At 70.4% G+C, this 57,671-nt stretch carries 52 protein-coding genes (2 of these 52 cut by a window edge); 31 read left to right on the top strand and 21 right to left on the bottom strand.

Features of this window, described 5'->3' with window-relative positions:
• The 8 genes in view from LR393_RS22620 to LR393_RS22585 are tightly spaced (at most 29 nt apart) and all read right to left on the bottom strand, a layout consistent with a single transcriptional unit that may run on beyond the window.
• Positions 1-396 carry the 5' portion of an FMN-binding negative transcriptional regulator gene (locus LR393_RS22620; protein ID WP_231486149.1) on the bottom strand. It extends 264 nt beyond the left edge of the window, so 396 of the gene's 660 nt are visible here — the first part of the coding sequence; its start codon is at positions 394-396; its stop codon lies beyond the left edge, outside the window.
• Positions 396-1,877 carry an amidohydrolase gene (locus LR393_RS22615; RefSeq protein ID WP_231486148.1) on the bottom strand — a complete coding sequence of 494 codons (1,482 nt, stop codon included), beginning with the start codon at positions 1,875-1,877 and terminating at the stop codon, positions 396-398. The genes LR393_RS22620 and LR393_RS22615 overlap by 1 nt, the downstream gene beginning before the upstream one ends.
• Positions 1,877-2,644 (bottom strand): ABC transporter ATP-binding protein, encoded by a 768-nt coding sequence (locus LR393_RS22610; RefSeq protein WP_231486147.1) that lies wholly within the window; start codon positions 2,642-2,644, stop codon positions 1,877-1,879. Before LR393_RS22610 ends, LR393_RS22615 begins: the two co-directional genes overlap by 1 nt.
• Positions 2,641-4,353 (bottom strand): dipeptide/oligopeptide/nickel ABC transporter permease/ATP-binding protein, encoded by a 1,713-nt coding sequence (locus LR393_RS22605; protein WP_231486146.1) that lies wholly within the window; start codon positions 4,351-4,353, stop codon positions 2,641-2,643. The genes LR393_RS22610 and LR393_RS22605 overlap by 4 nt, the downstream gene beginning before the upstream one ends.
• Positions 4,353-5,354 carry an ABC transporter permease gene (locus LR393_RS22600; protein WP_231486145.1) on the bottom strand — a complete coding sequence of 334 codons (1,002 nt, stop codon included), beginning with the start codon at positions 5,352-5,354 and terminating at the stop codon, positions 4,353-4,355. Before LR393_RS22600 ends, LR393_RS22605 begins: the two co-directional genes overlap by 1 nt.
• 1 nt (position 5,355) lies before the next feature.
• Positions 5,356-6,939: an ABC transporter substrate-binding protein gene (locus tag LR393_RS22595; RefSeq protein WP_231486144.1), complete on the bottom strand. Its 1,584-nt coding sequence runs from the start codon at positions 6,937-6,939 to the stop codon at positions 5,356-5,358.
• Positions 6,940-6,968: 29 nt separating this feature from the next.
• Entirely contained in the window at positions 6,969-8,513 is a 1,545-nt protein-coding gene (locus LR393_RS22590) for a hydantoinase/oxoprolinase family protein (protein ID WP_231486143.1), read from the bottom strand.
• Entirely contained in the window at positions 8,510-9,607 is a 1,098-nt protein-coding gene (locus LR393_RS22585) for a DUF917 domain-containing protein (RefSeq protein WP_231486142.1), read from the bottom strand. The genes LR393_RS22590 and LR393_RS22585 overlap by 4 nt, the downstream gene beginning before the upstream one ends.
• 74 nt (positions 9,608-9,681) lie before the next feature.
• Between LR393_RS22585 and LR393_RS22580 the strand changes: the two genes are divergently transcribed.
• From LR393_RS22580 to LR393_RS22550, 7 genes are all read left to right on the top strand, one after another.
• Positions 9,682-11,157, top strand: a complete 1,476-nt coding sequence (locus tag LR393_RS22580) for a PucR family transcriptional regulator (protein WP_231486141.1) — start codon at positions 9,682-9,684, stop codon at positions 11,155-11,157.
• Positions 11,158-11,275: 118 nt separating this feature from the next.
• Positions 11,276-12,115: an alpha/beta hydrolase gene (locus LR393_RS22575; protein WP_231486140.1), complete on the top strand. Its 840-nt coding sequence runs from the start codon at positions 11,276-11,278 to the stop codon at positions 12,113-12,115.
• The gene (locus LR393_RS22570; RefSeq protein WP_231486139.1) at positions 12,115-13,287 is read left to right on the top strand and encodes a M20 metallopeptidase family protein; all 1,173 of its coding nucleotides are present in this window, start codon (positions 12,115-12,117) and stop codon (positions 13,285-13,287) included. The genes LR393_RS22575 and LR393_RS22570 overlap by 1 nt, the downstream gene beginning before the upstream one ends.
• A gap of 117 nt (positions 13,288-13,404) precedes the next feature.
• Positions 13,405-14,964, top strand: a complete 1,560-nt coding sequence (locus LR393_RS22565; RefSeq protein ID WP_231486138.1) for an ABC transporter substrate-binding protein — start codon at positions 13,405-13,407, stop codon at positions 14,962-14,964.
• Complete coding sequence (locus LR393_RS22560; RefSeq protein WP_345718829.1) at positions 14,961-15,920, top strand: ABC transporter permease; 960 nt, start codon at positions 14,961-14,963, stop codon at positions 15,918-15,920. Before LR393_RS22565 ends, LR393_RS22560 begins: the two co-directional genes overlap by 4 nt.
• Positions 15,917-17,848, top strand: a complete 1,932-nt coding sequence (locus LR393_RS22555) for a dipeptide/oligopeptide/nickel ABC transporter permease/ATP-binding protein (RefSeq protein WP_231486136.1) — start codon at positions 15,917-15,919, stop codon at positions 17,846-17,848. The genes LR393_RS22560 and LR393_RS22555 overlap by 4 nt, the downstream gene beginning before the upstream one ends.
• Positions 17,845-18,813: an oligopeptide/dipeptide ABC transporter ATP-binding protein gene (locus tag LR393_RS22550; protein WP_231486135.1), complete on the top strand. Its 969-nt coding sequence runs from the start codon at positions 17,845-17,847 to the stop codon at positions 18,811-18,813. The genes LR393_RS22555 and LR393_RS22550 overlap by 4 nt, the downstream gene beginning before the upstream one ends.
• A gap of 3 nt (positions 18,814-18,816) precedes the next feature.
• On the opposite strand, the gene LR393_RS22545 is transcribed toward LR393_RS22550, so the two are convergent.
• Positions 18,817-19,794, bottom strand: a complete 978-nt coding sequence (locus LR393_RS22545; RefSeq protein ID WP_231486134.1) for an asparaginase — start codon at positions 19,792-19,794, stop codon at positions 18,817-18,819.
• Positions 19,795-20,086: 292 nt separating this feature from the next.
• On the opposite strand from LR393_RS22545, the gene LR393_RS22540 reads away from it, so the two are divergent.
• Complete coding sequence (locus LR393_RS22540) at positions 20,087-20,641, top strand: GNAT family N-acetyltransferase (protein ID WP_231486133.1); 555 nt, start codon at positions 20,087-20,089, stop codon at positions 20,639-20,641.
• Between the two features lie 48 nt (positions 20,642-20,689).
• Here LR393_RS22540 and LR393_RS22535 read toward each other — a convergent pair whose 3' ends face one another.
• Both LR393_RS22535 and LR393_RS22530 read right to left on the bottom strand, forming a co-directional pair.
• On the bottom strand, positions 20,690-21,256 hold the full coding sequence (locus LR393_RS22535) for a CGNR zinc finger domain-containing protein (protein WP_231486132.1): 567 nt from the start codon (positions 21,254-21,256) through the stop codon (positions 20,690-20,692).
• Positions 21,257-21,286: 30 nt separating this feature from the next.
• The gene (locus LR393_RS22530; RefSeq protein ID WP_231486131.1) at positions 21,287-21,979 is read right to left on the bottom strand and encodes an SDR family oxidoreductase; all 693 of its coding nucleotides are present in this window, start codon (positions 21,977-21,979) and stop codon (positions 21,287-21,289) included.
• 367 nt (positions 21,980-22,346) lie between these two features.
• On the opposite strand from LR393_RS22530, the gene LR393_RS22525 reads away from it, so the two are divergent.
• The 4 genes from LR393_RS22525 (at position 22,347) to LR393_RS22510 (ending at position 26,227) form a co-directional block, all read left to right on the top strand.
• Positions 22,347-23,900, top strand: coding sequence for an alkaline phosphatase D family protein (locus LR393_RS22525; protein ID WP_231486130.1), 1,554 nt, complete (start codon positions 22,347-22,349; stop codon positions 23,898-23,900).
• 166 nt (positions 23,901-24,066) lie between these two features.
• Entirely contained in the window at positions 24,067-24,750 is a 684-nt protein-coding gene (locus LR393_RS22520; protein WP_269327690.1) for an urease accessory protein UreF, read from the top strand.
• 61 nt (positions 24,751-24,811) lie between these two features.
• Positions 24,812-25,489 (top strand): urease accessory protein UreG, encoded by a 678-nt coding sequence (gene ureG, locus LR393_RS35605; RefSeq protein ID WP_407937342.1) that lies wholly within the window; start codon positions 24,812-24,814, stop codon positions 25,487-25,489.
• Positions 25,490-26,227 carry an urease accessory protein UreD gene (locus LR393_RS22510; protein ID WP_231486128.1) on the top strand — a complete coding sequence of 246 codons (738 nt, stop codon included), beginning with the start codon at positions 25,490-25,492 and terminating at the stop codon, positions 26,225-26,227.
• On the opposite strand, the gene LR393_RS22505 is transcribed toward LR393_RS22510, so the two are convergent.
• Positions 26,163-27,212: a glycoside hydrolase family 16 protein gene (locus LR393_RS22505; RefSeq protein ID WP_231486127.1), complete on the bottom strand. Its 1,050-nt coding sequence runs from the start codon at positions 27,210-27,212 to the stop codon at positions 26,163-26,165. The two genes, LR393_RS22510 and LR393_RS22505, sit on opposite strands and share 65 nt — an antisense overlap.
• A gap of 223 nt (positions 27,213-27,435) precedes the next feature.
• Between LR393_RS22505 and LR393_RS22500 the strand changes: the two genes are divergently transcribed.
• From LR393_RS22500 to LR393_RS22485, 4 genes are all read left to right on the top strand, one after another.
• Entirely contained in the window at positions 27,436-28,140 is a 705-nt protein-coding gene (locus tag LR393_RS22500; protein WP_231486126.1) for a hypothetical protein, read from the top strand.
• Positions 28,141-28,199: 59 nt separating this feature from the next.
• Positions 28,200-28,538 (top strand): YkvA family protein, encoded by a 339-nt coding sequence (locus LR393_RS22495; RefSeq protein ID WP_269327719.1) that lies wholly within the window; start codon positions 28,200-28,202, stop codon positions 28,536-28,538.
• Positions 28,535-29,584 carry an AbrB family transcriptional regulator gene (locus LR393_RS22490; protein WP_231486124.1) on the top strand — a complete coding sequence of 350 codons (1,050 nt, stop codon included), beginning with the start codon at positions 28,535-28,537 and terminating at the stop codon, positions 29,582-29,584. The genes LR393_RS22495 and LR393_RS22490 overlap by 4 nt, the downstream gene beginning before the upstream one ends.
• 64 nt (positions 29,585-29,648) lie before the next feature.
• A complete protein-coding gene (locus LR393_RS22485; RefSeq protein WP_231486123.1) occupies positions 29,649-30,329 on the top strand; it encodes a hypothetical protein in 681 nt (226 codons plus the stop codon).
• Between the two features lie 93 nt (positions 30,330-30,422).
• Here LR393_RS22485 and LR393_RS22480 read toward each other — a convergent pair whose 3' ends face one another.
• Genes LR393_RS22480 through LR393_RS22470 form a run of 3 tightly spaced genes read right to left on the bottom strand, consistent with a single transcriptional unit; the run spans position 30,423 to position 32,776 of the window.
• Positions 30,423-32,141 carry an urease subunit alpha gene (locus LR393_RS22480; RefSeq protein WP_231486122.1) on the bottom strand — a complete coding sequence of 573 codons (1,719 nt, stop codon included), beginning with the start codon at positions 32,139-32,141 and terminating at the stop codon, positions 30,423-30,425.
• A gap of 5 nt (positions 32,142-32,146) precedes the next feature.
• The gene (locus LR393_RS22475; protein WP_231486121.1) at positions 32,147-32,464 is read right to left on the bottom strand and encodes an urease subunit beta; all 318 of its coding nucleotides are present in this window, start codon (positions 32,462-32,464) and stop codon (positions 32,147-32,149) included.
• A gap of 9 nt (positions 32,465-32,473) precedes the next feature.
• Complete coding sequence (locus LR393_RS22470; protein ID WP_231486120.1) at positions 32,474-32,776, bottom strand: urease subunit gamma; 303 nt, start codon at positions 32,774-32,776, stop codon at positions 32,474-32,476.
• Between the two features lie 240 nt (positions 32,777-33,016).
• Between LR393_RS22470 and LR393_RS22465 the strand changes: the two genes are divergently transcribed.
• The 6 genes from LR393_RS22465 to LR393_RS22440 all read left to right on the top strand — a co-directional run bounded on the left by LR393_RS22465 (position 33,017) and on the right by LR393_RS22440 (position 40,805).
• The gene (locus LR393_RS22465) at positions 33,017-33,652 is read left to right on the top strand and encodes a DUF3105 domain-containing protein (RefSeq protein WP_231486119.1); all 636 of its coding nucleotides are present in this window, start codon (positions 33,017-33,019) and stop codon (positions 33,650-33,652) included.
• Between the two features lie 6 nt (positions 33,653-33,658).
• A complete protein-coding gene (locus LR393_RS22460; protein ID WP_231486118.1) occupies positions 33,659-34,423 on the top strand; it encodes a DUF305 domain-containing protein in 765 nt (254 codons plus the stop codon).
• A 14-nt stretch (positions 34,424-34,437) separates the two neighbouring features.
• Positions 34,438-34,914 (top strand): NUDIX hydrolase, encoded by a 477-nt coding sequence (locus LR393_RS22455; protein ID WP_231486117.1) that lies wholly within the window; start codon positions 34,438-34,440, stop codon positions 34,912-34,914.
• A gap of 143 nt (positions 34,915-35,057) precedes the next feature.
• The gene (locus LR393_RS22450) at positions 35,058-35,597 is read left to right on the top strand and encodes a peptidase (RefSeq protein WP_231486116.1); all 540 of its coding nucleotides are present in this window, start codon (positions 35,058-35,060) and stop codon (positions 35,595-35,597) included.
• A gap of 241 nt (positions 35,598-35,838) precedes the next feature.
• Entirely contained in the window at positions 35,839-40,101 is a 4,263-nt protein-coding gene (locus tag LR393_RS36580; protein WP_231486115.1) for a hypothetical protein, read from the top strand.
• 125 nt (positions 40,102-40,226) lie between these two features.
• Entirely contained in the window at positions 40,227-40,805 is a 579-nt protein-coding gene (locus tag LR393_RS22440) for a hypothetical protein (protein ID WP_231486114.1), read from the top strand.
• 3 nt (positions 40,806-40,808) lie between these two features.
• Here LR393_RS22440 and LR393_RS22435 read toward each other — a convergent pair whose 3' ends face one another.
• The 4 genes from LR393_RS22435 to LR393_RS22420 all read right to left on the bottom strand — a co-directional run bounded on the left by LR393_RS22435 (position 40,809) and on the right by LR393_RS22420 (position 43,473).
• Positions 40,809-41,219 carry an SRPBCC family protein gene (locus LR393_RS22435; protein ID WP_231486113.1) on the bottom strand — a complete coding sequence of 137 codons (411 nt, stop codon included), beginning with the start codon at positions 41,217-41,219 and terminating at the stop codon, positions 40,809-40,811.
• Between the two features lie 119 nt (positions 41,220-41,338).
• On the bottom strand, positions 41,339-41,758 hold the full coding sequence (mscL, locus tag LR393_RS22430; RefSeq protein ID WP_345718847.1) for a large conductance mechanosensitive channel protein MscL: 420 nt from the start codon (positions 41,756-41,758) through the stop codon (positions 41,339-41,341).
• A gap of 291 nt (positions 41,759-42,049) precedes the next feature.
• On the bottom strand, positions 42,050-42,703 hold the full coding sequence (locus tag LR393_RS22425; RefSeq protein ID WP_231486112.1) for an RcpC/CpaB family pilus assembly protein: 654 nt from the start codon (positions 42,701-42,703) through the stop codon (positions 42,050-42,052).
• Positions 42,704-43,131: 428 nt separating this feature from the next.
• Entirely contained in the window at positions 43,132-43,473 is a 342-nt protein-coding gene (locus LR393_RS22420) for an FmdB family zinc ribbon protein (protein ID WP_231486111.1), read from the bottom strand.
• Positions 43,474-43,724: 251 nt separating this feature from the next.
• On the opposite strand from LR393_RS22420, the gene ribD reads away from it, so the two are divergent.
• The gene (ribD, locus tag LR393_RS22415) at positions 43,725-44,810 is read left to right on the top strand and encodes a bifunctional diaminohydroxyphosphoribosylaminopyrimidine deaminase/5-amino-6-(5-phosphoribosylamino)uracil reductase RibD (protein ID WP_231486110.1); all 1,086 of its coding nucleotides are present in this window, start codon (positions 43,725-43,727) and stop codon (positions 44,808-44,810) included.
• Here ribD and LR393_RS22410 read toward each other — a convergent pair.
• Positions 44,713-46,395, bottom strand: a complete 1,683-nt coding sequence (locus LR393_RS22410) for a potassium/proton antiporter (RefSeq protein WP_231486109.1) — start codon at positions 46,393-46,395, stop codon at positions 44,713-44,715. The two genes, ribD and LR393_RS22410, sit on opposite strands and share 98 nt — an antisense overlap.
• Before the next feature lie 133 nt (positions 46,396-46,528).
• Between LR393_RS22410 and LR393_RS22405 the strand changes: the two genes are divergently transcribed.
• The gene (locus tag LR393_RS22405; protein ID WP_231486108.1) at positions 46,529-49,309 is read left to right on the top strand and encodes a penicillin acylase family protein; all 2,781 of its coding nucleotides are present in this window, start codon (positions 46,529-46,531) and stop codon (positions 49,307-49,309) included.
• Here LR393_RS22405 and LR393_RS22400 read toward each other — a convergent pair.
• Complete coding sequence (locus LR393_RS22400) at positions 49,290-49,940, bottom strand: 5-formyltetrahydrofolate cyclo-ligase (RefSeq protein ID WP_231486107.1); 651 nt, start codon at positions 49,938-49,940, stop codon at positions 49,290-49,292. The genes LR393_RS22405 and LR393_RS22400 overlap by 20 nt on opposite strands.
• 234 nt (positions 49,941-50,174) lie before the next feature.
• Here LR393_RS22400 and LR393_RS36575 point away from each other — a divergent pair, with 234 nt between their 5' ends.
• The 7 genes from LR393_RS36575 to LR393_RS22365 form a co-directional block, all read left to right on the top strand.
• Positions 50,175-52,310, top strand: coding sequence for a GGDEF domain-containing protein (locus LR393_RS36575; RefSeq protein WP_231486106.1), 2,136 nt, complete (start codon positions 50,175-50,177; stop codon positions 52,308-52,310).
• 9 nt (positions 52,311-52,319) lie between these two features.
• On the top strand, positions 52,320-53,276 hold the full coding sequence (gene galU, locus LR393_RS22390) for a UTP--glucose-1-phosphate uridylyltransferase GalU (protein ID WP_231486105.1): 957 nt from the start codon (positions 52,320-52,322) through the stop codon (positions 53,274-53,276).
• Positions 53,276-54,496, top strand: a complete 1,221-nt coding sequence (glp, locus tag LR393_RS22385; protein ID WP_269327688.1) for a molybdotransferase-like divisome protein Glp — start codon at positions 53,276-53,278, stop codon at positions 54,494-54,496. The genes galU and glp overlap by 1 nt, the downstream gene beginning before the upstream one ends.
• A gap of 7 nt (positions 54,497-54,503) precedes the next feature.
• Positions 54,504-54,980: a cyclic pyranopterin monophosphate synthase MoaC gene (gene moaC, locus LR393_RS22380; RefSeq protein WP_331282971.1), complete on the top strand. Its 477-nt coding sequence runs from the start codon at positions 54,504-54,506 to the stop codon at positions 54,978-54,980.
• Entirely contained in the window at positions 54,973-55,470 is a 498-nt protein-coding gene (locus LR393_RS22375) for a MogA/MoaB family molybdenum cofactor biosynthesis protein (protein ID WP_231486103.1), read from the top strand. Before moaC ends, LR393_RS22375 begins: the two co-directional genes overlap by 8 nt.
• On the top strand, positions 55,467-56,126 hold the full coding sequence (locus tag LR393_RS22370; RefSeq protein WP_231486102.1) for a GNAT family N-acetyltransferase: 660 nt from the start codon (positions 55,467-55,469) through the stop codon (positions 56,124-56,126). The genes LR393_RS22375 and LR393_RS22370 overlap by 4 nt, the downstream gene beginning before the upstream one ends.
• Positions 56,127-56,211: 85 nt before the next feature.
• Positions 56,212-57,671, top strand: the 5' portion of a protein-coding gene (locus LR393_RS22365) for a hypothetical protein (protein WP_231486101.1). It continues 1,678 nt past the right edge of the window; only the first 1,460 of its 3,138 coding nucleotides appear in the window; it begins with the start codon at positions 56,212-56,214; its stop codon lies off the right edge, out of view.

Genomic DNA, 57,671 nt, shown 5'->3' with positions numbered 1-57,671 from the left:
GGGCAGCGGGTCTTCGAAGTGGTCGACGAGGCGCTCCAGTACCTCCAGGTTGCGGTGAGCCGACAGGATGCGGGGGCGGCCGTAGACGTGCACGGCCGCGTAGTTCCAGGTGGGCACACCGGTCGGCCGGCCGTACCAACTGGGCGAGACGTAGCCGTTGGGACCCTCGAAGATGACCAGCGTCTCGTGTTGACCGAGCTCGTGCAGCGCCGCGTCGTCGGCCCCGACATGGCTCAGAAGCACGATGCCGGAGGCGGTCTCGTCCAGCAGGAACGGGTAGTGCGAGGCGATGAGGCCACCGGGGGTGGCGCTCACCAACGTGGCCCAGGGGGAGGTGCGGATCAGGTTCCGCACCTCCCCCTCGTCGGCCAGGGCGTAGGCGGGGGTGTCGAGCATCAGAAATCTCTCCAGGTCCAGCGCCCACCGAGAAGAGTTCCGGCGACGGGTAGTTCGCGTAGCTTCTCGGGGGACAGGGTGGTCGGGTCGTGATCGAGCACGATCAGGTCGGCCGGCTCGCCCACGGCGACGCGCGTGCGGGTGCTGGCGTCGAGGGCCACGGAGACCGGGATGTTCTGCTCCGGGTGCCAGGGCTCGCGGCCGTCGCGGCTGCGGCCGGTGGCGGCGGAGATCGCCAGCCAGGGGTCGAGCGGGGCCACCGGGGCGTCCGAGCCCAGGTGCAGCTCCGCACCGCCGTCGAGCAGCGAACGGAACGCGAAAGCCCTTCCGGTGCGCCCTTCCCAGTGGTGGTCGGCGACGTCCCGGTCGTCCATGGCGTGTTCCGGCTGCACGCTGGCGACCAGGCCGAGCCGGCCGAATCTCTCGAAGTCGTCCGCGCTCACCAGCTGCGCGTGCTCGATCGTGCCGGGCACACCGAGGCGCTCGAACTCGTCCAGTACCTGCTGGTTGGCCTGGTCACCGATGGCGTGCACAGCGGCCTTGATGCCGTTGCCGTACGCGGTCTCCAGCAGGCCTCGAAGCTCCGCCGGGGAGACGCTCTGCACCCCGCAGGCGTGCGGGTGGGCCGGGTCGAGGCCCGGGTACGGGTCGTGGCACAGGGCGGTGCGGGTGTTCAGCGAGCCGTCGACGACCACCTTGAGGCGGCCGAAGGTGATGAGGCCCTCCGGGTCGAGCACGTCGCCGGTGTGAAGACCGGCGGCCACGGCTCCGGGGAACCGGTCCGGCCAGACCGAGACCTGCACGCGCAGGGCGCTGACCCCGGCGGCCACCCGGGCGGGCCACTCCACCACGTTGTCGGCACTCTCGAAGTCCACGATCCCGACGACACCCCGGCGGGCCGCGTCGTCCGCTGCTTCCCGGTAGTGGGTGACGTCGGGAGCGGTCTCCAGCACCATCGCGTGGTTGGCGTTGATCCACTCGGTCTCGCGGACCAGCCCGAACTCGTCGGGCGTGACGCCCAGCCGACCGGCTGCCGGCGTGTTCACCCAGCCGCAGTGCAGGTCGCCGCTGACCAGGATGACCGGGCGGTCCGGGGCCACCGCGTCGAGCGCCGCCAGGCTCGGCGGGTGCGGCCACAGACCGTCGCGGAACCCGTAGCCGACCAGCGCCGTGCCGTCGTCGGGGCGGGCCGCGAGGGCCTGCGTGACCACGGTCAGGGCGTGCTCGGCGCTGAGGGTGCTGGAGAGGTCCAGCCGGCGGCGGGCCTTCACCCACTGGGTGAAGTGCACGTGCGCGTCCCACAGGCCCGGTCCCAGCCGGCGACCGTCGAGACGCACCTCCTCCAGGGGCTCGACGACGTCCTCAGGCAGGGGATCTCCCGCAGGCAGCAGGGCGTGGATCTTCCCGCCGAGCAGCACCACGTCCGCGACCCCCGTCGACCCGGGCAGCCGGGCCTCCCGCAGAACCAGACCCTTCGACATCAGTTGTCCTCCAGACGGAACTCTTGGCCGAGTACCGGTATCGAAGCCAGAAGCTCGGCCGTGTAGGGATCTTTCGGAGCACCCAGCACGGTGTCGGTGGCCCCCGATTCGACCACCCGGCCCCGGCGCATCACGTACAGACTGTCGCTGACGTAGCGCACGACGGCCAGGTTGTGTGAGATGAACAGCACCGTGAGATGCAGCTCGGCCTGCAACTCGCGGATCAGGTTGAGCACCACGCCCTGCACCGAGGCGTCGAGGGCCGAGGTGATCTCGTCGGCGATCAGCACGGCGGGCTCGGCGGCCAGCGCCCGGGCGATGGTGATGCGCTGGCGCTGACCTCCGGAGAACTGCCACGGCAGTTCTCCGGCCCGGGACGGGTCGATGTGCACCCGCTCCATCAGCTCACCCACGCGCTGCCGCCTGGCCGCCGACGACCAGCGCCGCCCGGTGGCCCGGGTGGCCTCGGCGATCGAGGCGCCGACCGCCATCCGCGGGTCGAGCGCCGAGAACGGGTCCTGGAACACCATCTGCACGCGCCGCCGGGTCTGCCGGGTGATCTCGGCCCCGTCGAGGGTGATCGATCCGGTGCTGGGCACCAGCCCGACGGCCGCCGCGGCGACCGACGACTTGCCTGATCCGGACTCGCCCACCAGTCCTACGGTGGTCCCGGAAGGTACCTGCAGATGGACGTCGTTCACGGCCAGGTGGGCCCGTCGCCCGTGTCCGTAGCGGACATGGAGCCCGGTGAACTCCAGCGTGCTCACGACGGCACCTCCTCGGGAAGTTCGTCGCCGATCACCGGCAGGGGCCGGCTGCGGTCGGAGGTCATGTCGGGTACGCAGGCGATCAGGGCCCGCGTGTAGGGATGCCGGGCCTCGTGCAGGTCGGCGGCCGCCAGGGTCTCGACCACCTCACCGTTGCGCATCACCAGGATGCGGTCGCAGAAACCGCTGATCAGGGCGATGTCGTGGGAGACGAGCAGGATCGCGGCCCCGCTGCGGCGCTGGGTGCGCCGCAGCACCGAGAGCACCTGCCGCTGCACCGTGACGTCGAGCGCGGTGGTGGGCTCGTCGGCCAGCAGCAGTTTCGGCCGGGCCATCAGGCCCATCCCGATCATCACCCGCTGCCGCATGCCGCCGGAGAGCTCGTGCGGCAGCTGCTTCACCCGGCGTTCCGGTTCGGGGATGCCGACCGAGGTCAGAGCCGTCACCGCCCGGTCGCGGGCCTGGGCCCGGCTCGCCCCGCCGTGCACCTGCGCCACCTCGGTGAGCTGCCGCCCGACCGTGAGGGAGGGGTTCAGCGAGGTCAGCGGGTCCTGGAACACCATCGCCAGTTCGGTGCCGAGTACGCCGCGGGACGTGCGGGTCAACGGTGCGGTCATGTCGATACCGCGAAAGGTCAGGGTGCGGGCGGTGACCGAGGCCGTGGGGTCGAGCAGCCCGGCCAGCGCCATCGACGTCACCGACTTGCCCGACCCGGACTCGCCCACGATGCCGATGGTCTCGCCCGCCTGGATGGAGAACGACACACCACGGACGCGTTCCACGAGCCGGCCGCTCGCGTCGGGGAAGGCGACGTGCAGGTCCTCGATCTGCGCCACCGGCCCGCCGTCCTGCGTGGCCGGTGGGGCGCCGGCCTTGCGCCTGACGATGGAAGGCCTCCGCCCGGACTGGTTGTAGAGCTCCCCGAGCTGGGTGAACACCAGGCAGGTGAGCACGATCGCGAGACCGGGGCCGAGGGCCGCCACCGGGTTGACGTAGATCCGGGCGAAACCCTCCTGGAAGAGCCGGCCCCAGTCGTAGGAGGGCGGCTGCACGCCGAGCCCGAGGAAGGACAGGCCCGCGAACGAGAGCAGGGCCGAGGCCGCCATCACGGTGGCGTTCACCGTCAGGGGCGGCAGGATGTTGGGGACGACGTGGCGCGCCACGATCGAGACCGGGCCGAGCCCGGAGATCTGGGCGGCGCGGATGTAGTCGCGGCCCATCACCGAGGCGGCCAGGGTGTGACCGAGCCGGGCGAAGGTCGGGATGCCGGCGAAACCCACGGCCAGCATGGCGCTCACAGTGCCGGCGCCCCAGATCGCGGAGAAGAACAGGGCGAGCAGCAGCCAGGGGAAGGCCAGCAGGATGTCGATCAGGCCGGCCAGCAGGCGGCGCACCGGGCGGGGGAGCACGGTGGCCGCGAGCCCGAGCAGCACGCCGCCCAGCACCGAGATCGCGGTGGCGCCCAGGGCGATCAGGACGGACGTGCGGGTGGCGACGAGCGTGCGGGCCAGGATGTCGCGGCCGAGTTCGTCGGTGCCGAAGAGATGACCGGCGCCCGGCCCGGCCAGCCGGTCGGCCACCGCGGTGGTGGTGGCCCGATCGCCCCAGATCATCGGCCCGAGCACGACCAGGGCGAGCAGGACCAGGGCCCCGGCCGTGGTGACCAGGCCACGAGGGCTGGTGAGACGTTGCCGCAGAGCCGGGTTCATCAGCCCTCCAGGAGCGCGGAGCGCGGGTCGAGGGCCAGCAGGACCAGATCGACGGCCAGATTCAATACCAGCACCAGCAGGGCGTAGACGAGCACGACGCCCTGGATCATCGGGTAGTCCTTCGCGGAGATCGAGGAAACGATGGTGTTGCCCAGTCCGGGAACGGCGAAGACCGACTCGATCAGCACGGTTCCGGCCACCAGCCCGCTGAGCACGAGCCCGCCGGCGGTCAGGGCGGAGGTCACCATGTTGGGCACGGCGTGCCGCAGGTAGAGCAGGTGGGCGGGCAGTCGCTTGCTCCGGGCCGTGGTCAGGTAGGGCTCGTCCAGCACCCGCAGCATCTCGACGTGCACGATCTGGGCCAGGTAGGCCATCGAGCCGAGGCCCAGGGCCAGCACCGGCAGCACCGTGTGTGGTGGATCGCCCCAGCCGGCGGCCGGTAGCAGGCCCCAGCTGATGCTGAACAGGGCGATCAGGCCGACCGCGAGCAGGAAGCCGGGTACGGCCAGCAGGATGCCGATGACCCAGGAGACGGCCAGGTCGAGGATGCGGTGCCGGCCTCCGCGGGCCGAGATCGCCGTCGCCGTGCCGATCGGGAGGGCTCCGAGCACGGCGACGGCGAAGGCCGTCCCGGCCAGCGTCAGGGTGACCGGGAAGCGCTGTCCAAGAACGTCTCCCACCGGCCGGTGGGACTGCAGGGACTCACCCAGGTCGCCCCGCAGCAGGCCGCCGAGGTAGCCGGCGAACTGCTGCGGCAGCGACTGGTCGAGACCGAGCTCGACCCGGGTGCGCTCGGCCAGCTCAGGGGTGGCGCTGTTGCCGAGGGCGGCCCGCACCGGGTCTCCGGGAACCAGGTGCACGATCAGGAAGGTGCCCACGACGACCAGGGCCAGCGAGATCAGAAGGCGTCCCAGACGTCGCACGACGAACGCGGCCCGGGGGGAGAGCCGGCTCTCGGCCCTGGGTGGGGGTTCCAGGAGTACCGGTGCGGGGGTGGTCATGTCAGCCCAGCATCCGGATCGCGGTGGGCGTGGTGTAGTTGCCGTTCTCCAGCTCCGACCCGGTGAAGTAGGTCTTCATCAGGTTGTCGGCCAGGGGGAAGGCGTCGAAGTTCTCGATCAGCTTCGTCTCGGCCTGCTGCCAGAGGTCGCAGGTGCTGTCCGGGTCGGCGGCGGTGGCCTGCTCGGTGAGGGCCTGGTACTCCGGGTTGTCGACGAACATGAAGTTCACGCCGCCCTTGTCGGGAGTCGCTCCGCCGAAGAAGTTGCTCAGCACCGCCGGGCTACCCGGCGCGACCTGCACGAAACCGGTGTCCCAGTCGAAGGTCTGCCACAGCTGCTCGGACCAGGCGGCCGCATCGTTCGGCGACAGCTCGGTGGTGACGCCCAGCGTGTCCCAGGTCTGCTGCACCAGCTCGGCCGCGGCGGCGTGGGTGGCGGTCGCGGCGTCGTAGATGAATTTGACGGTCAGGGTCTTGCCGTCTTTCGTGCGCTTGCCGTCGGCGCCGAGCTTCCACCCGGCCTCGTCGAGCAGGGTCGCGGACCGGGCGGCGTCCTGCGCCGGAAGGGTCCACCGGGGGCCGCTTCCCACGCACAACAGCGGGGTGGAGACCACCAGCCCGTTCGACTTCTCCGCCGAGCCGTCGGTGACCACGCTGGCCACCTCCTCCTGGTTCAGGGCCAGGCTCAGCGCCTCTCGCACCTTCGGGTCGGAGGTAGGCCGGTCGGAGCGCTCGTTGAACAGGATCTCGCCGACCGGGTTGCGGGTGCCGACCGTCTTCAGGCCCGCCGCGTCGAGCCGTTGCCGGTCCGAGCCCAGCACCACGGCGGAGTTCAGGTCGCCGGACAGCAGCAGGTTCGCGGCGGTCGACTCGTCCGTCACCACCCGCACCACGTAGGTGTCGGGCAGCCCGACGGTGTCACTGGTGACGCCGTCCGGCCCCCAGGTGTAGTCGTCGCGTCTGGTGAACGTGTACTCCGAGCCGGCGGTGGCGTCGCTGAGCGCGAAGAGGCCGGTGCCCGCGGGCTTGTCGTCCAGGCTGCCGGGATCTTTCAGGCCGCTCTCGCAGACCATCGCGACGGTACCGGTGTTGGACAGCAGGAACGGGTCGTTGGTCTTGCTGGTGACGGTGAGTACGTTGCCGTCGGCCTTGGCGCTGATGCCCGCGGTGATCTGGGACCCGAAGTAGAAGGTCGCGTTCTTGGTGACGGCGTTGTAGTTGATGTTGTCGGCGGCGGTCCCGGCGGTGAACGGGGTGCCGTCGGAACAGGTGATGCCCGGCTTCAGCGTGTACGTGATGCTGGTGCCCGTCTCTTTCCAGCTCTCCGCCAGCCACGGCACGAAATCGCCCTCGGCCGTGACGTTCGCCAGCGACTCGTAGGCGGTGGCAACCATTTCCCGGCCCGCCAGCGAGGCGTTGGTGAACGGGTTCAGGTCTCCCGGGTCGGAGGAGATGGCCTTGACGTAGGTGCCGCCGGAGACCGGCTCACCGTCCTGCCCGGTGTCGGTGCTGCCGGAGGATCCGCACGCGACCAGCGTGGTGAGACCCAGCGGAACGATCAGCGCGATGCGCTCTTTCCTGCCCATGTTTCCTCTTCCAGTCCATGAAGCGGGATTCAGGGATTTCCGATGCCGGCCAGCGGCCCTGCTGCCTTGACGGACACCTTGAGGGTGGGCCGGGTCGCGTACGACACCGGCGTCTCCAGAACATCGACGATCTCCACCCGGAGCGGGTCGGCCCCGGCCTGGATCGCCTTCTCGACCGCGGCCTTGCCGGCGGCCTCGATGGCCGCGAGCCGGTCGCCGTGGTCGCACAACTGGTCGGCCCGGCCGCCGGCCAGGGCGATGGCCGCCCCGACCGCGTTGGCCACGTTGCCCTGCTCCGGGCGCAGCACCTCGCCGGCACCGAGCACCTGGTCGGGTACCAGGAAACCCCCGCCGCCGACCACCACCAGCGCAAGCCCGGTGCGGCCCAGCGACATCCGTTCCACGGCGGACTCGATCCGGTCGTGGGCCCGGGCCCGGGCGGTGCGCAGGGCCGCGGCGATCTCGGGGGAGACCCCGGTCAGCCGCCCGTCGGCCAGCGCCGCGGCGTCGGTCAGGGTGGGGGTGGAGCCACCGAAGAGCAGTGCCTCCTGCGTGATCCGGTACCCGACCGAGTCGTGCCCGGGGGCGCCGGTGGCCGGATCCACGACGGTGCCGCCACCCAGACCCAGACTGAGGACGTCGGGCATCCGGAAGTTGGTCGTCACCCCACCGATCTCGCGGGGCATGGTGGACTCGCGCGGGAACCGGTCGACCAGCACCCCGAGGTCGCTGGTGGTGCCGCCGACGTCGATGATGACGGCGTGGTCGGTGCCGGAGAGGAAGGCGGCACCGCGGATCGAGTTGGCGGGCCCCGAGCCGATCGTCAGCACCGGGTAGTGGGCCGCGTAGTCGACCGCCATCAGCGTGCCGTCGTTCTGCGCGAAATAGGTCGTGGCGCTGAGCTTCTCCTCGGTCACCACATCGAGCAGCGCCTGCGTGACGTCGCGGGCGACCCCGTACAGCGCGGCGTTCAGCACGGTGGCGTTCTCGCGCTCCATCACGCCCAGGGCGCCGATCTCGTGGCTCAGCGACACCGCGACGTCCGGCCCGGCGTGATCGTGGATCAGCGCCTGAACCTCGAGCTCCTGCTCGGGGAACGACGGGCTGAAGATGCCGCAGACCGCCACCGCGTCGTAGCCGTCGAGACCGTCGAGGAAGCGGCGGATGCCGTCCCGGTCGAGCGGCGAGATCGGGTACCCGTCCATCAGGTGCCCGCCGCCGGTCAGCACCGAACCGGCCAGCACCGCCTCGCGCAGGTCGGCCGGCCAGCCCGCCAGCGGCGGGAAGTCACTGGCCATCGGGGCGCCCAGGCGCATCACCGCGACCCGGCCGAGATCGCGGCGCCGCACGATCGCGTTCGTGGCGTGGGTGGTACCCAGCATGATCCGGCCCACCTCCGAACGCCTTTCGCCGAGCTCGGCGAGCAGCGCCCGCAGCGCCGCGCGGATCCCGCCGGTCACGTCGGGCGTGGTGGGCTGCTTGGTCCAGGCCAGCACGGTGCCGGCCGGGTCGAGGGCCACCGCATCGGTGTTCGTGCCACCGACGTCGATGCCGATCGAGAGCTGGGCGCTCATCGCACGGCCCCTTCCGATGAAACAGTCAGTGGCACATAGGGAATGTCATAACCGAAGGCCGGGGGGCCGGTGAGCTCCAGCCCGCGCTCGGTGCGCCAGAGCGGGTCGCAGGGCCAGGCCAGGACCGCGATGCGCTGCCCGAACCGCAGGTTCTCGGTCGAGATCGCCTCACCCGTCTCGGAATCCACCACGGTGATCAGGTCGGGCACGCTGACCAGGACCTCGCCGTCCTCCAGCGCCACCAGGTTCTCGTTCTGGATCTCCACGCGCACCAGGCGGTCCCGGTCGCCGCCGATGCCCTCCACCGTCACCGAGCCGCGGGTGAAGCCGCCCTCGGTGACCCGCTCCACGTCGATCACCTTCCCGGTGATCAGCAGCGCGGCGCCGAGCACCTCGACCAGCGCCGCGACCGGCTCCGGCGAGCCCAGCAGGTGGTGCCCGACCTCGATCGCGCGGCTCACCGTGCCCCGGATCACCGCCCCGGCCTGCGCGTCCTCCACCCGGAGAACGCCCGCGCCGAGCGCGATCCCGCCACTGGCCACGGTCAGCGCCCGGGCGTGACGTTCCAGCCAGGCCCCGTTGACCGGGTGCAGCAGCGACACGTTGCCGATGCCGTCGCACATCACCGCCACGCCCATCGGCAGTTTCGCCACGTTCGTCGAGGTCATCGTGGCCATCGGGAAGGCCCGGCCCATCTGGTCGGCGTCGAGCACGGCCAGCCCGGCCCGCGCGGCCCACGCCACCGGCGTCACCCCGTTGCTGCCCCCGATCTCGGTGGCCATCACGGTGGTGACCTTGCGGCCGATGTAGCGCTCGACCTCGCGTACCAGGGTCTGTGCCTGGCCGGCGGCGGTGAGCACCTCCAGGCCGACCCCGGGAGCGCCCATCGCGGACATGGTGATCACCGCGTCGTCGGGCGTGAGTTCGTCGACGCCGACCAGCGGCACCGGACCGAACTCCTCGATCCGCAATCGCGTGGCCAGCCTGCTGGTGTGGACGGCGCCACCGCCGCCGGTACCGAAGATCGCGGCACCGGCGGCCAGGGCGTCGACATCGGCCAGATCGATGACCCGGCGTGCCTGGGAGTGATGCATGGAGGTGACATTACGTTCGTCCCTCACGTCTCCCAATGTGTTGTCAGACCAGAGAATCCCGGCAAACTGTGCTGATGGAACAGGCTGGAGCGGTCACCGTGGCGGGCATTCTCGAACAGACCACCCGATTCGGGGTGCATCACGTCGCCGGGCCGCTGACCACCACCAAGCCCTCCGGGGTCGAGATCGTGGCCTTCGACGACCTGGCCGAGGCCACGCCCGGATGTCTGGTGGTGGCTGCGCTGGCAGACGGCCGCCCGGTGCGTTCCTACCAGGTCGACATCGCCGTGCGCCGGGCCATCGCCGCTGGTAGCGCCGCCCTTCTCCTGATCGGCGAGGTGCCGGTGGCGCACACCGTGCGGGTACTGGCCGAGCGGGCCGGCCTGCCCGTGCTGACCGGCCCCGCCCCGGCCTCCGAGCTGGCCGTGGCCATCGACCGGATCCTGCGCGGCGGGGCCGCCGAGGCGCTGACCCGGGCCGGGCGGGCGATCGAGCTGGCCGGCCAGGCCGCGACCCGCGACTCCGGCACGGTGCTCCAGGTCGCGGGCGCCGCGCTCGGCGTGACCCTGACCCTGGCCGACGACCCCTCGGTGACCTGGGCCGAACCCGACGCCGTCTGTGTCGGCGAGGTGCCGGTGGGCCGGCTGGTCACCGACCAGCACGACTCCGCCACGGACATCGCCCTGCCGGTGGTCGCGGCGCTGCTCTCGCGCGCGGTGCAGCGCGAACTGGCCGACCGTTTCGGGCCCGCGCGCTCGCGGGCCGACCTGATCATCGAGCTGGTCTTCGCCGACTCGGCGCGGCTCGACGGGTTCGCGACCGAGGCGGTGCGGGCGGGTCTGCCGCTCCAGCTCTCGCACGCCGTGGCCTGGCTCACCCCGACCCCCGCCAGTGGTGAGAAGCGTCGTCCTCCGGCCGTTCTCGCCCAGGCCCTGGAACTGCGCACCCTGCAGATCACGGAGAGCCGGGACGAGCTGTGGCACCTGGCGGTCTTCCGGGACGACGCGATCGTGGTGGCCTCCGAGGAGATCGGGGCCCCCGACCACCAGCGCCGGCTGCGTGAGGTGGTGGAGGACGTGGTCGCGCACGTCTCGGGCGACGGCTGGACCTACACGGCCGGGCTGGGGACACCGGCCGTGGGGGCGGCCGGGATGCGGCAGTCGGCGACGGAGGCCCGGATCGCGGCCGAGACCGCGGTGGCCGGCGGGCGGGCCGGCAGCATCACCGTCACCGACGTCACCGGGCTGCGCCGGGTGCTGCTGGACTTCTACGCCTCACCGCTGAGCCGGGCGCTGCTCGACGACATCCTCTCCCCGCTGGACGAACTCGGCCCGGAACGGGCGACCGAGGCGATGCTCACCCTGCGCGCCTACCTGGGCCATCGCAACTCGCTGGCCCGGGCCGGGGCCGAGCTGAACCTGCACCCGAACGCGGTCAACTACCGCATCCGCCGGATCGAGAAGACCCTCCGGCTCGACCTGGGCGACCCCGACGTTCGGTTCGCCGTCGAGCTGGCCTGTCGGGTGCGTTTGATCGCACCTGGGCGGTAACGACTTTCGGTTCAACTATGGACGAGCGGCGCACCTTGCGCGCTATGGTTCGGCGCAACGGGCGGCTGCTCTGGCCGACCCGATCGAGTGAACCCCCTGTGTCGCAAGGAGTGTCACGATGCCGGTATCCCGGTCCGGCCGGGCCGAGATCTACTACGAGACGATGGGCGCTCCCGACAGCCCTCCGCTCGTCCTGATCTCCGGTCACGGAGCCCAGCTCGTCAGCTTCCCGGAGGGGTTCTGCGATCAGCTCGCCGCCGCCGGTCTGTGGGTGATCCGTCTCGACAACCGCGACACCGGCCTCTCGCAGATGTTCGGCGGTCCGGAGGATCTCGACGGCGGGTACGACCTCGACGACATGGCGAGCGACGTGCTCGCGGTGCTCGACGACCTGGGCCTGGACAGCGCCCACGTGCTCGGGCAGTCGATGGGCGGCTTCATCGCCCAGTTGCTGGCCCTCGACCACCCGGAGCGCGTGCGCAGCCTGACGCTGCTCTACACGATCCCCGGCAAGGACCCGGCACACCTGATCGGCTCGCACGACGGTGCCGCCTTCGCCCAGCCGCAGAAGCGGTGGCCACGCGAGGACACGATCGAGGGCTACACCGGACTGCTGAGGTTCCTCGACGGCGACGGGTACCCGTTCGACGAGGACGAGGCGCGCGCCGTGGCGGCCCGGGCCTACGACCGGGGCTACCGGCCCGACGGGGTGCCGCGGCAGTGGGCCGCGATCCTGCGGGCGCCGAGCCGCACCGAACGCCTGCACACGATCACCGTTCCGACGCTGATCCTGCACGGGCGTAACGACCCGAGCCTGCACTGGCGGGCCGCCGTCGACATGGCCGCGCTGATCGACGGCGCCGAGGTGCACGTCTACGCGGGCATGGGCCACTCGATCCCCCGCGAGCTGTGGCCCGAGCTGACCGCCACGATCCACCGTCACACCGGGAGGGCCTGATGGGCTTCGACACCGATCACCTGCTGCCCAACCTGGTGGCGCTGCGCCGCCGACTGCACGCCACCCCCGAACTGGGGCTGCACCTGCCGCAGACCCAGGCGACCGTGCTGGAGGCCCTGGCCGGGCTCGACCTGGAGATCACGACCGGCGTCGGGCTCAGCTCGGTGGTCGCCGTGCTGCGGGGCGGCCGGCCCGGGCCGGTGGTGCTGCTGCGCGGTGACATGGACGGGCTGCCGATCGTGGAGGACACCGGCCTGGACTACGCCTCGGGCAACGGGGCGATGCACGCGTGTGGTCACGACCTGCACACCGCCGGGCTGGTCGGCGCGGTGAGGCTGCTGCACGAGCGCCGGGCCGAGCTGCCGGGGACGGTCGTGTTCATGTTCCAGCCCGGTGAGGAGGGCTTCGCCGGCGGCCGGATCATGCTCGAGGAAGGCCTGCTCGACGTGGCCGGTGAGACCCCGGTGGCCGCGTACGCGATCCACGTCGACAGCGCCACGCCGCGCGGGCTGTACGTCACCCGGCCGGGCCCGATCATGGCCGGCGCCAGCGGGATGAAGCTGCGGGTGCTGGGCGCCGGCGGGCACGCGGCCTTTCCCCAGGAGGGGGTCGACCCGGTTCCGGTGGCGGCCGAGATCGTACTGGCCGTGCAGAGTTTCGTCACCCGTCGAATTGCGGTGGCTGAGCCGGCGGTGATCTCGGTGACCCGGCTGGCCAGCAATTCGCTGGCCGGCAACGTGATCCCTTCCATGGTCGAGATCGACCTGAACATCCGCACGCTGTCGCGCACGACGCTGGACTTCGTGCAGGCCGAACTGCCCGCCCTGGTGACCGCGCTGGGAGCCGCACATCGATGCCCGGTGGAGGTGGACGTCATCAATTCCTATCCGGTGACCCACAACGACCCGGACGAGACCCAGCGGGTGCTCGGGTGGCTGGAGGAACTCCACGGCACCGAGCACCTCCAGGTGCTGCCCGCCCCGGGGATGGCGTCGGAGGACTTCTCGTACGTTCTCGAGAAGGTGCCGGGAACGCTGGTCTTCCTCGGTGCCCGGGCCGGCGAGGACCACGGGCCGTCCATGCACTCGCCCGCGGCGGTGTTCGACGACTCGGTGCTCGGCGAGCAGGCGGCGACGCTGGCGGAGCTGGCCTGGCGGCGCCTGGCCATGTAAGGCAAGCCTGAGTGCAGTGAAAGTTCTTGTTTGGCAGAAGTTTCAGTCCGTACCTACGCTTTGGGGGCGCAAGGGTCTTCGTGACCTGCCGGGTGGGGCGGACGAAGGAGTCACCACATGCACCGTTCACTGCTAGGTCTGGCCGCGATCGCCGTACTGCTGGCGGCCTGCGGTGGTCCGGCCTCGTCCGACAGTAGTTCCGGCACGGGAACTCTCACCGCCGTGATCGGGTACGGCAACAACCAGAGCTGGGACCCGACGCAGACCGCGTCCGCCTTCTCGATGGCTGCCTTCACCAACGTCTACGAGCCGCTCGTGGCCGGTGACCCGATCACTCGCGAGCCGGAGGTCGCCCTGGCGGCGGTGCCGGACGAGGTGGACGGCACGACCATCACGTTCCAGTTGCGCGAAGGGGCGAAATGGTCGGACGGGAAACCGGTGACGGCCGACGACGTGGTGTTCACCTACGACCGCATCCTCGATCCGCAGGAGAACGTGCAGCTGCGGGCCTTCTTCTCGGGCTGGCTGGACAAGGTGGTGGCCAAGGACGACTCGACGGTCGAGTTCCGGCTCAAGCGTCCCTTCCGGTATGCGCTGAACCGGGTCGAGACCGCGATGATCCTGCCGCAGCACGTGTTCGGCGGGAAGTGGGAAGAGGCGGCGGCCGGTAAGACGGTCGGGTCGGGGCCGTACGAGATCAGTGAGCAGGCCGCGCTCGACCACACCACCTTCGTGAAGAACGACCAGTACAACGGCGATCATCCGGCGCAGTACGACTCGATGGTCTGGAAGTCGATCGTCGACGCCGCACCGCGCGTGGCGGCGGTGTCGGGGGCCCGGCCGCAGGCGCAGATCGCCGACAACATCCCGCCGGCCAACATCGATCAGCTGCGTAAAGACGGTCGTGAGGTCGAGGCGGTGCAGGGGCAGAACAACGTCTTCCTGATGTTCAACACCCAGAAGAAGCCGTTCGACGACAAGCGTGTGCGGCAGGCGCTGCATTACGCGATCGACGCCGACAAGGTCGTCGCGGTCGCGCTGAAGGGGCAGGGGGTGGCGGCCACCTCGTATCTGAACCCCGAGCTGGAGGCATACCAGAAGGCGTCCACCGACTACGCCTACGACCCGGAGAAGGCCGAGCAACTGCTGAAGGAGGCCGGGGTCAGCGACCTGAGCATCACGCTGGGCTCGACCAACACCTCGCTGGTGGCCGACACGATCAACGTGATCAAGGAGGGCTGGGACGCGGTCGGGGTGAAGACCACACTGAACGCGCAGGACACCAAGGCCCTGTTCTCGAAGCTCGACGGCGGTGAGGACTATCAGGTGGTGGCGGCCTCGGGGAACCCGCAGCAGTTCGGCAACGACCCCGACCTGATCGAGCGCTTCTACTACAGCCCGGCCTCACTCTGGTCGTCCACCTACGCGCGGTTCCAGGGGGCCGACGCCGACGCGCTGTACGCCCAGATGGACAGGGCCGCGTACGCGAAGGACGACGCGACGGCGAAGAGCGAGAACAAGAAGGTGCTCGACGCCATCGCCGACGAGGCCGTGCTCTACCCGGTGGTGTTCACCCGGCTGGTCACGGCCTGGGTGCCCGACCGGCTGGGAGACGTTCAGGCCCAGGGCTATCCGGGCATCAACGTGCTGCGGTCCCAGCGGATCGACACGAAATGACCGTGGTGGCGCGGATGCTGGCTCGGCGTCTGCTGCTGTTCGTACCGCTGGTGCTCGGGGTGATCCTGTTCGTCTTCGTGGTGATGCGGTTCGCGCCGACCGACCCGGCGCTGGCGGCGTTCGACGGGGGCAACGCGACGGCCGGGCAGCTGGAGGCGTTCCGCGAGGCGAACGGGCTGAACGACGCGCTGCCGGTGCGTTACGTGCACTTCGTGATCGACCTGCTGCACGGGGATTTCGGCACCTCGATGATCACTCGCCAGCCGGTGCTCGACACGATCCGCACAGCGCTGCCCCTGACCGTGCAGCTGACGGCGCTCGGCATCGTGATCGCGCTGAGTGTGGCCACGCTGCTGGGGGTCACGGCGGCGGTGTTCCGCGACCGCTGGCCCGACCAGCTGATCCGCCTGGTCAGCCTGGTCGGGGTGGCCGCCCCGCCGTTCTGGGTGGCGCTGTTGCTGATCCAGTGGCTCGCGGTGGGCCGGGGCATCTTCCCGACCGGGGGTTACGTGAATCTCTCGGAGGGGCTGCGACCCTGGCTCAATGCCCTGGCCCTGCCCGCGGTCTCACTGGCGCTGCCGGTGGCGGCCCAGATGACGCGGATCATCCGCACCTCGGTGGTGGAGGAGCTGGACAAGGACTACGTGCGCACGGCCCGGGGCCTGGGTCTGCCGCCGCTGGTGGTGGTCGGTCGCAACGTGCTGCGCAATGCCCTGGTGAATCCGCTGACGGTGCTCGGCCTGCGCATCGGTTACATGCTCGGCGGAGCGGTCGTGATCGAGACGATGTTCGCGTTGCCGGGCATGGGGCAGAACATGATCCAGGCCGTCGGCGACGGTGACACGGCCAAGGTGCAGGGCTTCGTGCTCACCATCGCGGTCGGGTTCCTGGTGGTGAACCTCGTGGTCGACGTGCTCTACCTGATGGCCAACCCCCGATTGAGGACGAACTCGTGAGGTTCCGTGCGGGGCTGGCGGTTCTCGAGCGGCCGGGGATCCGTTTCCGTCGGCTCGGCCGGGCGTCCTGGCTGGCTCTCCTGGTGCTTCTGCTCCTGGTGGTGCTGGCGCTGCTCGCCCCTCTGATCGCGCCCTACAGTCCGAACGAGATCAGCGCGGACACCGGCGGACCCTCCGGTGCCCACTGGTTCGGGGTGGACGACAGCGGCCGAGACGTGTTCACCCGCCTGCTCTACGGCACCCGCTGGTCGCTGGCCATCGGGCTGCTCGCCACCCTGTTCGCGCTGGTCTGCGGGGCCGTTCTGGGCGCCTTCACGGCCACGGCCGGTCAGGCGGTGGACGAGCTGGTGATGCGGGTGCTCGACGTGGTCATGGCGTTCCCGGGCATCGCTCTGGCGGCGGTGCTGGTCGCGGTGTTCGGCCGCGACATCCCGGTGCTGATCCTGGCCATCGGTTTTCTCTACGTGCCGCAGGTGACGCGGGTGGTGCGGGCGAACGTGCTGGCCCAGTACGCCGAAGACTACGTGGCGGCGGAGAGAACCATCGGGGCACGGCGGTTCTACACCCTGACCCGGCACGTGGCGGTGAACTGCGCGGCGCCGGTGCTGGTTTTCTGTACCATCCTGGTGGCCGACGCGATCGTGTTCGAGAGCTCACTGTCGTTCATCGGTGCGGGTATTCAGCCGCCCGACCCGTCGTGGGGCTCGGTGCTGGCCGACGGGAAAGACCTGGTGCTGATCGGTGGCTGGTGGGCCACACTCTTCCCGGGCCTGCTCATCCTGATCACCGTGCTGTCGCTGAACCTGCTGGCCGAGGGGGTCTCGGACGCCTGGGCCGCTCCTTCGGCGCGGCCGCAGGCGCAGCAGGCCGTGGCGGCCGATGTCGCCCGGGCGGCCGCGCAGAACGTTGCGCCGGTGCTGCCCGACGATGCATTGAGGACGGTGGGGGCCCGTCTGCGCGGACGTCACCGGGATCTCTCGGCGGCCGAGGTGGTGCTCGACGTGCGGGGGCTCTCCGTCACCTTCCCGGCGCGGCACCGGGGAAACTCGGTGGTGCAAGACATCTCGTTCAGAGTGCGGGCGGGGGAGGTGCTCGGGCTGATCGGTGAGTCGGGGTGTGGCAAGTCCCTGACGGCGCTGTCGGTGATGGGTCTGGCGCCCTCGGGGGCGGTCGTCTCCGGGGTGATCGATTTCGACGGCCACGACCTGCTGGAACTGCCCGCCCGGGAGCGGCGCCGGCTGATGGGCCGCGAGATCGCCATGGTCTATCAGGACGCCCTCAGCTCGCTGAACCCCGCGATGACCGTGAAGAGCCAGCTCAAGCAGGTGGTGCGACGGGGCGGCAAACGTACTCCGGCGCAGTTGCTGGAGCTGGTCGGGCTGGAGCCGGAGCGCACCCTGCGGGCCTATCCGCACGAGCTCTCCGGCGGTCAGCGGCAGCGGGTGCTCATCGCTCTGGCGCTGTCGCGTGAGCCCAAGTTGATCATTGCCGACGAACCCACGACCGCTCTCGACGTCACCGTGCAGGCGCAGGTGATGGAGCTGCTGCTGCGCCTGCAGTCCGATCTGGGTTTCGCCCTGGTGCTGGTGTCACACGATCTGGCCCTGGTGGCCGGGCACACCGACCGGGTGGTGGTGATGTACGCCGGTCAGGTGGCCGAGACTGCCCTGACGGCAGATCTGATCGCTGCCTCACGACATCACTACACCCGTGGGTTACTGGCCTCGGTGGTGTCGATCGAGCAGCAGGAGCAGGTGCTGGCCCAGATCAAGGGCGTGGTGCCGTCACCGGCAGACTTCCCCGGCGGTTGCCGCTTCGCCGACCGCTGTCCCGCGGCCCAGGAGAACTGTTCGGTGGAGCGGCCCGTTCTGCGCGGCGACGGCGAGCATCTGGTGGCGTGTCACTACCCGGCCGAGGTGACCAGATGACCGACCTGATGCACCTACGCGACGTGTCTGTCGTCCATAAGATCCGCGGTGAAGGGCTTTTCGGAAGCGCGGCGGTGCACGCCCTGACCGGGGCGACCCTGACCATCCGGCCCGGTGAGACGGTCGGCGTGGTGGGTGAATCCGGTTGCGGCAAGACCACACTGGCCCGGGTGCTGGTCGGGTTGCAGCGACCGAGCGCGGGAGAGGTGAGTTTTCGGGGGAAGTCGCTGTGGTCGATGTCGGCCCGGGAACGGCGCCTGACGTTCGGGGCCCACATCGGCACGGTGTTCCAGGATCCCTCCACCGCGCTGAACCGGCGAATGTCGGTGCAGCGCATCATCGCCGACCCGCTCGTGGTGCATCAGCGGGGTTCTCGCGCCTCGCGGGCCGAACGGGTGCGGGAGCTGATGGATCTCGTCGGGCTGCCGACGGCGGTGGCCGACGCCCTGCCCTCCCAGCTCTCGGGCGGTCAGCGGCAGCGGGTGGCGATCGCCCGGGCCCTGGCGCTGGAACCGGCGCTGCTGGTGGCCGACGAGCCCACCTCCGCGCTGGACGTGTCGGTGCGGGCGCAGATCCTCAACCTGCTCGACGTGCTGCAACGAGAACTGGGCCTGGCCATGGTGTTCGTGTCGCACGACATCCAGACCGTGCGCCGGATGTCCGACCGCATCGTGACGATGTACCTCGGCCGGATCGCCGAGGAGGCCCCGGCGACGGGCGTGTCGCGACACCCCTACACGCACGCCCTGTTCGCCGCGACCCCGCGTCTGCTTACGGCCACCGAGCCAATCCCGTTGCGGGGCCGCGTGCCGTCGGCGACGAATCCCCCGTCCGGATGCAATTTTCGCACCCGCTGCTGGCGGGCGACGCCGGAGTGCGGCGAGGCCCTGCCCCCGTTGACGGTGGAGGAGCCGGGCGTCAGCTACCGCTGCCTGCATCCGATGGCAGACGAAGATCAGTTCTAGACCTCAGCCGCCGGCGATGGTCTCGAAGCGTTCCCGGAGTTCTTCGCCCGACCAGCCGTGCATCAGGCAGAGCAGGAGCAGGAGGCGGGCCTTCACACCGGTGAGGTGGCCGCCCCACAGCAGGCCGCGGCCCAGCAGGTCGATCTCACCACCCGGATAGCCGTACGTGTGACGCAGGGTCGGGCCCGTTCCGGCTCGACTGCACAGGGCGACCGGCAGGTCGCAGGCGACCACGGCGTCCACTGCTCCGGCCGTCACATGACCCCCACCCATGCCCTCCAGCACGACACCCGCATAACCGAACCCCGCCAGCCCGGGCAGGAGGCGCAGGTCGTCGTCCACGCCGGTGCTGATGAGGGCCACGGCCGGGAGATCGGACGGCAGCCCGGGCACCGGCAGGGTCGGCGCCGGGCTCGCGGACAGCGGCAGGTGCGCCTGACCCTCGCGCACCAGGCCGAGCGCGCCCCAGGGCGAGGCGGTGAAGGCGTCCGTGTGCACGGCGCTCTCCTTGCGTACGGTGCGCCCGGCGAAGATCCGGTCGGCGAACACCACCAGCACCCCCCGGGCCTGCGGCGACGCGGCCACGTGGACCGCGGCGACCAGATTCGCAGCACCGTCGGCGCCCGGGGTGTCCCGGTCGCGCATGGCCCCGGTGATCACGACCGGGCGGTGGGTTCCGGCGCCGAGCACGTCGAGGAAGAACGCGGTCTCCTCCAGCGTGTCGGTGCCCTGGGAGACGACGATGCCGGAGACGTCCTCGGTGCTGCGGATCAGCTCCAGCAGGGCGAAGAGGTCGGCGAGGCCGAGTGAGGGGGAGGGCAGCAGCCGGAACTCGTGCGGCACGACCTGCACGTGGGGCAGCCAGGGGGCGAGCTGGGCGGCCAGTTCGTCGGCGCCACTGCGGGGAACCACACCGGTGGTCCCGCCGTCGGCCGAGGAGCTGATCGTGCCACCGAGGGTGATCAGTAGAACCTTCTTCACAGGGGTCAATCTGAGGCCCACTGGCCCCTCCCGTCGAATCGGGCACCGACGGGCGGAACGGGGTCCTTACGGACGGTCCGGCGTTCATCACCTGAAGTCACCTGAAGCCAGCTGAATGCCTCGTGTTCATCAGTGAAATGAGACACCGCATGACCGCTGCACCTAGCGCCGACTTTCGTTGCCAGAGCTTTGTGGTGCGCGTGAAACTGGCGAGAGCGCTGATGCGTACGGACGCGTTCATTCGGCGAAGGCGCGTCCGTGACACTGGTTTCTGTCTTGACGGGGTGCGGCGGTGACGAGTCAAGTTGTCGAGTCTGGCTTTAGTGGAAACGGTTTCGGTTCGCTCGGGGGCATCACGGTGTTCCGGGTGCACGAGAGCGAGTGGCGGGTGCTGCGGGAGGCCCGGCTGAAGGCTCTGGAGACCTCTCCGGAGGCGTTCTGCGGGAACTATGCGCGGGAGCGGCTGGTGCACCGGCGGACCTGGCGGCGCCGGGCCCACGAGCAGCAGTGGACGGTGGCGAGATCGGGCTCGCGGATCATCGGGCTGGTGGGGATGCTCGACGAGCCGGACCGGGAGGAGGGGCCGCTGGAGACCCGGTGCATCGAATCGGTGTGGGTGCACCCCGACTTCCGCCGGCGGGGACTGGTGCGGCTCATGCTCCAGGGGATCGAGGAGCAGGCCCTGCGTCAGGGGGTGGGCACGCTGATTCTCTGGGTGCTCGAATCGAACCGCCCGGCCTGGGAGGTCTACCGCCGGCTGGGCTACCGGCCCACCGGCCTGTTCCAGGACATCGCGGCCGGTGGCCGGCTGGAGGTCGAGCACCGGCTGAAGAAGGTCCTGACCTGAGGTGAGGATGGCCGCGTGCCGTCTCCGGGCGCGCGGCCCGTCCGCCCCTCAGGAGTCTTTCTGCCGGGCCCGGTAGGCCCGCACGTTGGCCCGGTTGCCGCAGGTGGCCACATCGTGCCAGGACCGGCTGTTGTTCTTCGACCGGTCATAGAAAACCGTTGCGCAGTCCGGGTTCTGGCAGCGTTTGAGGCGGCGGAGCAGATCTTGTTCCTGGGCCCGGAACAGTTCCAGGGCCACCGCCGACGAGATCCAGCCGATGCCGGTGCCGCCGGGTGATGCCTGGACCCCGTCCGGCCCGGCCGTCACGGTCACCGGGGACTCCAGCACCGGGACGTCGCTCTCACCGGTGACGAGACCGTAGAGCTGGTCACGGACCGTGGCCAGACCGGCCAGGTCCACGTCCCGGAGCTGGATCCTCGCGGCCTTCTGCCCCGGATTCACGGCCTGCCAGTCGTCCAGCACCCCGTCGAGCCATTCCTGCGCCGTGCCGGTCTCGTCCAGCAGGTCGATCCGGTAGATCAGCGGGCCCTGGGTGTTGAGCAGTTCCTGGGTGAGCAGCAGCGAGTCGGGGGCGACCGAGGTGGACAGTCGTTCTGTCGCAGCGAATCCAGGCATCCTCAGCCTCCTTCCCGGGCGCTGGAGACCTCACACCATAGCGAGCGCCTCCGGCGGCCCGGTCAGCGCGCCCTTGGCGAACCGGCTCACGTCGTCCGCCAGGTACTCGGTGTCGCCGGCCAGGATCGCCGCGACCGTGCCCCGGGCCACGTCGGCCGGGTCGATCTTGGGCACGTCCAGGGCCGCGGTCATGTCGGTCTTCGCGTAGCCCAGGTGCACGCCCAGCACCTGCGTGCCGGACCTGGCCAGGATCGGGCGCAGCGAGTTGGTCACCGACCAGAACGCCGCCTTCGAGGCGCCGTACACCCCGGAACCCGCGATCCAGCTCAGCACCGAGTGGATGTCGACCAGCGCCCCGCCCCCGTTCGCGGCCAGGATCGGCGCGAAGACCTGGGCCACCCGCAGCGGACCGAACACGTTGGTCTCGAACACCGCCCGGGTGTCGTCGGGGCTGATCTCGGTCAGGCCCGCCGGGGCGATCGTGCCGGCGTTGTTGATCACGATGTTCACGTCGGGCGCGGCCTCGGCCAGACGCAGGATCGACTGCTCGTCGGTCACGTCGAGGGGGAGCGGGACCAGCCGGGGGTCTTCGGTCGGGGTGGGCTGCCGGGCCGTGACGTAGACCTTGGCCGCGCCCTCGTCGAGCAGAGCCTGGGCAAAGGCTTGGCCCAGCCCGCGCTGTCCGCCGGTGACCAGTGCGACTGCGCCCTTGACGGTGGTCATGTGGTGCTCCTTCATCGGTGCTTGGTAAGTAGTAAACATGGAACACCTATTACCGAGTCGACTGCAAGAGGCAATCGTGTTTTGGTTCTGTTGATAAATGAGGGACGCGGGTCACGAGCGATCGCGAAGGCTGGGTTGGGCAGGGGTTGAGTTCGTGGAGGCCGACCAGGCCGAGGTCGCGGGGGCTCTAGGCCATCGGGGTGCGGGGTGCCGGTCATGGGGTGCCGGGGCTCGGCCAGTGACCCACTGGCACAGTGACCCACTGGCACAGTGACCCAGGGCCGGTTGCACGTCGTCCATCAAGTGGTCGCTTTTGTGTCACTTGCCGGTGTCTTCGTGGCCCCCGGCAGCCACCAGCCTGAGATTCATGCCCAACCATTTCTCCCGGCGCGGTGTTCTGCGCGGTGCCGCCGGCGTCGCCGGCCTGGCCGCCACCAGCGGCTTCGCCTCCCCCTCGTTGATCACCCGGAATCGGGCGGCGCTCACGCACGGCGTGCAGTCCGGCGACGTCACCGCCGACAGCGCCGTGGTCTGGACCCGCTCCGACCGTCCCGCCCGGATGTTCGTGCAGGTCTCGCCCACCGGCCGGTTCGCCGAGCACAGCCGTACCTACCGGGGTCCGGTGCTGACGGCGAAGAGCGACTTCACCGGGCGGGTCGATCTCACCGGTCTGCCCGCGGGGGAGGACGTCACCTATCGCGTGGTGCTCGGCGAGCCGGACTCGCACCGCGCGGTCGGGCAGCACGTCGACGGTCTGCTGCACACCGCCCCGCGGCGCTCGCGTGACGTGCGCTTCCTCTGGAGCGGCGACCAGGCCGGGCAGGGCTGGGGCCGCAACCCCGATCTCGGCGGGTTCCCGATCTACCGGGCGATGCGGCAGCGGAATGCGAACTTCTTCCTGCACTCCGGCGACTCGGTCTACGCGGACGGCCCGATCACCGGCGATGTCACCCTGCCCGACGGCCGGATCTACCGGAACGAACTGGAAGAGGCCAAGTCCCACGTCGCCGAGACGCTCGACGACTTCCGCGGCGCGCACCGCTACAACCTGGGTGACGCCGGGATGCGGGCCTTCCTCGCGCACACCCCGCTGGTCTGCCAGTGGGACGACCACGAGGTCAGCAACAACTGGTACCCGGGCGAGATTCTCGACGACGCGCGCTACACCGAGAAGAGCATCGACGTGCTCAAACGCCGCGCCTACCAGGCGTGGACCGAGTACCAGCCGCTGAGCTCGAAGACGGTGAAGGAGCACCAGATCTACCGCAAGGTCTCCTACGGCCCGACGCTCGACATCTTCATCCTCGACATGCGCACCTACCGCAACGCCAACACCCCGGGCCGGGAATCGGGCGGCATTTCCGCGGACGGCGGCATTCTCGGCGGCGAGCAGGCCCGCTGGCTGGTGCGGGAACTCCAGGCCTCGAAGGCGACCTGGAAGGTGATCCAGTCGGACATGCCGATCGGCCTGGTGGTGCCGGACGGCACCGACATCGAGGCCGTGGCCCAGGGAACGGCCGGCGCGCCCCTCGGCCGCGAGCGCCAGATCGCCTGGATCCTGCGGGAGATCAAGCGCCGCAAGATCGCCAACACGGTGTGGCTGACCGCCGACGTGCACTACACCGCGGCCCACCACTACGACCCCTCCCGCGCGGGGTTCACCGACTTCGACCCGTTCTGGGAGTTCGTCAGCGGCCCCCTGCACGCCGGCGCGTTCGGTCCCAACGCCCTGGACTCCACCTTCGGCCCGCAGCAGGTCTTCGCCGCCACCCCGCCCCGCGCGAACACCTCCCCGCTGGAGGGCTCCCAGTTCTTCGGCGAGGTCGAGATCGACGGCGATTCGAAGGATTTCACCGTTCACCTGCGCGACATCGAGGGAAAGTCGCTCTGGTCGCAGACCCTGAAGGACGCGAAAAGGTAAACCCCAAAACCTTCCGTGATCATGCAAAACCTCCCCGGCGTTCTAGAACTGTGATCAGGAGAGTTCTAGAACGCTGGGGAGGTTTTGCATGATCACGAAGGGTTCGGGGGACACTTTGCATGATCACGGAGGGAGGGGCGATGGTTTGTAACACGGGCGACTTAGCATGACCCTCGTGCTCGCCCCCGGAACCGCCGCGCTGCTCGCGCTGGCCGATCAGCGTCTGCCCAGTGGTGGGCACGTGCACTCGGGGGGCGTCGAACAGGCCATCACCGACGGGCTGATCACCGGGGTGCAGAGCCTGGAGCGCTTCCTGGAGCGCCGCCTGCGCACGACCGGCCTGGTCACCGCGGGTCTGGCCGCCGCCGCGGCCACGATCACCACCCCCGGCCAGCTCCAGCGCCTCGACCGCGAGGCCGACGCCCGCACCCCCTCGCCCGCCCAGCGACTGGCCTCCCGGGCCCAGGGGCGCGGGCTGCTGCGCACCGCCAAGGCCACCTGGGCCGCCCCCTCCACCACGCTGAGCTGGACCGATCTCGGCCCCCGGCCCCATCACCCGATCACCCTGGGCTGCGCCTGCGCGGCGGGTGGAGTGACCCCTCAGGGGGCTGCGCTCGCTGCCGCCTACCTCTCGGTCAGCGCGCCCTCGACCGCGGCCCAGCGGCTGCTCGCGCTCGACCCGGTGACGGTGGCGGCCGTGACGGTCCGCCTCGGCCCCGCGATCGAGCAGGTCGCGGCGGTGGCTGCCCACAACCTCGAGTTCGAGCACCTGCCCGATGATTCCGACCCCCTGCTGGATCTGCTGGCCGAGCGCCACGCCGCCCGAGAGGAGCGCCTCTTTGCGTCCTGACCTGTATCTCTCCGACTCCGCCGACGGTGGGGCCCGGCTGGGCGTGCCACGCCCCGCGGCCCTGCCCCACGAGCTGCCCGGCGAAGACCCGCACGAGCACCGGGCCGGTCCCGGCCGGCTCTCCGGTGAGCACGGCCCGCTGCGTGTGGGCATCGGCGGCCCGGTCGGCTCGGGCAAGACCGCGCTGGTCGCGGCCCTGTGCCGGGTGCTGGGCGAGAAGCTTCAGCTGGGTGTCGTCACCAACGACATCTACACCACCGAAGACGCCGACTTCCTGCGCCGCAACGCGGTTCTGCCCGACGAGCGCATCGTTGCCGTGCAGACCGGCTGCTGCCCGCACACGGCGATCCGCGACGACATCACCGCGAACCTCGACGCCATCGACGACCTGGTCGAGCGCCTGGCCCCGCTCGACCTGGTGCTGGTCGAGAGCGGCGGCGACAACCTCACGGCGTCGTTCAGCCGGGGCCTCATCGACGTGCAGATCTTCGTGGTCGACGTGGCCGGTGGCGACAAGGTGCCGCGCAAGGGCGGCCCGGGCGTCACCACGGCCGACCTGCTGGTGATCAACAAGACCGACCTGGCCCCGATGGTCGGCGCGGACCTGGACGTGATGAGCGGCGACGCGCACAAGGTACGGGGTGACAAGCCGGTGGTGCTGCAGTCGCTGCGCGAAGACCCGGCCGCCACCGACGTGGCGAACTGGGTGCTGGCCCAGATGGCGCGCGTGCCCGCCTAGATGGACTCCCGGATCCAGATCGTCGCAGTTCACCGGCGGGGCCGCACCGTCATCGAGTCTGTCCGCGGCGGTGGCCATTTCGCTGCCCGGCAGACCGGTGAGGGAGAGATCCACCTGGTCGGCATCGCGGCCGGCCCGCTGGGCGGTGACCACGCCGTCATCGATGTGCACGTGCGGGCCGGGGCCCGGCTCGCCGTGCGCAGCGCGGGCGCGACGATCATCCAGCCCGGGCGCCTGCGGCCGGACTCGGTGATCGAGCTGAACCTGCGGGTGGACGACGACGCGCAGCTCGACCTGGCCACCGAGCCGACCGTGGTGTGTCACGGTGCCCGGCACGAGAACCACACCACGCTGACCCTTTCCGGCTCCGGTCAGGCTCGCGTGGTGGAACAGGTGCTGCTCGGCCGGGCCTACGAGGGGCCCGGGGAGTGGTCGGGCCGCACCGTGCTCACCCGCGACGGCGAACCGCTGCTGAGGCACACGCTGCGCTCGGCCGTGGTCGCGGTCGGGGGCACCCGGGTGATCTCGACGCTGGTGCGCACCGGCCTGGAGAAGCCGGAACCGGCCACGCACGGCGACGCGGTCGCCCTGCCCCTGGCCGGCGGTGGCCTGCTGGCCACCGCGACGGGCGCGGACCTGCTGCCGGTACAGATCGATCTGCTGGCGGCGGAAGCTATCTCGTGGAGGGCTGCTGCGGCTGACGTCGCGGCGGCTGCTTCTTCCGGTTCGGGTAGCTGAGGATCGCGATCGCCGAGACGGCCATGATGCTGCCGCCGATGAGCCAGGGCCAGATGCCCCCGGTCAGCTTTCTGCCACCGGACGAGCCCGACGAGCCGGACTCCGCTGAAGCGGCCGCGGCCGTCGAGGTAGCCGTAGGAGTGGCGGTGGCGCCCGGCGACCCACTGGCCGTGGGGGTAGCGCCGACCACGGTGTCGTCCGTGCCCACGCTCAGGGTCTTACCGGGCGTGGGCTTGACCCCCGTGTACCGGTAGATCTTCATCTGCGTGATCGTGAACGCCGCCGGCAGCTTGGTCTTCGAGCTCGGCTTCCCGGTCAGCTCGTCACCGGTGGTGGTGGCCATGCTGATCCAGCGCGAGCCCTTGTACGACTTGGTGGAGTAGAAGATCTCCTGGCCGTCCAGCCGCACCAGGAGATGCTTGGGCGCCCACTCGATCGTGTAGGTGTGGAACTTCTTGTCGGCGAAGTTCCGCTCGGAGAAGGCCTGTTCGGAGCTCTTGCCGTAGCCGTTGCTGACGTAGGCGGTGTCCTGGTCCGGAGCCAGCAGCTCGATGCTGGTCAGCGCGTTGCTGCTGTCTTTCGACGGGGACAGGGTGATGTAGCTGTTGATGCCCTTGCCCGCGGGCACCTTGGCCTTGATCTCGAACTTGCCGTAGGTCTGGCCCCAGCTCCAGCAGCCCACGCCGCCGGTGGTGTACGGCTGGCCGTCGGTCTTCTTCTTCTCGACCTCCAGCTTGAGCTCACCACCGCTCATCACGGCGTTGCTCTCGGACCAGGCGCTGTTACCGGCCGTGTACTCACCGGAGTACTTCACGCAGCCGTCAGGCAGGGTGGAGCCGTTGAAGTTGACCTCGCTGTGCAGCGTCCAGCTCGACTTCTTGGCCGCTACCGGGGTCGTGGCACTGGCGGCGACAGCCGGCGCGCCTGCCATCACGGTTGCGGCGAACATCGCCGCGGCGGCCGCGAGGTAGCTCTTGCGCCTCATGCCTGCCTCTCAGAATGGTTCGGGAGTCGCTGTACCTTACGCGCCATTCCTGTCACATGAAGAACCGCCGGTCGGGTGACGCCCGCCCGGGTGACGGGGCCATGCCGCTGACCAGCCACACCACCCTCCTGCCGATACAAGCCCCCGGCAAGGGCAGCATGCGGTCCGGTTTCGGGGAGGGTCTGTGGCACGGGCGGAAAATGGTGGACGACGTTCTCGCCCGGTGGGGAGGAAGAACCGTTCCACACTCGCGGCCGCGTCGATCGGCCTGGCCGCCGTGGCCGGCGGCCTGTTCGTCACGGGGGCGCTCGACCCGGTGGTGACCGACGTCATCGCCCTGGCCACCCCGGACCAGCCGGAAGGACTCAAGGCGGGCAAGGTCGCCGACTGGATGTACTACGAGGACGTGCCCGAGTGGTCGTCCGTGCGCGGGGTGCCCCAGGTGGCCCGCCCGACCGCACCGGCGCAGCCCGGCCGGCCGGCGATCGCACCGCCCGAGCATCCGCACCGGTTCATCTTCTCCGGCCCGCCCCCGATGCCGACCTACAAGCTCGAGCCGCGCGACGACTGCATGCAGCCGCACAACCCGGTCTCCATCGCCCACAACTACGTGGTGAAGGCCATCGGCAACGGCTCCGTCTCGGTGCGCTGGTGGGACATGGGCGACCCGGACACCCAGCGGTACGAGGTGGTCGCGGTGCCCCAGTACGTCAACCAGTTCGACTACTCCAAGCCCAGGGCCGATCCGCCGAAGACCTTCACCACGGTGAAGGCGGCGAAGGGCTGCAAGCAGATGAGCACGACCGTCACGAACCTCACCGTGGGCGCCTCGTACACTTTCTCCCTGATGGGTATCAACAAGTCCCCGCTGAACGGGCGCGTCTACTCGATCACCCGCGCGGCCAGTGAGGTCATCAAGATCACGTGACCAGCTGGATCGTCATCGTGGCCGTGATCGTGGGCCTCTACGCCCTGAGTTGCCTGCTGATGGTGGTCCTGGCCCACCGCCTGCCGCCGGGTCTGCTGAAAGACCTGGCCGGGTTCCTGCCCTCCTGCGTCACCGCCGCCCGCCGGCTGCGACAGCACCCCGACGTGCCGCGCCGGGCCCGGGTGGCCCTGCTGGTGGCCGTGCTGTGGGTGCTCTCGCCCATCGACCTGATACCCGAGTTCCTACCGATCATCGGCCCCCTGGACGACGTGGTGGCCGTGGTGCTGCTGCTGAGGTACGCGGCCCGCAGCATCCCGCGTCCCGTGCTGCTGGAGGCCTGGCCCACCGATCCGCGTCTTCTGGAAAGACTTCTCGGCAAGCCCGCGGTGAGCCCGTGAAACAGAAGGCACTGCCCTGGCTGATCCTGCTGGTCCTCGTTGTCATCATCTCCGCACTGCTCGACCTGGCCGGCCTACCCTCACCGGTACTGTTCGGCGCACTCGTCGCCGGCCTGGGCTACGCGCTGATCGCACCCCGCACCCCGGCGGTCCCCGGTTTCGCCTTCACCACCGGCCAGGCGATCCTCGGCGCGGCGATCGGCAGCACGCTGGAGCCGAGCACCATCACCGCCCTGGGCGCGGACTGGTTCCCCGTGCTGCTGTCCTGCCTGGCCACCCTGCTGCTGAGCGTGGCGGCCGGCTTCGTGCTCACGATCAAGCCCGGAATCTCCACCGCCACCGGCGTCTTCGCCATGATCGCGGGCGGGGCCTCGGGTATCGTGGCGATCTCGCGGGACCTGGGCGCCGACGACCGGGTGGTCGCCGTGGTGCAGTACCTGCGGGTGCTGATCATCCTGCTCGGCATGCCACTGGTGGCGCAGGTGGTGTTCAGCCCCGAGCCGGCCCCCGGGATCTCGTTCCTTGTCGCGGAGAGCGTGGAACCGGCACACGGTGGGCTCGCCATCGCCGCCCTGGCCCTGGTCATCGGCCTGCCCCTGGCCCGCTTCGTGCCGATGCCCGCGGGCGCCCTGCTCTTCCCGCTGATCGTCGCCGCGGTCCTGGCCGGCACCGGCACGATCACCGCGACCGTGCCGAACTGGCTGGAGAACGTCGGTTTCGCCCTGATCGGCCTGCAGGTCGGTCTGCGCTTCACCCGGGAGAGCCTGAAGGCCGTGGCCTCGGTGCTGCCCCTGGCCGTGGCCGCGATCATCGGCCTGATCGTGGTCAGCGCGGGCCTGGGCGTGGCCCTGGCCCACGCCACCGGCCGCACCCCGCTGGAGGGCTACCTGGCCACCACGCCGGGCGGTCTCTACGCGGTGCTGGCCACGGCGGTCGGCAGCGGGGCCGACGTCACGTTCGTGCTCATGGTGCAGGTTGCCCGGTTGTTCGTGATGCTCTTCTGTGCCCCGCTTCTGGCCAGACTGCTTGCCGGACCCCGGACGTAGGGTGTTCGGCCCAAGCCGGGGCCAACCTCGTTCGGACCACCCAGTAGTCACTAGCGTCACAAGCATGTTCAGAAGACTCGGGGGAGTCACGGCGCTCGTCGCCGGACTGGCCCTCACCCCACTCACGTCGGGCAGCGCGCACGCCGCCCCGTCCGGTTCCGAGAGCGGCAGTCTGAGAACCGCCGCCGCCACCTGCGCCTACACGCCGAGCACCCTGGTGCTGGGGGCCGATCCGCGGTCCGTGAAGTTCGCGGTGCCCGACGCCGCGGACTGGCGGGTGCGCATCCCCGACCTGGCGGTCGACTCCCGGCCGGGTTTCCAGGTCAAGCATTTCGAGCCCAAGGACTACAAGAACTCCGACGCCGGGCTGCACCAGGTGGCCATCAGTCGCGACGGGGAGAGCTGCGCGGCGAAGTTCCGGCTGCTGCGCCCGAGCATGCTCACGCTGGTCGTCGTGCACAACCACCCCTACCGCTACATCGGCGGCCAGCTGGTGCGCACCAACTACGGCACCGGTGCGGCGCGCAGCCCGATGCCGGGGGCCCGGGTCGCGATCCAGTACCTCACCAAGGACGGCTGGGTGACGGCGAAGTACTTCACCACGAACAAGAAGGGCATCTTCATCGGCAAGCTGAAGGCGCCCAGGCGCACCTGGCGGGCGATGCTCGAAAGGACGAGCACCACGGCCGCTTCCGTCTCCCACTCGGCCAAGACCGAGCAGGAGTACAAGGACACCGCTCAGTAGAGGAAGCTGCCCGGTAGCAGAGGGAAAGTCAGGACACCCTGACTTTCTCTCTGCCGACCGACTCGAGCACCTGCGTCCTCAATTCACCGCAGCTCAGAACATGAAGTACCGCTGGGCCATCGGCAGCGAGGTGGCGGGCTGCTCCTCCCAGACCGAGCCGTCGATGCGCACCGTGAAGGTGTCGGGGTCGACCTGGATGTCGGGCGTGGCCGTGTTCTGCGGCATGTCGGCCTTACCGCGCTGCCGCACGTTCTCGACCGCCACCAGGCGCCGGTCCACGTTCAGCCGGCCGGCCAGCCCGTCGTCGATGGCCTGCGGAGCCACGAAGTGAACGCTGGTGGCCGCCGCGACCCTCGGCGCCGCACCGAACATCGGGCGCGGCAGGATCGGCTGCGGGGTCGGGATCGAGGCGTTCGCGTCGCCCATCTGGGCCCACGCGATCATGCCGCCCTTGAGCACCACCTGCGGGCGAACGCCGAAGAAAGCCGGGTCCCAGAGCACCAGGTCGGCCAGCTTGCCCTTCTCGATCGAGCCGATCTCCTGCTCCATGCCGTGGGCGACGGCCGGGCAGATCGTGTACTTCGAGATGTAGCGCCGGGCCCGCAGATTGTCGTTCTCCACGTCACCCTCGAGCAGCCCGCGCCGGGACTTCATCACGTGCGCGGTCTGCCAGGTGCGCAGCACGACCTCGCCGATGCGGCCCATTGCCTGGGCGTCCGAGCCGATCATCGAGATCGCGCCGAGGTCGTGCAGCAGGTCCTCGGCGGCGATCGTGCTCGGCCGGATCCGGGACTCGGCGAACGCCAGGTCCTCGGGGATGCTCGGTGACAGGTGGTGGCAGACCATCAGCATGTCCAGGTGCTCGGACAGCGTGTTGATCGTGTGCGGCCGGGTCGGGTTCGTGGACGAGGGCAGGATGTGGCCGTAGCCCGCGACCGTGATGATGTCCGGTGCGTGCCCGCCGCCCGCGCCCTCGGTGTGGTAGCTGTGGATCGCCCGGCCGTTGATCGCGGCCAGGGTGCTCTCCACGTACCCGGCCTCGTTCAGGGTGTCGGTGTGGATGCTGACCTGCACCCCGCTCGCGTCGGCCACGGTGAGGCAGGCGTCGATCGCGGCCGGGGTGGTGCCCCAGTCCTCGTGCAGCTTGAAACCGGAGGCCCCGGCCCGCAGCTGCTCCCACATCGCCTCGTGCGACACGGTGTTGCCCTTGCCCAGGAGAGCGACGTTGACGGGCTGGCCGTCCATCGCCTCGAGCATCCGGGCCATGTACCAGGACCCGGGCGTGACGGTGGTGGCCTTGGTGCCCTCGGCCGGGCCGGTGCCGCCACCGATCAGCGTGGTGATGCCGTTACCCAGCGCCTCGGGCACGATCTGCGGGCAGATGAAGTGCACGTGGCAGTCGATGCCACCGGCCGTGAGGATCTTGCCGTTGCCCGCGAGGATCTCGGTGTTCGGCCCGACCACCAGATCGGGGTGCACGCCGTCCATCGTCTCGGGGTTGCCGGCCTTGCCCAGGGCCACGATCCGGCCGTCGCGGATCCCCACGTCGGCCTTGATCACACCCCAGTGGTCGAGCACCAGCGCACCGGTGATCACCAGGTCGGGTGTGCCCTCGCCGCGGGTGGCGCGGCCCTGGCCCATCGACTCGCGCAGCACCTTGCCGCCGCCGAACACGGCCTCCTCACCGGCCCGGCCGGGACCGCCGCAGCGGTCTTCGGTGGGGGAGATGACCAGGTCGGTGTCGGCCAGGCGGACCTTGTCGCCGACGGTGGGGCCGTAGAGCTGGGCGTAGCGGGCGCGGGAGAGGTCCAAGCTGTTCAGCCTTCCTGATCCAGGGTGCCGGGGGCGGGCAGGCTCAGACCGGGAACGACCCGGGAGCCCGCGATCGGGACGAGGGTGACCTCACGGTCGACGCCGGGCTCGAACCGCACGGCGGTGCCGGCGGCAATGTCCAGCCGCCGGCCGTGGGCGAGTTCCCGGTCGAACTCCAGGGCCCGGTTCGCCGAGGAGAAGTGGAAGTGCGAGCCGACCTGCACGGGCCGGTCACCGGTGTTCACCACGCGCACGGTGGTGCGGGGCGCACCCTCGTTCAGGGTGATCGCACCGTCGGCGGGAATGACCTCACCAGGGATCACGTCAGCTCCTCAGATGATCGGCTCGTGCACGGTCACGAGCTTCGTGCCGTCCGGGAAAGTGGCCTCGATCTGGACCTCGGCCAGCATCTCGGGCACCCCGTCCATCACGTCGGCCCGGGTCAGGACCTCGCGGCCGGCCTGCATCAGATCGGTGACCAGGCGCCCGTCGCGGGCTCCCTCGAGGATGAACGAGCAGATGATCGCGGTGGCCTCCGGATGGTTCAGCCGCAGGCCGCGGTCCTTACGCCGCCAGGCCAGATCGGCTGCGTAGGAGAGCATCAAGCGTTCTTGCTCGTGCGGGCTCAGCTGCATTCCGGGATCCGCTCCGATCTTTCACGTCCTGTTACCGGTGCCGCACGATACTGATCTGTTGTTACATCTACGAGCACATCGTCCACAGAAAACTATGTGAAGCTTGAACTTGTTCTGGATCGTGGCTGGTGGGCCGGTAGCGTTGCCGCGAGCTTTCCTGTGTGAAGTCCGGAACCCCGGCGCTTCGCCGACCGTCAGCAACATGTCGACGCCCAGTCCCCCGAGAGGCACGCAACCGTCATGACCAACGCCAGGAAATCCCGGCAGGCGACCGCGGACAAGGCAGCGAAGCTCCGCGCCGAACAGGCGGCGAGTGAGCGCCGGCGCCGTTTCGCCCTGACCGCAGGGGCCTTCGTGATCGTGATCGCGGTGGTCGGCGGTGGTTTCGCCGTCATCAAGGCCGCTCGCGACGACAGCGCCAAGGTCGCCGCCACCAAGCTCACCGGTCTGAAGGAATACAAGGACCTGACGCAGAACCACGTCTCGACCCCGGTGACCTACGCCCAGACTCCGCCCGTCGGCGGTGATCACAACCCGGTCTGGCTGAACTGCGGCATCTACGACGCGCCGGTGCAGAACGAGAACGCGGTGCACGCGATGGAGCACGGCGCGGTCTGGATCACTTACCAGGAGAAGCTGCCGAAGGCCCAGGTCGACGAGCTGAAAGACATCGTCGGCAACCAGACCTACATGGTGCTCTCGCCGTACAAGGACCTGCCCAACCCGATCACGCTGTCCGCGTGGGGTCTGCAGCTGTCCGTCGACACCGCGGACGACCCGCGCATCGAGAAGTTCATCAAGGAGTACAAGCAGGGCAAGCAGACCCCCGAGATGGGTGCCGCCTGCACCGGTGGCGTCGGCGAGCCGACGGGCTGATCCCTGATGGCGACGACGGGAGAGCCCGGTCCGGCCGAGGCCGGAGCTCTGGAGGACGACGAGCCGACGGACGAGCCGGACACGGACGACGAGCTGGACAGCTCGCCGTCCTCGTCCGGCGGTTCCTGGCTGACCGGGCGCACCTTGGTGCGGATGGCGATCGCCGGGCTCGCCCTGCTGGCCGGGATGGTGCTGCTGGTGTCGTACGTGCAGGGCCCGGCCACGCCGTCCGACAACTCGGCGGCGGCCGGGCTGGCCCGCGACATGATCGACCACCACGCCCAGGCGGTGGACATGGCGACGATCGTGCAGCGCCGCACCCAGGACGACGACATCCGGTACCTGACCACCGACATGGCGCTGACCCAGTCCAGCCAGATGGGGCAGATGCAGGGCTGGCTCAACCTCTGGGGCCTGTCGATCGGGCGCACCGGGCAGCCGATGCAGTGGATGCAGGGGCACGAGGCCGAGCACGAGCTGTCCGGGATCGCCTCCGACGACACCCACGTCGACGAGAACGGCCTGATGCCCGGCATGGCCACCCAGAAGCAGGTGAACGAACTGCGCTCGCTGCCCACGAAGCAGGCCGACATCCTGTTTTTGCAGCTGATGATCAAGCATCATCAGGGGGGCGTGACGATGGCCCAGGCGGCGCTGAAGCTCACCGACGAGCCGGTGGTGGTCAACCTCTGCAAGACCATCGTGAAGGGTCAGCAGGCCGAGATCACGCTGATGCAGAACATGCTCAGTGAACGGGGGGCCACGCCTTAGGTACCGTTCGGCGCATGGCGACCCCTGAGTTCATTCTCAAGCTGCGGGAGAAGATCGGCACCGACGAGCTCTGGCTGCCGGGTGTGACCGCTCTGGTGCGGGACGAGGCCGGGCGCATCCTGCTCGGGCAGCGGTCGGACAACCTGCTCTGGTCGTTGCCGAGCGGGATCTCCGAGCCGGGGGAGCCGATGTCCCTCACCTGCACCCGCGAGGTGCTGGAGGAGACGGGTGTGAAGATCGAGGTCACCGGCCTGATCGCGATCCACACCACGGCCCCGGTCACCTTCCCGAACGGTGACCGCACGGTCTTCGTCGATCATTTCTTCGACTGCCGCCCGATCGGCGGCCAGGCCGTCGTGGGTGACGAGGAATCGGTCGCCGTCGGCTGGTTCGACCCCTCTGACCTGCCCGAACCTCTGTCTCCCGGGGTGGGCCGGGGCCTGGGGCAGGCGCGTCTCTACGCCGAAACGGGTCGAACTCAGTTCGACTAGAGCCTGGCTGGCACTCGGGGGGTCTTGTCTGCCAGCGCCTTGGTGCCGCACCGTGTGATCACGTGCGATGGGGCGCCGCGTCGGCAGATCGGCCTGTTCGGGTCCCTGATGCCGTCCGGCGACCCCCGGTGGAGGGAGCTGGCATGTCCGATTCTCTGAACCCTCTGAACGTCGAGATCGCCCCTTATCAGGGCGGCGACGACCTGCTGAGCGGGTTCGTCGTGAGTGGCCGCTGGCCCTCGTCCACCCGGGAGTGGGCGCAGTTCCTCCTGCTGGCGGTGCGGCTGGCCGCCGTGCCCGGTCTGGTTCCGACCACCACGGTGTTCCGGGCGGTCGAGGAAACTCCGGAGGGCCCGCTGCCGGGAGCTGTCGGCCTGGTGACGTCGGCGGGCCCGGTGCTCGGTGACGGGGCTCCGGGGCCCGGTCAGTTCGGGCGGCACACACCGCCCGCGCTGCTGCTCCTGCACCCGCCCTCGGAGAGCCGGCCCTCGATCCCCGAGGCCACCGGGGCGGCGTCGGGCTGCGTTCTGCTGCCGGGGGTTCCGCACCTCGGCCTGGAACACCGGGCCTCCTGGGTGGAGGCCGAGCGGGACGGCACCATCACCCGGCTGGTGAGCATGGTGGGCGTCGATCCGACGCAAGACCCCGACACCGCGGTCCTGGCGATGCTCCTGGCTGCTTAGAAGATCCCATCTGCGCCCGGCTGCGGTCATCCGACCCGTTTCGGCTGACCCACGTTCGAGTGTCAGACCGGTCACACCGAATTTCCGCCTCCGGAGCCCGGAAACGCCTTCCCACCAGGCTTGTTACTCGTCCGTCCGGTGGGTCGGGGCGCTCGTCCGAGCGGGCACCGGCACGAGCGTGCTTCCGGCGCGCCGAGAGCGCTTTCCGGGTCCACCGCTCAGTGCGGGCTAGCGTTGGGTGGTGCCCGAGCAGTCCGCCGCGGGGCCGCTGACCCAGCGGTCCCTGACGCCCCGTGTCGAGCGCCCGGCGGAGTCTTCGACGGGCGCTCCCGGCGTCGACCTCGAACGGATCGCGGCCGCGGTCGACGCCTGGCGCCGGGCCCTGGCCGGATCCGGTCTGCCTGACACACTTCTCACCACCGGCCCGCAGGCTCGCGACTCCTGGCTGGAACTCACCCACGCGCACCCCTCCGGCCTGGCGCAGCTCTTCGCCGGCCGGCCGACCCGGCTGTCCAGCCTGTTCCGGGAACCCGACGCCCACGACGTGGCGTGGAACCAGGTCCGGATGATCCGCCGGGCGGCGATCGTGCTCTCGGCCCAGCGCGGCGTGCAGGCCTGCTGCCTGTCGATCGGGGTGGCCACCTGGCGGCCCGCCGGCGCGTCCGAACCGGTGAACGCCCCGGTGGTGCTGCGCGGCTGCTCGATCCGCCCGCGGGGCGGCGAGAGCGACTTCGACCTGGACCTGGACGGCACGGTCCTGATCAACCCCGAGCTGGTGCGCCTGCTCAACGACGACTACGGCATCGAGGCCGACGGCAACGAGCTGGCCGCCCTCGCGCACGGCGAGAAGGGTTTCGACCCGCGGCCGGTCTACGCCTGGCTCGAGGAACACTGCGGCGGGCTGCGCGACTTCACCATCGAGCGCAGCCTGGTGCTGGCCACGTTCGCCGCCGGTTCCGGCGCGGTGCTGGCCGACCTCGACGCGGCGGTTCCCGCGATCGCCGCCAACGAACTGCTCAGCGCGGTGGCCGCGTCGACCGCGCCGCTCGTGGTGCGGCTGCCGGACACCCCCGCGACCGCCGCCGGCAGCGCCGGGGGCTCCGCCTCGTCCTCAAGCACCTCGTCCTCAAGCACCTCGTCCTCAAGCACCTCGGCCGGCACCCTGGGAGCCGGTGGGATCCCGCAGCAGAAGCCCGCGCTCGGCGAACCCGAGTCGCGACGCCTGGCCGTGGTGGGCCGGCTCGGCCCGCGCGGGGCCCGGCCGGTGAGCCCTCCGGCCGAGGCCGACCCCGCGGACGAGCTGCTGGTGCTCGACTGCGACCCGGCCCAGAACGACGCCGTCGCGACCGCGCTGCGGGGCGAGCACCTGGTGATCGAGGGCCCGCCCGGGGCCGGTGCCACCCACACGCTGGCCGCCACGATCGCCGGGCTGGTGGCCGCGGGCCGTCGCGTGCTCGTGCTGAGCCCCCGCCGCGCCAGCACCGAGACCCTGCTCAGCCGGCTGTACGACGCGGGTATCGGCGATCTCGTGCTCGACCTGCGCGACTCTCCCGGGGGCCGGCCCGCCACCCGCACCGCCGCGCTGACCGACACCCTCACCGCCGCCCTGGCCGCCGCGACCGGGGGTACCTCGGGCGAGCTGCCCCCGGTCGGCAAGGCCGCGCTGGACGACGAGTCGGCCCGCACCGTCCGCCGGGCCCGGGCACTGCTCGACGGCGACGTGATCGCGCTGCACGAGGTGCGCCAGCCCTGGGGTGTCAGTGCCTACGACGCGATGGTGGCCCTGGCCGACCTGACCGCGCGCACGGGCGCCCCCGCGGGCCGGGTCCGGCTCGGGGACGAGGTGCTGCGCGGTCTCGACGGCATCACCCGGGAACGGGTGCGTGCCCATCTGCACGCCGCGGCCGCCGCCGGTGCCTTCACCCTGAGCCGCGACGACACCCAGTGGTACGACGCCCAGGTCACGACCAACGAGGACGCCCGTAAGGCGCTGGAGGCCGCGCTCGTGCTGCGGGCCGGCCTGCGCCGTACCCGGATCGCGATGGACGGCGTGACGGCCGCCGCCGGGCTGCGGCCCGCGACCTCCGCGCAGGAGTGGCTGCCGCTGATCAACCTGCTGCTGGGCGTGCGCACCGTGGTCGACTCGATGCTGCCGCAGCTGTTCGAAGCCCCGCTGGCCGAGCTGGCCGTGGCCGTCGCCCCGCGGGGTGAGCGGCCGAGCGACGGCAGCGGCCCCGGGCGGGTGGAACGGCGCCGTCTGCGGCGTCAGGCCCAGGCCCTGGTGCGCCCCGGGGTGCACGTCGGTGACCTGCACCAGGTGCTGCGCACGGCCCAGGACCTGCGCCACCGCTGGCAGGAGCACGCCCTCGTGCCGTCCCCGCCGGGTGTCGTCGTCGGGCTCACCGAGGCCGCCACCACGGTCTCCTCGGCCATGGGCGCGATCGCCGTGCTGGCCGGGACCTTCGCCGACACGCCCACGCCCGAACTGCGCTCGATGCCGCTGGACGACCTGGAGAAACACGTCGCCGACCTGTCCGGCGACACCCAGGGCATCCTCGGCCAGCCCCGCCGCGCCCGCCTGGTGCAGGCCCTGCGCGACGCCGGGCTCGGGGATCTCGTCGACGACCTGCGCGAGCGCCGGGTCGGGCCGGCGGACATCGACGGCGAGTTCGACCTGACCTGGTGGTCGTCCGTGCGGTCGAGCATCGTGCGCTCGGACCGGCGCCTGGCCGACCATGACCCGGACGCCCTGCGCGCCGCCGCCGAAGATCTGCGCACCGCCGAACAGGCCCGCATCCAGGCCGGTTCCGCGCTCGTGCGCACCGCCGTCACGCACCGCGCCGCGAAGGTCGTCACCGCCCAGCCCGAGCAGATGCGCACCCTGCGCACCTGGCTGACCCGCGACGACTCCCGCCCGCGCCTGTCCGACCTGGTGCGCCGCTGCGGTGACGTGCTCTCCGCCCTCACCCCGGTCTGGGTGATGAGCCCCGACACCGTCGCCGCCTGCCTCGCCCCCGCCGACCCGGACGTCACCCCGGTCGTCGACACCGTGGTGGTGGACGACGCCGGCCACATCGGCCTGCCCGAGGTCGTCGCGGCCCTGGCCCGGGGCGGCCAGGTGATCGTCGCCGGCGACCGCCGCCGCCTCGCCCCGCCCGACGGCAGCCGGTCCGTCGTCGAGGCGCTCGCGCCGTTCGCCCAGGTGTGCCGCCTCGACCGCGACCACCGCAGCATCGACGGCCGCGTGCTCCTCCCACTCGCCCCCCGCTACCCCGAGGGCTGGCAGCAGACCCCGGGCACCGGCGTCCACGCGCCCCTCTACCTGGAGGCCGTCACCGACGGCATCGCCATCCCCCCGCCGGGCGAGGAACTCCCGGTCAGCGCCGACGGTGAGGTCGCCCGCGTCATCGACCTGGTCGAGCGGCACGCCCAGCAGCACCCCGACCAGTCGCTCATCGTCATCACCCTGAGCGAGCGGCACGCCGAGCGCATCGAGGAGGCCCTGCGCATCAGCCTGCCCGAGCGGTGGGACCTGGCCCAGTGGCTCAGCGGACAGCGCCGCGCCGGGCTGGCCGAGCCGTTCACCATCCGCCCGGTCCAGCGTCTGCTCGGCATCGAGCGGGACGCCGCCATCGTCTCCATCGGCCTGGCCCGCACCCCGCACGGCCGGGTGCTGCACCGCTTCGGTGTGCTCGACGGCGACAAGGGCGCGGCCGCGCTCACCACCGCCGTCAGCCGGTCGCGCCACCGCACCACCGTGGTCTGCTGCTTCACCGCCGACGACCTGCTGGTCGACCGGCTGCGCACCGCCGGGGCCCGGCTGCTGCGCGACGTGCTGCTGGCCGCCGGCGGTCGGGGCACGGGCAGCACCGGGCGCATGCCGAAGACCTCCGACGCGCTCGCCGTCGACCTGAGTGACCGTCTCAACGCCGCCGGGCTGCCGGTGCGGCTCCGGGTCGGGGACGGGGCCTGGCCGGTCGACATCGCCGTGGCCGACCCGCGCGTGCCCGGCCGCATGCTCGTGGCCGTCGATCTGGACGGCCCGGCCTTCGCCTCCCGCAACACCCGGGAGCGGGAGCGGCACCGTCCCGCCCGCTGGGAGAGGGCGGGGTGGGCGTACCACCGGATCTCCGCCATGGACCTCTCCGCCGACCCCGACGGCGAGGTCGCCCGCGTGCGGCAGGTCTGGGAGGCCGCCATGACCCGGCCGTTGCCTCCCGAGGTGTACGAGTGGTCGCCCGGCTTCACTCCGCAGGCCCCGGTGATGGAGGACGTCGTTGTCGCCGCGGGGGTGTCCGTCCCGGTCACCGGGGTGGTGCCGTCCTCCGTGCTGGGGGTCCCGGCGCCGGAGCCGGTATCGTCTGACGACGTGGGACCTGAAGACGAAGAACCGGCATTCCCCGACCGCTCCGACGACGACCGGGACGAGGGATGGGGCGACCGTGACGAGCGCAGCAGTCGTGACGACGAGCTCCAGCGGGATCGTCCGCCGCACTGGGAGTAGAAAAAATCTGAGAAGGCTCCGAACTTTCTGGGACGGGCCTGCATCCAACCTGATGACCCAAGCGTGAGCATCACGTGAGAGTCGCCCGGTGCCACCCGGGCGACCGGCCACCATCAGGAGGAATAATGTTCTCGGCGCGAATCTCCCACCGTGCGAAGACCGTCACCGCGATCGCCGCTGTGCCGGGCGTCGCTGCCGGACTCTGGCTGGCCACGGCCGGTACCGCCCAGGCCGCTGAGAAGTCCGACGGGTCAACCATTTCGGTGGCGGCGACGAAGAAGCCGATCACCGGCGAGGCGGTGCTGATCAAGGCCTCGAAGCTGAAGGGCAAGAACCGCATCGTGACCGTGCGCAGCACCGGTGCGGCCGACCTCTACCGCTCCAAGCCGACTGCGTCGAACGGTCTTTCCACCGACGGCACGTCGATGCTGCTGAAGAAGGTCGGCTCCAAGTACCAGATCATGAGCCTGAACGACAGCGAGGAGATCAACTCCTACTGCCTGCAGCAGAAGTTCAGTGGCAAGCTGAGCATCGCGGTCTGCAACAAGAAGAAGACCAACCAGCTGTTCAGCTTCGAGAAGAACGGCAAGAAGTTCGCGATCGCCGGCAAGTGGGGCTACCTCAAGGCCGACAAGCGCAAGCTGCGGATCGCCGACATCGACACCGAGTCGATGAGCTTCTTCAGCGTCACCGCCCGCTCCTGAGAATCAGCCTTCCAGGAGCCTTTTCAGGCGATCCAGATCTGACGCGACCGCCTCGGCGTCACGGTCGAAGTCCTCGTCCGTGACGCCATCGAGGCGCCGCACCGTGAAGAGGATCTCACTGACGGGACCGTCGGGGTCGGGGCCGTCGGGGGTCACTCGCATCGGGTTGTAGAACGTCTGCCCGCCGTCGAGCGACACCCAGTGGTCGAGAACCCCGAAGTCGTTCTCCGGGGCGAACTTCAGCTTCGCCTGGCCCATCGGTGACGACGCGACCCAGTCGCCGTTCACCTGCTCCACCCGGTCGCACAGCCCGGGCGCCCAGTCGGGCAGACGGGTGGGGTCCGCGACGAACGCGTAGATCTCCCGGGCCGGGCGGTTGATCCGGATGCTGACGTGCCGTGAGTCGATCGCCATGCCGTTCATCGTGCCAGGGTGATCACCCCGTGCAAGTGCGGCAAAGCGAAGGTGCCGGTGTCGCGAACTCACATTCGCGTCACCGGCACCCAGCCGTATCCATCCGCCGTCCATCCGCCTCAGCCCTGCGGACCCTGCTGCATCGGACGGTCACGCAGCAGGTCACGGATCTCCTGCAGCAGCAGGATGTCTTCGGCCGGCGTGGCCGGTTCCGGCTCTTCACCGCGGCGGCGACGCTCCATCAGCGCGTTCATCGGCACGACGACCAGGAAGTAGACGACAGCCGCGACGATCAGGAAGTTCAGCAGCGAGGTCAGCACGCCGTTGAGGTCCACCAACGTGGCGTTGTCGGGAACCTTGGGACGGATCTCGAAGTTCATGCCACCGACATTGGCGGATCCCACCGATGCGATCAGCGGCTGGACGACTCCCTTGGTGACCGATGTGACCACGGCGCTGAACGCCGTGCCGATCACCACCGCAATAGCGAGTTCCATGACATTGCCACGCATGATGAACTCTTTGAAGCCCTTGATCATGATCTGTCGTGCCTCCGGGGGAAGGGGGTGGGACCACGGCGAGAGTAGTGCGAGTAGGGAACACCTGCGCTCTGGCAAAGCCATGGTCACCACGTCACACAGAGCCCGCAGCCGGGGATGGGCGCGCGACGGCTGGTCACACACAGTCAGACCTGGTCGGTCGTACAGGTTTATCGTGTGCAGTCATTGCGGGTAGGGCGCAACGAATGCTCGCGATCCCGACCAGCCGCTGATCAGGCCGGCAAGAAGAGCCGCTCGCGGAGGCGCTCGCTTCACGCAGCGCCACCTCCTTCACGGCAGCACCACCACCGACACGCTCGCCCCGGTCACGGCGCCCGCCAGCCGATCCGCCTCACCGGCCTGCACGGCCAGTACGAGTAAACCCGCCAGCGCATCGTCGTCCCCGGTCGTCACCCCACCTCCGACCGCTCCCAGTCCCACGCCGCCCCCAGTTTCACCCCCGACCGCCCTCGTGTGCCCGGAAACCGCCAGCACCAAGGCATTCCGCGCCGGACGCTCGATCGTGGCCGGGCTCGACCGGGAACTACCACCCGCCTCGTCCGCCGACCAGGTGGAGGCCGTGCCGGCGATGACATCGACGTGATCCCCGGCCCGGACCAGGGCGGCGCTCCCCGGATCGGTCAGCCGCACGGGTACGGCAACAGTTCCGGCGGGCAGCCCTCGCAGCAGCCCCGGCCCGAGCAGCCGGGCATCGGTCAGCGCCTCGCCCTCCCGCACGGGAGCAGCCAGAACCTGACCGGCCGGATCGGCGGAGAGACGGCCGGACGGCGCCAGCCCCGCCGGCCAGCTCGCCACTTCCAGATCACCCGACGACAACCGCCGACCGGCCGAAAGATCCTGCGAGGCGACCATGACGCGGACCATCGTCGGCGACGCCGGCCCGGCCGCCCGCACCGTGAACCACACCGCGAGCAGCATCAACATGACCAGGATCGGACGACGGTGACGCGCGAACCAGAGCCGCCCCGAGCGCACCCGGCCGCTACCCAGCCGAGGTGGATGCCGCAGCTCCCGGTAGCGAACGGCCGGCCCGGACTCGGTGATCCGCCGAAACGGCCGTCCGGTCGATACTTCCCGGGTGTCCAAGCCGGGCCCGACGCTCAGGAGGTCGGAGGCGCCCCGGACCGCATGACGTGCTGACTCACCGGAAGACCGCGTGTCTGCCCGGCCAGGAACCCATCCGGTATCTGGCATACCCGCAACGCTAGGCCGGTCGGAAGACAGCCGCCGGACCGAACCGGCGGCTGTGGACAAACCGGCGGTTGTGCGGAGGTGTGGGCATCAAGGCTGCCGGGGCAAAACGCCGATCACCCCGCGCCCCGAAGGCTGCGAGGTGATGAAGGCGGATCAGCTCAGGCCGCGCTACCGCTGGAGGCCGAGGTGGACTTGCTGCCCGACGACTTGGAGTCGGACGAGGTGGAGCTCGTCGACTTGCTGTCGGACGAGGTCGACGACGAGGAGCTGGACGAGTCCGAGCTGGTCGACGAGGGCGCCGGGGTGGTGGTGCTGGTGTTCGAGCCGCGCGAGTCGTTGCGGTAGAAGCCCGAGCCCTTGAACACGATGCCCACCGAGTTGAAGACCTTGCGGAGCTTGCCACCGCACTCGGGGCACACGGTCAGAGCGTCGTCGCTGAACGCCTGCTGCGCCTCGAAGCCGTGGTTGCACTCGGTGCACGCATAGACGTACGTGGGCACGTCGTCCTCCTGTAGGCCTGGGCTGGCACTCTCTGCCTTTGAGTGCCAACAGCATAATGCACCCGCGGGTGTCGCCCCGACGGATGGTTGCCCGGTGATCAGCGAGAATCATCCTGGCGGCAGTGGAACAGGACCGGGGGGACGGCCATTCCCGCTACCGCAGGACTACAGCGCGACCGGTAAAGGGACCGATTCGAACCGGGGGACCAGGGGGTTCGTCAACGCCCCAGACCGAGGAGACGTGACTGCACATGGCGAGCGACGCCGAGATCGAGGCGATGCGTCAGGCGATCGGGCTGGCGGCCCGGGGGCTGGCGACAGTACTGCCCAACCCGGTGGTGGGGTGCGTGCTGCTGGGGCCGGACGGCACCGTGGTGGGCGAGGGCTGGCATGAACACGCAGGTGGGCCGCATGCCGAGGTGATGGCTCTGCGGGCGGCCGGGGAGCGGGCGCGGGGGACGACCGCGGTCGTCACCTTGGAGCCCTGCAACCACACCGGCCGCACCGGGCCGTGCTCGGAGGCCCTGATCGCGGCCGGGGTCACCCGGGTGGTGGTCGCGGTGCCGGATCCCTCCGACGAGGCCTGCGGCGGGGCCGTCCGGCTGCGGGAGGCGGGGGTGGACGTCGAGACCGGAGTTCTCACCCAGGAGGCCGAACAGGGACTGGAACCGGGGGAGGGGAACGAGGTCTGGCTGACCGCCGTGCGCCGGCAGCGCCCGTTCGTCACCTGGAAGTTCGCCGCCACGCTGGACGGGCGGGTGGCCGCGCAGGACGGGACGAGTCAGTGGATCACCAGCGTCGAGGCGCGGGGTGACGTGCACCGGCTGCGGGCGCAGGTGGACACCATGCTGGTCGGCGTGGGCACGGTGCTGGCGGACGACCCGCTGCTGACCGTGCGCGACGCGGATGGCAAACCCCTGGCCCGGCAGCCGCTGCGGGTGGTGGCGGACACCCGGAACCGCACTCCGCAGAACGCGAAGATCCGGGGGGACGATGCGCCCACCTGGATCGCGACGGGCGAAGAGGTCGGGGTGGTCACCGGAAGCAAGGGGAGCAGTGCCCTCGACCTCCCCTCCCTGATGCACCAGCTGTACGTCCGGGACCGCCGGCACGTGCTGCTGGAGGGAGGGCCGCGTCTGGCGGGGGCGATGGTCGAGGCGGGACTCGTCGACCGGGTGATCGCCTACCTGGCCCCGGCGTTGCTCGGCGCCGGCCCGAACGCCCTGATCGACGCCGGTATCACGACGATCGCCGACGTCTGGCGTCTTGATCTGGTCGACGTGCGCCAGGTCGGAGGCGACGTACGAGTGCTCGCCCGCCCCAGGGCACGCCACTGAAGGTTGCCTCCGGCGGGAGGCCGGGCCGGGTCTTCGTGACCAGGGCCCTGGACGGGGGAGCGGCCGGGACGGTGCGCCGGGCACCGTCCGGCTGATCCCTGTCGTGCCAGCCGGAGAGCTTGCCGCCCGCGCTGACGGCCTTGAGCCGGTTCTCGGTGGCGGCCCGGACAGCTGCCGGGGTGACCACGATCAGATCGTCGCCCCGGCGCAGGGCAGTGCGGTTGTCGGGGACGATCGCCTCGCCGTCCCGCAGGATGAGGGTGACGTTCGCTCCGGGCGGCAGGCGCAGCTCGAAGATCTCGACGCCGTGCAGGCGGGACTCCTTGCTGACCTTGCATTCCAGCACATCGGCGCCCTGGGCCCCGAGCGGCACGCTCTCGACCTCCAGGCCGATGGTGGGCGTGTCGTCGGACAGGCCGAGGCGTTTGGCCACCCAGGGCAGCGTCGGGGCCTGGACCACGGTGAAGATCAGCACCAGGCAGAAGACGATGTCGAAGAGCTGGCGGGAGTTCTCGACGCCCTGGGCCACCGGCACGGTCGCCAGCACCACGGGCACGGCCCCGCGTAGGCCGGCCCACGACAGAAAGGCCTGCTCCCGCAGCGAGACCCCGAACCACGACACCGAGGCCAGCACCGACAGCGGCCGGGCGACGAGCAGCAGCACCAGCCCGATCAGGAAGGCCGGCCCGGCCTGCGCGGGCAGCCGCTCGGGCGAGGCCAGCAGACCGAGCATCACGAACAGGCCGATCTGCGCGATCCAGCCCAGGCCCTCGGCGAAGCCGCGCACCGCCACCCCGTGCGGCAGCTGCGAGTTGCCGATGACCAGCGAGCACAGGTAGACGGCGATGAACCCGGAGGCGTGGATACTGGCCGCGGCCCCGTACGAGCCGATGGCGAAGGCGAACACCGCGATCGGGTAGAGACCGGAGGAGGGCAGGGCCACGCGGCGCAGCGCGAACGCGCCCAGCCAGCCGATGCCCAGACCCATGGCGGTACCGACGATCAGCTCGAACCCGGCCTCGTAGAGCAGGTACCCGATGCCGTGCTCGGCGCTGCCGTGCGCCACCTCGGTCAGTGCGATGACGATGATGACGACCGGGGCGTCGTTGAAACCGGACTCGGCCTCCAGCATGCCGACCAGGCGCGGGGGCAGCGGCACCCGGCGCAGCACGGAGAACACGGCCGCGGCATCGGTCGACGAGATGGCCGCGCCGAGCAGCAGGGCGAGGGGCCAGTCGAGACTGAGGACGAAGTGGGCGCCGGTTCCGGCGATGGCCACCGAGACGCAGGTGCCCACGGTGGCGAGAAGGGCGGCCGGGGCGACGGAGGGTTTGATGGTGGCCCAGCGGGTTGTGAGGCCACCCTCGGCGAGGATCAGCACGAGAGCGGCGTACCCGAGAACCGACGTGAGTTCGGCGTCCTCGAACTGCAGTCCGAAGCCGCCCTCACCGATGACGAGGCCGAGCGCCAGGTAAAGAAGAAGCGACGGTAAGCCCGTGCCGGTGGACAGCCGGACCGCGGCCACCGCTGCCAGAAGAACAGCCGGACCGGCGAGCAGCGCCAGGTTGAGCTGCTCGATCGTCAAATTTTCGGCCTCTCCTCACCCACAGACACTTCTCAGGCCATCGTCAGCCTTGACGTGATCCTATCGGTAGCACACGGTGATGCCGCAGACGGCCGTTACGGCGTGCCCCGGGACAGTGGCTATTGTTCCTGCCGTGACCCGTCGCCGTGCCCTCCGTGTATCGGCCATCGGGGCCGCTGTCGTTGCCGTGATCGCTGTCGTTGTCGTCGTCGCGCTGGCCGTCACCATCATCCGCCGGCCGCTGCCCGACCGTGGCGGGGAGGTCTCGATGGCCGGCCTCGCCGGCCCGGCCAGTGTGATCCGCGATGACCGGGGCGTTCCGCAGATCTACGCCGACAACGCCACCGACCTGTTCCGTGTCCAGGGCTATGTCAACGCGCAGGACCGCTTCTTCGAGATGGATGTGCGCCGTCACGTCACCGCCGGCCGCCTCAGCGAGCTGGTGGGCTCGAACGACGACGCCCTGACCGCCGACAAGCTGGTGCGCACCCTCGGCTGGCGCGAGGTCGCCACCAAGGAGTACGAGCAGGCCAGTGAGTCCACGCGCAGTTACCTCGAGGCCTACGCGGCCGGCGTCAACACCTACATCAAGGGCCGGTCGAAGTCCGAGCTGTCGGTGAGCTACTCGGTGCTGGAGCGCAAGAACAAGCTCGGGGACATCGAACCCTGGACCCCGGTCGACTCGCTGGCCTGGCTCAAGGCGATGGCCTGGGACCTGCGCAGCAACTACGACGAGGAACTCAACCGGGCCAGCGCGATCAACGTGGTCCGCAACGCCGATCGCATCGCCCAGCTGTTCCCCGAGTACCCGTACGACGAGCACGCCACGATCATCGACGGCCAGGCCGCGGCGGGTAACCAGACCGGCTCGGGCACCAAGGGCAACGCGGGCGGCAACAACGGCAACGCGGGCGGCAGCAAGGCCGACGGCGGGACCGAGGGCGACGCGAAGACCGGCACCGGCACCGACGCGAACACCAGCGACAGCACCAGCACCGAGGACGCGTCGGCCTCCCTGGTCCCGACCGCCACCAAGACCACTCAGACCACCAAGACCTCCACGACCGCGGAGAACGTCGCCGACGTCTACTCCAGCCAGGCCGCGCAGGACGCGCTCACCTCCGCGAACAAGGCCCTCCAGTCCCTGCCCGACGTGGTCGGCAGCAGCAGCGAGGGCAACGGCTCGAACTCCTGGGTGGTCGCGGGCGACCTGACCGAGACCGGCCTGCCGCTGCTGGCCAACGACCCGCACCTGGGCGTCTCGATGCCGGGTGTCTGGAGCCAGGTCGGCCTGCACTGCAACACGGTGTCGGCGGACTGCCCGTTCGACGTCTCCGGCTACTCGTTCGCGGGCCTGCCGGGTGTGGTGATCGGCCACAACGCGCGCATCAGCTGGGGTCTCACCAACCTGGCGCCCGACGTCACCGACTTCTTCCTGGAGAAGGTCACCGGCGACACGTACCAGCAGGACGGCAAGACCCTGCAGCTGACCACCCGGGACGAGACGATCAAGGTGGCCGGGGGCGACCCGGTGACGATCAAGGTGCGCTCCACCAAGCACGGCCCACTGGTCTCCGACGTGCTCTCCGACGTCGCCGAGGCGGGGAAGACCTCCCCGGTGCCGGGCGAGAAAGTCTTGCGCAGCACCAGCTACGGGGTGGCGCTGAACTGGTCCGCGCTGACCCCGGGCACGGCCATGGACGCGATCCTCGAACTCGACGTGGCCGAGGACTTCCCCTCGTTCCGCCGGGCCGTGACGAAGCTCGACGCCCCCGCGCAGAACGTGATCTACGCGGACGTCGACGGCAACATCGGCTACCAGGCGCCGGGCCGCATCCCGGTGCGGGGTACGGGTGACACGCAGAACCAGAAGGTGCCGGCCGACGGCACCTGGCCCCAGATCGGCTGGGACTCGCGCTACGACTGGACCGGTTACGTCAAGAAGCGCGACCTGCCCTGGGTCGAGAACCCGCAGAGCGGCTACATCATCGCCGCGAACCAGGCGGTCACCGGCCCGGACGGCACCGCGCAGATCACCAGTGACTGGGACTACGGCTACCGCTCCGAGCGGATCAAGGACCTGCTCGACAAGGCCCACGCCGAGCACCCGATCACGGTCGACGACATGCGTGAGATCCAGAACGACACGTACAACCCGATCGCCGAGATGCTCGTGCCGATGCTGCTGGAGCAGAAGACCGACGACTTCACCCAGTCCGCCGTGGACCTGCTGAAGGACTGGGACTTCACCCAGCCGACCGACTCGGCGGCCGCGGCGTACTTCAACACCGTCTGGGCCAAGCTGCTCGACCTGACGTTCTCCGACGAGCTGCCCGAGGGCTTCAAACCGGACGGCGGCGACCGCTGGTTCGAGGTGGTCCGGGAACTGATGAAGCAGCCGCGCGACGAGTGGTGGGACGACGGCCGCACCGACGACGTGGTCGAGACCCGCGACGAGGTGCTGCGCCGGGCGATGACCTCGGCCCGCCTGGAGCTGACGCAGCGTCTGGGCAAGGACCCGTCGAAGTGGCGCTGGGGCAAGCTGCACCGCGTCACCCTGGAGCAGACGCCGCTGGGTGGCGACGACGTTCCCGACCTGGTCAGCAAGCTGTTCAACAAGGGCCCGTACGAGGCGCCGGGCGGCTCGTCCATCGTCAACGCGTTCTCGTGGGACGCCTCGGGCGACTTCTCGGTGACCGCCGCGCCGTCGATGCGGATGATCGTCGACCTGTCCAACCTGGACAACAGCCGCTGGGTGAACCAGACCGGCGTCTCCGGGCACCCCTGGGACAAGCACTACGACGACCAGGTCTCCGCCTGGCTGAAGGGCGAGGACTTCGCCTGGCCGTTCACCGCGGACGCGGTGAAGGCGGCCAAGGACGAGGAGCAGACCTTCAAGCCCGAGGGAAGCTGAGACTCCGTCGGGGAGTGACGACGCCGTCCACCGGCCGGTCGTGCGGTTCGCGCGGCACCGGCGTGGTGGCGGCGTCGAGCAGTTCGTCATCGTGCACGAGGGCGATGACGAGCGCGTCCGGCCTCAGTGACGACAGGCGCGCCAGCGTCGCGTCGTAGTACCCACGTCCCTGCCCCATCCGCGCACCGTTGGTGTCGACAGCCAGGGCCGGGATCAGAAGAACGTCGGCCTGCGCGATCGCGTCCGGTCCCAGCCGTTCCCCACTGGGCTGCCACAGATTGAGGACGTTGTTGTCCTCCAGGTGCCCGGTGTCCAGTCCCCAGTCGAGCACCGGTGAGCTCGTCGGCTCCACCACCACCGGCAGCAACACCCTGATGCCCTGCTGCTGCAGCGCCCGGCGCAGATCCGCGGTGCCCGGCTCGTCCGGCAGCGACGCGTAGACCGCCACGCACGACGCCCTGCGCACGGCCTCCAGCGCCAGCACGCGCGTCGAGAGATCGGCGGCATCCCGGTGTTTGAGCTCCTCGTCCCGCTCCGCCCGGCTCCGGCGCACGGTACGGCGCAAGGCCTTCTTGGCGGCGACCACGTCGGCCGGACTCCCGGCATCCGGTGATTCAGACCTGTCCGTCATGACGCTACTCTCGGTGTGTACCTGTTTACGGGCGGTTGTCGTCAGCCGTCCGATGAGCCCCACCTTGCACCAGCAGTATCAGCGAAACCAGAAAGCGCATTGGTAACAGCGCACTAGTAGCACTGGGACTTCTCCGATGGGACAGATGATCACGGTGATCCAGCGATGACCGGGCCGGCCCTTCCGGTTCGGCCAGGCCGTGAGGCGCTGGCCAGGCTGCGTTCTCATCTTGCCGTGGTGCTCGCCGTGGTGACCGTCGTGCCCCTGGTCACCGGCGTGGTGCTGCTCGGCCTGATCGCTCCCGCCCAGGCCCGGTCGTCCGCGGTCGGTGCCGCGGCCCGTGACGCCGATGCCGCCGCGGTGGCGCTCAGTGGCAGCTGCGAGGCGGTGCGGGCCAGTGCCCGGGTCGCCGCCGGCGAGGTCGCCGCGTTCGCCACCCGCAACGCCGAGGCCCTCGACTCGGGTGATGGCGAAGGTGCGGTCACGACCGAGGCGGCCCAGACCTTCGCCGACCGGGCCGCCGCCCGCCGCCCCGGCAGCGCCGTGGCGGTCTACGACGACCGGGCCCAGCTGCTGGCCGGAGCGGGCCCGGCCCAGGCGCGCGCGACCGTGGTCAACATCGGGGTCCAGTCCGGCACCGCGGGACCCTCGTGCTGGGCCGGCCGGGCCGGATCCACCGGTGACGCCGCCGGGCTCGCCGAGGTCTCGCCGGTGCAGATCATCCCGGCCGGGAGTACCACCAAGATCGACGTGGCCACCGTGGTGATGTGGCTCCCCCTCGACCGGGCCTCGCTCGGTGCCCTGGGGGCCCGGCTGGGCACCTCGGGCCAGCTCAGCGTCCTGCCCGCACGGGGCCAGACCGTGGTGCTGGCCTCCAGTGGCGACGCCCGGGCCCGGGCCACCCTGACCCGGCTGCTGCGCAACCTGCCCTCGACCGGCGCGGCCGGGGGCACCCGGGGCGGACTCGGCTTCCGGCTCACCGACACCGGTCCCGGCCTGCCCTACCGGGTGCTGGCGACCCGGGAGATCGGGGGCGGGGGCCTGCGCCTGCTCGGCTGGTCGCTGCTCGCGCTGGCCCTTCTCGCCCTGGCCCCGCTCTGGATCGTGATCGTGCGCCTGACCCGCCCGGTCACCGACGAGATCGCCGCGGTCGGCGACGAGGTGCAAGCCGGGCGGATGGCGCTGGCCGACAGCCTCGACCGCTTCGGCGAGGCGCTGGCCCACACCCACGACCTGAACGAGCTGCTGGCCACCATCGCGGGCACCGCGCTGTCCGGCACCGGAGCGGCATCCGCCGTGATCATCCTGGCGACCGACGAGTCGGGAGAGCCCAGCGAGACCAACTCGCTCACTTCGTCCGTACCTGGATCCGTACCCGGATCCCGCAGCCAGGGCCCCGCCGACCGGCGGTCGGCCGAACGGGCCGGTGACGCGCGCGGCGCCCGGCCTCTCGGAGAACGGCTCAGCGTGCGCTCCGAGACCGGCCGTCCCGATCCGGAGGGTGACCAGGCCCGGGCGGTCTTACCAGCCTTTGCTGAGCAGCATTTCGCCGAACTCATCGAGAACTCACAGAACCAACAGGTTTTCAGTGAGCCCCAGCTGGTCGACGTGCCCGGCGCGGGCCCGGTGGCGGCCATCGGCATCGGGGTCGACGCCCTGCCCGTGGAGAGCCCGGCCGAACGTGGCCCGGCCCGCCGTCGGCTCATCGGAGTGCTGGCCGTGGCCCGTGGTGAAGGGGCCCGGCCGTTCGACGCGCTGCACCTCACCCGACTGCGCGCACTGGCCGGCCAAGCCGGTGCCGCGATCACGAATGTCCGCCGCTACCTGGAGGTTCGGCGACTCTCGATGACCGACCCGCTGACCGGTCTGGGCAACCGCGCGCAGCTCGTCAGTTCCCTCTCGCGAGAGATCGCCGCCGCCGGGCGCGGCAACGGCGTACTGACTGTGCTCATGCTCGACATCGACCACTTCAAGATGGTCAACGACACCTGGGGTCACGGCTTCGGTGACATTGTGCTGCACGATTTCGCCGCCCGCCTCCTGGCCTGTGTGCGGGAGGCGGACACCGTGGCGCGCTACGGGGGAGAGGAGTTCGTCGTCCTCCTGCGCGACACCGACGCCGACGGCGGCTGTCGCGTCGCCGAACGCGTCCTCCAGGCAGCCCGGTCAAGGCCTTTCGAGGATGCGGACATCCGGCAGCAGGTCACCGTGTCGATCGGCGTGGCAGCATACCCGCGTGACGGCCGAACGGCAGATGACGTGCTGCAGGCGGCCGATTCCGCTCTGTATGCGGCTAAACGTGACGGTCGTAACCGTTGGAGAGTCGCCGAGCCGAGTCACAACGCGCCGATCCTGCCTGTCTCTGGGTAGGTTTTGACCATGACGGAACCGACCATCCCCGCCGACCTCGCGCCCCTGGGTGACGGTAACCCCGGCCCTGCCGTGGTCAAGGCCGTGATCCCCGCTGCGGGGCTCGGCACCCGCTTCCTGCCCGCCACCAAGGCGACGCCGAAGGAGATGCTGCCGGTCGTCGACCGGCCGGCCATCCAGTACGTCGTCGAGGAGGCCGTGCGGGCCGGGCTGGGCGACATCCTGATGATCACCGGGCGGGGCAAGCGCTCGCTGGAGGATCACTTCGACCGCGCCTGGGAGCTCGAGGCCGCCCTCGAGGCCAAGGGCGACAAGGACCGCCTGGAGCAGGTGCGGGAGTCGGCCGACCTGGCCGACATCCACTACACCCGCCAGGGCGACCCGCGCGGCCTCGGCCACGCCGTGCTCTGCGCCGCCCACCACGTCGGTGACGACGACCCGTTCGCCGTGCTGCTCGGCGACGACCTGATCGACGAGCGCGACGAGCTGCTGACCCGGATGATCGGCGTCCAGCGCCAGACCCGGGCCAGTGTCGTGGCCCTGATGGAGGTCGACCCGACGCAGGTGCACCTGTACGGCTGCGCCGCGGTGGAGGCCACGGGCGTCGACGACGTGCTGCGCGTGACCGGCATGGTCGAGAAGCCCGACCCGAAAGACGCCCCGAGCAACCTCGCGGTGATCGGCCGGTACGTGCTGCACCCGCGGGTCTTCGAGGTGCTGAAAGACACCAAGCCGGGCCGGGGCAACGAGATTCAGCTCACCGACGCCCTACAGACCCTGGCCGCCGACCCGGCGACCGAGGGTGGCGGCGTCTACGGTGTCGTCTTCAAGGGCCGCCGCTACGACACCGGCGACCGGCTCGACTACCTCAAGGCCGTCGTGCGGCTCGCCAGTGAGCGTGACGACCTGGGTCCCGAGCTGCGAGCCTTCCTGCGGGAGTTCGTGGCCGGCCTGCCGGCTGAGTGATGCGCTCCGTCGACGAGCATCTCAAGCTCTGCCTGAAAAACCTGGGTCCGCTTCCGGCAGTGGAGGTTTTGCTGTCGGAGGCGGCCGGGTGCGTGCTCGCCCAGGACATCGTCTCCGGCATCGACATGCCGCGCTTCGACAACTCCTCGATGGACGGCTACGCCGTGCGCGCGGCCGAGGTCGCCTCGGCCACCGCGGGCAGTCCGGTGAATCTGCCGGTGCTGGGCGACATCCCGGCCGGGCGCGGCGACGCGCTCGAGCTGGAGCCCGGCACCACGCTGCGGATCATGACCGGCGCCCCGGTGCCGGCCGGGGCCGACTCGGTGGTGCAGGTCGAGTGGACCGACGGTGGGGTGCGTCAGGTCCGGATCGATCGTCCGGTCCCGCCGGGCAGGAACATCCGCCGTTCCGGCGAAGACGTTCGTGAGGGCGAGACGGTGCTCACCGCGGGCACCTGGCTGACGGCCCGCCACGTCACGCTCGCCGCCTCGGTCGGTATCGACCGTCTCACCGTGCACCCGCGTCCGCGCGTGGTCGTGCTGCCCTCCGGCAGTGAGCTCGTACCGCCCGGAAAGCCGTTGCAGCCCGGCCAGATCCACGACTCCAACGGTTACGGTCTGCTCGCCGCGGCGCAGGCTGCCGGAGCCGTCGCGCGGCACGGTGGCATCATGCCCGACACCCCGGAGGCGGTCGGGTCGATGCTCGAGGCGGCCGCCGCGGAGGCCGATCTGCTGATCACCACCGGCGGTGTCAGTGCCGGGGCCTACGACACCGTGAAGGCCGTGCTGCGTGAGCTCGGCACGATGGAGTTCGTGCAGGTCGCGATGCAGCCGGGCAAACCGCAGGGCTTCGGCACGATCGGGCCCCGCAGCACCCCGCTGTTCACCCTGCCCGGCAACCCCGTCAGCGCCCTGCTGTCGTTCGAGGTGTTCGTCGCGCCCGCCCTGCGTCGTCTGGCGGGCCGGCCCGACCTCGACCGGAGTACGCCGACCGCGACCGTGGTGGAGGGCTGGCGATCCCCGGCGGCCCGCCGTCAGTTCGCGCGCTGTCTGCTCACGGTCACGGCCGCCGGGCCCACCGTGAGGCCGGTCGGAGGGCAGGGATCTCACCTGGTGGCCGACCTGGCCGGGGCGAACTGCCTGGTCATCGTGCCGGAAGACGTCACCCAGGTGAGCGAGGGTGACGAACTGCCGTACATCGTGCTGGAATCTGGCTCATGATGTGCCGGTGAACGCGCAACACCTGACCCACGTGGACGAGGCCGGGGCAGCTCGCATGGTCGATGTCTCCGCGAAGGAGATCACCGCTCGCGAGGCCACGGCCCAGGGGGTCGTGCTCTGCTCGTCCACCGTGATCGATCTGCTGCGCGGTGAGGGTGTGCCCAAGGGTGACGCCCTCGCCGTGGCGCGGATCGCGGGAATCCAGGCGGCCAAGCGCACGCCCGACCTGATCCCGCTGGCGCACCCGATCGCGGTGCACGGGGTGAAGGTCGACCTCGACGTGCAGGACCACGGGGTGGAGATCACCGCGACCGTCCGCACCGCTGATCGCACGGGAATCGAGATGGAGGCCCTGACCTGCGTCGCGGTGGCCGGTCTGGCGCTGATCGATATGATTAAAGCGGTAGACCGGCTGGCCGAGATCGGCCGTGTCCGGGTGGTGGCCAAGAGCGGTGGACGTTCCGGTGACTGGCGACGTGACTGAGGTACCCAGCGCGCCCCGTCGCGCCCTCGTCGTCACCGCTTCCAACCGTGCGGCAGCCGGGGTCTACGAGGACACAGGCGGTCCCGTGCTCGCCGAGGGCCTGCGTGACCTGGGCTTCTCGGTGGACGGGCCGGTTGTGGTGCCCGACGGCGACCCCGTCGGCGAAGCTCTGCAGAAGGCCGTGAGCGACGGCTACGACGTGGTGCTCACCACCGGTGGCACCGGACTCTCGCCCACCGACCGCACTCCCGAGCAGACGCGTCCTCTGCTGGATCTTGAGGTTCCTGGTCTGGCCGAGGCGATCCGGGGCTTCGGGGTGAGTAAGGGGGTGCCCACTGCTCTCCTGTCCCGGGGGCTGGCCGGGATCGCGTCCCGCACGCTCATCGTCAACCTGCCCGGTTCGAAGGGCGGCTGCCGCGACGGCATGGCGGTGCTCGACGGGGTGCTCGTGCACGCAGTCGAGCAGATCCATGGCGGCGATCACCGATGACCGAGATCGGGGCCGGTCTGGGCTGGCCGATCGAGCTGTCCGACGGCCTGATCACGTTGAGGCCCCTGCGGCGGCGCGATGCGAAGTCCTGGAACGCCGTGCGCTCCGCGAACGCCGAGTGGCTCGCGCCCTGGGAAGCCACCCATCCGGAAGGTGCCGGGCGTCCTCTGACCTTCGGGGCCATGGTGCGCAGCTTCGACCGCGAGGCCCGCGCCGGGCGGATGATCCCGCTCGCCGTGCAGCTGCACGACCGGCTCGTCGGTCAGGTCAGCGTCAGCGGGATCGTCTGGGGCTCGTTGCGCTCGGGGCAGATCGGCTACTGGGTCGACCGTTCCGTCGCAGGTCAGGGCATCACTCCTACCGCCGTCGCGATGATGGTCGACCACTGCATCTTCGGTCTGGGCATGCACCGGCTCGAGGTGAATATCCGTCCGGAGAACGCCGCCAGCCTGAGGGTGGTGGAGAAGCTCGGTTTCCGGTCCGAGGGCATCCGCCGCCGCTATCTGCACATCGACGGAGCCTGGCGTGACCACGCAACCTTCGCCGTCACCGCGGACGACGTACCCGGCGGCATGCTCACCCGCTGGCGCCGGTCACAACGGGTGTTCGCGGCCCGAGAGCACGAGCAACACACTCGGTGGTCTGAACAGACGTAAGGTAAATGCTTAGGATTGCCTGAACGCAGCCGACACACCGCAGGCATTACGTGATCATTTGGGCGGGGCATCGTAGCGTTTTGGCGTGCAGCCCAGCAGCCTCATTCTCCTTGCCATCGTGCTGGTGTGGGCTGCCTATCTGGTGCCGCACTGGGTGAGGCGCCGTGACGAACTGTCACAATCGCGCGGTCACGATCGGTTCTCCAGCGGTCTGCGCGTGCTGAAGCGTCGTGAGCGTTCCGGAGGCTCCGGCCGTTCCGGCGATCCGCTGCTGACGTCCCCGCGGGTGATCGTCGACACCGACGGCGAACTGCTCTACATCCCCGCCGACAAAATGCTCTCCGAGCGGCTGACCGGGTCGTCCATGAACCTGCCGCAGAGTGCCCAGCCGGGTGAGACGCTGACCGGTTCGCAGCGGCTCGGGGGTTCGGCCTCCCAGCTTGAGGACGCGCACCAGCCCCAGTCCAAGGACGCCTCAGCTCCCGCTTCGGTGGGCGGGGTGAGGAGCGACGAGGCTTCGGAGGGGAAGGCTTCTGGGGGCAAGGTTTCGGGGGGCAAGGTTTCTGGAGCCGGAGTACCGGTGCCGGTGGATGAGGCCGGCGGTGACATGGACGAGCTGGGGGCGGGGCTGCTCGCCGGTTTCGGGCTGGCTGCTCCTTCCAAGGCTTCCGCAACTAGGGAACCCGAGGCGCAGGGCTGGTCGGACCTGGTTGGTAACACGCCGAAGACCACGGCAGCTCCCTGGACCGGCAGACCCGAGCAGGCTGGGGAAGCTGAGCAGGCCGGGGAAGCTGATCGGAAGGTCAAGGCCGATCAGGCGGCAGCGGGCACCACTTCGGCCCAGGGTGCCGAGGTCAAGGGTGCCGAGGCTGTAAGCGTCAGGGCTGTGAGCGCCAGGGTCGAGGCGAATCCCGAAGCTGGGGTGGTGTCCAAGGCCGGGACAGCGCCTGAGACGCTCGGCGGTACGGCGGCCGCACCGTCCAAGGCGTCCGACGAAGAGATGGCGGAACTCGAGGCCGGACTACTGGCCGGGTTCGGCCTGGACCCCCGCGCCCTGCCGTCGTTCGGAGAAAGCCGATCGAGCGCAGAGAACCGGCCCGGCGCAGAGAACCGGCCCGGCGCAGAGAACCGGCCCGGCGCAGACAGCCGACCCGGCGCAGAGAACCGGCCCGGCACAGACAGCCGACCCAGCACAGAGAACCGCCCAGGCGAAGAGAACCGACAGAGCGCGGAGAACCGCCAGCAGGACAACCCGCTGGCGACGACAACGGCGGCGCCGGACCGAACCAGCGAGGACAGCTACCCGCCGGCGCCGCAGGATCGAGCGGCGTCTCTCGGTACACCTCTGGTTCCCCAGGTCCAACTGCCGCCCACGGTGCAAGCGCCCCCGGAACCTGCTCAACCACGGCAGGCACACGCGCAGCAAGAGATCGCGCCCGTAACTCCTTCCCTACCTGAAACCAGGGCCTACACCGAGACCGGGACCTACACCGAGACCGGGACCTACACCGAGACCTACAACCCGTCCGGGGCTCAGTCGGATCG

Origin of the sequence: Kineosporia mesophila (genome assembly GCF_021129235.1) — a bacterium.
In the GTDB taxonomy this organism is placed as follows: Bacteria; Actinomycetota; Actinomycetes; order Actinomycetales; family Kineosporiaceae; genus Kineosporia; species Kineosporia mesophila.
This window is presented reverse-complemented; position numbering and strand designations above follow the sequence as displayed.

Coding starts and splice junctions, on each gene's coding strand:
- LR393_RS22525 (WP_231486130.1), top strand. CDS start 22,347: ATGCCCAACCATTTCTCCCGGCGCGGTGTTCTGCGCGGTGCCGCCGGC.
- LR393_RS22455 (WP_231486117.1), top strand. CDS start 34,438: ATGGCGACCCCTGAGTTCATTCTCAAGCTGCGGGAGAAGATCGGCACC.
- LR393_RS22570 (WP_231486139.1), top strand. CDS start 12,115: ATGGGCTTCGACACCGATCACCTGCTGCCCAACCTGGTGGCGCTGCGC.
- LR393_RS22505 (WP_231486127.1), bottom strand. CDS start 27,212: ATGAGGCGCAAGAGCTACCTCGCGGCCGCCGCGGCGATGTTCGCCGCA.
- LR393_RS22435 (WP_231486113.1), bottom strand. CDS start 41,219: ATGGCGATCGACTCACGGCACGTCAGCATCCGGATCAACCGCCCGGCC.
- LR393_RS22585 (WP_231486142.1), bottom strand. CDS start 9,607: ATGCATCACTCCCAGGCACGCCGGGTCATCGATCTGGCCGATGTCGAC.
- galU (WP_231486105.1), top strand. CDS start 52,320: ATGACGGAACCGACCATCCCCGCCGACCTCGCGCCCCTGGGTGACGGT.
- LR393_RS22485 (WP_231486123.1), top strand. CDS start 29,649: ATGTTCAGAAGACTCGGGGGAGTCACGGCGCTCGTCGCCGGACTGGCC.
- LR393_RS22535 (WP_231486132.1), bottom strand. CDS start 21,256: ATGCCTGGATTCGCTGCGACAGAACGACTGTCCACCTCGGTCGCCCCC.
- LR393_RS22440 (WP_231486114.1), top strand. CDS start 40,227: ATGTTCTCGGCGCGAATCTCCCACCGTGCGAAGACCGTCACCGCGATC.
- LR393_RS22575 (WP_231486140.1), top strand. CDS start 11,276: ATGCCGGTATCCCGGTCCGGCCGGGCCGAGATCTACTACGAGACGATG.
- LR393_RS22495 (WP_269327719.1), top strand. CDS start 28,200: ATGGTGGTCCTGGCCCACCGCCTGCCGCCGGGTCTGCTGAAAGACCTG.
- LR393_RS22530 (WP_231486131.1), bottom strand. CDS start 21,979: ATGACCACCGTCAAGGGCGCAGTCGCACTGGTCACCGGCGGACAGCGC.
- mscL (WP_345718847.1), bottom strand. CDS start 41,758: ATGATCAAGGGCTTCAAAGAGTTCATCATGCGTGGCAATGTCATGGAA.
- LR393_RS22590 (WP_231486143.1), bottom strand. CDS start 8,513: ATGAGCGCCCAGCTCTCGATCGGCATCGACGTCGGTGGCACGAACACC.
- LR393_RS22370 (WP_231486102.1), top strand. CDS start 55,467: ATGACCGAGATCGGGGCCGGTCTGGGCTGGCCGATCGAGCTGTCCGAC.
- LR393_RS22465 (WP_231486119.1), top strand. CDS start 33,017: ATGACCAACGCCAGGAAATCCCGGCAGGCGACCGCGGACAAGGCAGCG.
- LR393_RS22615 (WP_231486148.1), bottom strand. CDS start 1,877: ATGTCGAAGGGTCTGGTTCTGCGGGAGGCCCGGCTGCCCGGGTCGACG.
- LR393_RS22425 (WP_231486112.1), bottom strand. CDS start 42,703: ATGTTGATGCTGCTCGCGGTGTGGTTCACGGTGCGGGCGGCCGGGCCG.
- LR393_RS22450 (WP_231486116.1), top strand. CDS start 35,058: ATGTCCGATTCTCTGAACCCTCTGAACGTCGAGATCGCCCCTTATCAG.
- LR393_RS22460 (WP_231486118.1), top strand. CDS start 33,659: ATGGCGACGACGGGAGAGCCCGGTCCGGCCGAGGCCGGAGCTCTGGAG.
- LR393_RS22550 (WP_231486135.1), top strand. CDS start 17,845: ATGACCGACCTGATGCACCTACGCGACGTGTCTGTCGTCCATAAGATC.
- LR393_RS22560 (WP_345718829.1), top strand. CDS start 14,961: ATGACCGTGGTGGCGCGGATGCTGGCTCGGCGTCTGCTGCTGTTCGTA.
- LR393_RS22565 (WP_231486138.1), top strand. CDS start 13,405: ATGCACCGTTCACTGCTAGGTCTGGCCGCGATCGCCGTACTGCTGGCG.
- LR393_RS22520 (WP_269327690.1), top strand. CDS start 24,067: ATGACCCTCGTGCTCGCCCCCGGAACCGCCGCGCTGCTCGCGCTGGCC.
- ribD (WP_231486110.1), top strand. CDS start 43,725: ATGGCGAGCGACGCCGAGATCGAGGCGATGCGTCAGGCGATCGGGCTG.
- LR393_RS22510 (WP_231486128.1), top strand. CDS start 25,490: ATGGACTCCCGGATCCAGATCGTCGCAGTTCACCGGCGGGGCCGCACC.
- LR393_RS22595 (WP_231486144.1), bottom strand. CDS start 6,939: ATGGGCAGGAAAGAGCGCATCGCGCTGATCGTTCCGCTGGGTCTCACC.
- LR393_RS22605 (WP_231486146.1), bottom strand. CDS start 4,353: ATGAACCCGGCTCTGCGGCAACGTCTCACCAGCCCTCGTGGCCTGGTC.
- LR393_RS22470 (WP_231486120.1), bottom strand. CDS start 32,776: ATGCAGCTGAGCCCGCACGAGCAAGAACGCTTGATGCTCTCCTACGCA.
- LR393_RS22400 (WP_231486107.1), bottom strand. CDS start 49,940: ATGACGGACAGGTCTGAATCACCGGATGCCGGGAGTCCGGCCGACGTG.
- LR393_RS22600 (WP_231486145.1), bottom strand. CDS start 5,354: ATGACCACCCCCGCACCGGTACTCCTGGAACCCCCACCCAGGGCCGAG.
- LR393_RS22580 (WP_231486141.1), top strand. CDS start 9,682: ATGGAACAGGCTGGAGCGGTCACCGTGGCGGGCATTCTCGAACAGACC.
- glp (WP_269327688.1), top strand. CDS start 53,276: ATGCGCTCCGTCGACGAGCATCTCAAGCTCTGCCTGAAAAACCTGGGT.